Source organism: Tabrizicola sp., from assembly GCF_041913445.1.
Classification (GTDB): Bacteria; Pseudomonadota; Alphaproteobacteria; order Rhodobacterales; family Rhodobacteraceae; genus Tabrizicola.
Genome location: NZ_JAYSFG010000004.1, coordinates 85,559 through 140,439 on the forward strand (window position 1 = coordinate 85,559; position 54,881 = coordinate 140,439).

A 54,881-nucleotide genomic window follows, 5' to 3' on the forward strand; every position below is an offset into this window, starting at 1 on the left:
GCGACCCCTGCAGGCCACGCCTCTGGGCATGCAGCTTGCCGCGCATGGCCGCCGGATCCTGCTGGAAAGCCGCCGCGCGACCGAGGCGGTGCAAAGCCTTTTGCGGGGGACGCGCGGCCTGGTGCGGGTGGGCGGGGTGCCGTTCTTCATGGACGCAATGATCAGCCGGATCATCGCGTCGTTCCAGAACCACCACCCGGACGTCGATTTCCAGCAAAGCTACGGCAACCTGTCCGAGGTCGGCGCGGGTCTCATGTCCGACCAGCTTGACCTTGGCATCGTGCCGCTCGGCACCTCGGGCGAGCCGGAGGGCCTTGCCTTCACCGCGATCCTGCCCGCCCGGAACGTGGTCTGCTGCCGCTCGGGCCATCCGCTGCAGCATACCAAGCGCCTGACGACCGCGGATCTGGGTCGTTTTCCCTGGGTCGCTCCCCTGCCCGGCTCGCCGCTTTTGGCCGACCTCTTCGCGATCCGCTCTTCGCTGGGGTCGGTGGACCTGGACATCCGCTATTCCGGCGGGTCGCTCTTGTCAGTGATCAACTACATGACCGAAACCGACGCGCTGGCGGTCCTGCCGTTCTCGGTCTGGTTCGCCGAGCGCAAGCACAACCGCATCGCCGTCCTGCCCGTCGACATCCCCCAGCCCCAGCGCAACCTCGGCATCCTGAGGCCACTCGGACCGCCGAAGAACCCCGCCGCCGCGGGCTTTGCCGAGTTCGTGGTCGAGTCCTTCGAGACGATGCAGCAACTGATCCTGCGGCACGAGAATGCAGTGGTCTGGCGACGGTAGGACCGGCCCTTCACCGAGAGGACAAGGACATGAGACCGTCCAGCAGCGCGGTTGCCACCGGGTCGGCGTCCGGCGCCTCTTCCGTCAGACGGAACGTCGTCGCCACCAGGGTACCGCGTCCCAGGCGCTTTTCGATCAGGAAGGCGCCGGGCTTGTGGACCCAGCCGACCACCACGCCGGCATGGACCCGGCCCTGGAACTCCCACGGACGGAAGCCGGTCATCAGCTGCCGCGGGACCACGCCGGTGAAGGACAGGTCGAACAGCGGACCGCCCGGCAGGTGGGAAAACACCCCGTCGCGCCGCAGCCAGCTGAAATTGCCGACCCAGTCGCCGCGCCAGATGCTGCGGTGCCGGTCGACCAGCTGATAGCCCGGGAAGGTGAAATAGGCCGCCGAGCGGAAGCCGCCCAGCTCGTCCTCGATCTGCATCGACATCGGCCCGTCGCGCGGGGAGAGGTCGTCGCGCAGCCGGCCTGCTTCCTTGGCAACCAGCTGCAAGATGCGCGCACCGGCGTGGATGTCCTCGACCCGTTGCGCGTCGAGGTCATGGGTCACGAACACGTCCGCCTCGTGCCGCGACGTGACGCGGTAGCCCAGGCCCGCCAGCCGTTCGGCCAGCGCCCCGTCGTCCGAGGCGACCGTGACCCCTGACGCATGGCGGGCGGCGTAAAGCGAAACGGTCTCGTCATTCCGGGCGAGGATGCTGCCGTCGGGCGTAGTCAGGGTGAAATCGGCCCGCACCAGCGCAGTGGCTGCCGTCGCATGGGTCGCGGTGCTGACTGGAACCGGGATCACCTGCATAGGACCCGCCGCCGCCAGGGTCGCGCGCCCGCTGTCGCTGCCGAAGCTCCAGTCAAGCAGGCAGCCCTCAGGCAGACTGGCCCCGCCGGTGGCAACGGTCAGGTCGAACTGCACGGGCGTACCAGCCCGGGCCGCATGGCGGGCAAGACCGGGTGAGATCACGATGTCGGCGTTGGCCTTTGGCATGGCGGGCGCAAAGATGCGCGGGTTGCGCGCCATGTCGAGCAGGCCGTTGCCCTCCCAATGGACATCAGTGAACTCGGTGATCACGTAGCCTGCGATCGTCGGGTGGCGACGCATGACCTCGATCTCGTGCTTCAGGTTCATCCACTGGTGCCATTGCACCTGGTCGATGAAGGCCGGGAAGCTGCCGAAGACCTGGGCCAACCCCAGTTCGCGGAACCGCGCCTCGACGCCCTGCGGCAGGACTGCGCCATCGGCCCAGGTCGCGCCATAGGCCATCCACCAGGGATCCTGACCGTCCAGCCGCAACAGGTCGGGCTGCGGCAAGCCCCAGACACCGAATTCCGAGACGATCAGCGGCTCCTGCCCGGTCCGGGTGATGTCCGGCCCGCTTCCGAAGGTCCAGTCCGCCCCCGCAGCGAACTCCACGTTCAGCGCATCCCATTCCTCGCGCCGGTCGGTGGCCGTGCGGTAGTAGTGATAGTCGTTGAGGTCGGTGTTGACGTGCCAGTTGGGAAAGCAGGCCGAGTTGTCCACGACCAGCCGCAGCGGGTCCTCCTTGCGCAGCCAGTCGACCATGTCCGAAAGCCACTGCCGCTGCTCGGCGACTTCGCGCAGGCGCGTGCCCCAGTCCTCGTTGATCAGGGTCCAGATCACGATCGACGGGTGGTTGCGGTCGCGTTCCAGGATGCCTTCCATGGTTTCCCTCAGTCGCCGGGCCGAGTCCGGGGTGAAGGTCTCGATGTTCGGAATCTCGGTCCACATGAGCAGACCCAGCCGGTCGGCGACCTCATGGTAGCGCGGGTCGGGAACCTTGATATGGCAGCGCAGGCAATTCAGCCCCATCGCCTTGGCATTGCGGACCTGGTCTTCCAGAAGTGCAATCGACGGCGGAGCGCCGAAGCCGTCCGGGTAGTAGTCCTGGTCCAGCGCCCCCCGCAGATACAGCGGCGCGCCGTTCAGCCAAATCTGCCCGTCCCGCGTCTCGATGCGGCGGAAACCGAAGCGTTCGAGGCGGAGGTCGATCTCTTGGCCGTCCAGGGACAGGGTCGCGCGCAGGGTGTAAAGGGCCGGGCTTTCCGGCGACCAGGGCCGAACATCGGGCACCACGAGTTCGTGCCGCACCCGGGCGCCGCCAAGGTCCAGCGTCACGGCCTGCACCGCCTGTCCCTTGGGATCTTCGATCTCAAGCCTAAGCGAGCCAGCGACCGGGCGTGAAAGCGCGATCTCCAGGGCAAGCCGGCCGTCCGGCCAGTGCGGGTCCAGTCGCATCGCGCGGATATGGGCCGGATGACGCGCCTCCAGCCGCACCGACTGCCAGATGCCTCCCTGCGGCCCGTACCAGCTTTGCTTGCCATGCGGGATTTCCGAAAGATCGGCACCCTCGCTACGATGGCCATCGGGCAGGAAGGCCTCCACCTCCAGCTGGTGCGTGCCCGACAGTCCGGACGGCAGCACGACCTCGAACGGCAGATAGCCCCCCTCGTGCCGGGCCAGTTCCGCCCCATCCAGCCGGACTACGGCCGTGTCGCTGACCGCGCCGAAGGCCAGGGCGACTTCGAACCCGGTCCAGGCGTCGGGAATGGTCAGCTCCCGCAGGTAAGTGACGCGCCCGAAGGCCACCGCAAGCTCGGGAAACTGCGCCTGCCAATGCCCCGGAACCCGCACCTCGCGCCAATCCGACTGGCTTTCGTGGCGGAACTGCCAGGTGCCGTCCAGCGAGAGGCAAGGCCGAAGGGGCGTGGCGGGCTGGGCGGAGAGGACGGTCTGGCGCATCATGCGGCTTTCCTGCTGTCGATTGCATCAAGGTTCCCCTGGACGGGCGCGATGGGCGCAGGCGCGCATCGGTCCCGCCGTGGGCGAGGGTCATCCGACGCCGACGAAAAGCCGCGCTTTGGCCAGCACTCCCGGCTCCGTTTCCTCCGCCATGTCCAGCGCGCGACGGACAGTCCAGGGCTGCAGCGCGCGCCAGGGGCGAGCCCTTGCCAGAACGGCAAAGACGGCCCGCATGGGCTGGGGACGGCGGAACCGAAGCGGTCAATCATCCGGCGCGACAAGAGGGTGGGCGTAACCAAGGCAGACCTTACCCCCGACCTTCATCCACCGGGCGACTCTTTGGGTGAGTGTTGCCGGATTGGACGGGTTCGGCAACGGGAACATGGGACGGCACTTCGCCCCTGCGCCGCGCCGCCCGGAAGGTTTCCAGCCTGTAATGTGCCTCGTGCGCCACCGGATGCCGTGACCTGACCCGTTTGGTCCGACCGGGGTGCAAGCTTCCGATACGAGAGACTGGCGGAGGATGGGGGTCTGAAAGACAACCTTCTCCACTTATACTCGTTTGTTTTCAATAGCCTAGCGGACCAAAGATTCGGCTGATCAACGATCCTTCCGCTGATCCGCGACGATCCGCCCGTCCTCAAGCGCCACGAAGCGCGCCGCACGCACTCGCGCCGACACATCTGCGCCGCTGGCCAAGGCCAGCGGCATCCTTGATGTGTAGTGTTTCTTTGGTTATATTGAATACGCGCCGCACATGAGGAGTCTGCGAAGTCCCGCTCCACGACCATGACCGTCTGCCTCAGCGGTGCGTTCAGCGACTTCGTCGCGGCCAATGTCAGCGAGAACGGCTCCTACGAGAACATCAGCGAATACGTGCGTGACCTGATCCGGCGGGACAAGGAGCGGGCAGAGCAGGAGGCGTTCGACAGGCTGAAGGCCGAGTTGACCCGCCCCTTCGCCGGGCCCGAGACCAGCTACAAGCCGCGGACAGCGGCCGAAGTCATTGCCAGCGACCGGGCCTGCGCGTCGGCGAGAAGACCGCACCATCGGGGCCGAACAGCAGCCCCTTCATCCGTAGGGCCGCCGCCGCGTCTCGATACACCTTATCGCATCGCGGGATCCTCGTGGTCATGGAGATCGGCCAGCATCAGAATTATACGGAATCGAACCCATATGTTGCTCGCAGCACATTGAACGGTTCAAGGACGGCCATAGCGATACGCAGTGTTTACCTCCCGGTGACCTGCTTCTGGGCGGCGCCGAGTTCCCGCAGCGTAGGATCGCAGTAGATCGGTGACGATCTCCTCGGGGGGACCGCAGCGCTTCATCAGTTTCCTGAGGAAGTTCAGGGCGGCCTTGCGGTTTCGGGTCTTCGTGACCAGTCCCTCCAGCACCTCGCCCTCATGGTCGACGGCTCGCCAGAGGATGTGCTGCTCGCCGTTGATCTTCACGAACATCTCATCGAGATGCCAGCGCCATTCAGGGCCCGTCCGCAAGCGCGAGGCGCGGCGGCGCCGGATCTCGGCGGCGAACATTGGGCCGAAGCGCATTCACCACTGCCGGACTGTTTCATGGCAGATGTCGATGCCACGCTCGCGCAGCAGGTCTTCGACGTTCCGAAGCGAGAGCGGGAAGCGCACATAGAGCATGACCGCCAGGCGGATGACCTCGGGCGAGGTCTTAAAGTACCGGAAGGGCGAGGGCTGGGTTATGACAGGGTGGGTAGGGGGCTCGCCGCAGTCCGGCCAGACAGGTTTCCCTGACAGCGCCCCGGCATGCAATCGGGGAACTTTTTTCGAGCCATGGGTAGATATACTCATGACTCGAATCTGCCGCCCTCGTAACGTGTAAGCAAGATGACATGTCTGGAGTTCTAAGTAACAACAGCGCAGGTAAAGCATGCAGATTGATAATTCGCATTACGCGACATCCGCACAGCGCCGGTCTGTCTCGAATATCATGTCAATCATGTCTGAAGACCTGTCCCGAGCCAACAGGATTTTGTTGGTCGCAGAGGAACTGAACACTCTGGCGCCGCTGGCCGCGATGTCGCTATCGATCTATGACCCGCTGACCCGCAATCACAACTCAATATTTTCGCACGGATATTCCCGGGAAACCGTCGCCTACCTGGACAATTCATACATGTCCATCGATCCGGCTTATCTGTGGATCCTGCGCACCAACCAGTCGTTCTTCAGCTGGGAAACAACCAATTTCGATTACTCTCGCAGCATTTCCGCGCGCAATTTCTGGAACCCGGCTGGCTACAAGGGGGGGTCGACCAGCTATCTGAAGAGCCGATCAAACAGATATGTCGGCAATCTGCATACCAGCAGCGAAGATCCCGGCCAGCCATCTGTCGGGTTCCTGAGGATCATTGATGACATTTCGCCCGTGCTGTCTGCGCTGGTCGACAACTGGGAAACACCGAAATCGCTGATCGAAGGGCTGGAGGAACATGCCTGCTCCCTCTTCATCGACGACAAGGGAAACACTCAGCGCCCCCACAGGCATGAGGCATGTATCTTCGGCAGGATACATGAATTGTCCAACATTGCCGTCAGAAAATACGGCAACATCGACAGCCTGCATGTCATCGGCGCGCGTCTGCCCAGCACCTGCTGGTGCCTATGCGGAGAGATCGTGCATCGCGTCGATTTCAAGATCTGCCATGGCGGCTGGCTTGTAAGCCACGTCCCCGCGTCCCTACCCTTCGGATTGACCATCAGGCAGGCCGAGGTCTGCTCACTCTCTGCTATCGGCATGACGCGCACCCAGATTGCGGACATTCTGACAATATCTGCACGGACCGTCGATCGGCATATCGAAAATATACTAGAAAAAACCTTCGCCAGAAACCGGATCGAGCTTGCATATCTCGCCGCGAGCTCCGGCCTGATCAACCTAGATTACCTTGTCGCACATTTCAATTCGGCACAATGCCACAAAAAGGGAGGAGAAGATGACTGAAGCCAGCGAATCCTGCGTCCGGGATCCGTCGAACTATCGTGACAGGAGCGCCGACTGGTACGCGTTCTATGACGAGCGGCGGCGAAAGGAGATCATTGACATCATTGATGAACACCCCGAAATCGTCGAGGAGCATGCCGCGAACCCGTTCGGCTACAGGAAGCACCCCAGCCCCTATCTTCAGCGAGTGCACAACTATTTCCGCATGCAACCGACCTTCGGAAAATACTACATCTATTCCGAAAGGGAATGGGACGCCTATCGGATCGCCACGATCAGGGAGTTCGGCGAGCTGCCGGAGTTGGGTGATGAGCGATTCAAGACCGAAGAAGAGGCCATGCACGCCGTGTTCCTGCGCCGCATCGAAGATGTGCGCGCAGAGCTTGCATAGTCATTTCTCAGCACGAATTCACACAGGGGGAAGACATGAAAGACATTGCCATTCGCGGATATTGTGACCGCCCCAGCGTCGCCACTGGAGAAACGATCCGCTTTTACGTCAGCGCCAACGAAACCAGGGGGACATTCGATGCCGAGCTGGTCCGGCTGATCCATGGCGACAGCAATCCGGCGGGTCCGGGTTACAAGGAGGAAGCGATCAAATCCGATCTGGAAGGGCAGTATCCCGCCCGCTTTCAGCGCACCCAGTTCGGAAGCTATGTCGAGGTCGCGGATCCCGACGCCGGGTTGCAGCCCGATGGTGCGTTTTCCGTTCATCTGTTCCTCTGGTCCACAACGCCGAGCCGTGGCCGTCAGGGGATTGCGTCGCGATGGAACGACGAGCGCCAGTCGGGGTGGAACCTCGCGATCGAGGACGGCCGCGTCGTGTTTACGATTGGCGACGGCAGCGGTGCGACCTCCAGTGTCGTCAGTGATCGCCCGCTGTTTCAGCAGATCTGGTATTCGATCACCGGTGTTTATGATCCCGAAAAGAAACAGCTTCGGCTGTATCAGAAATCCGTCGTGAACCGGACAAACAGCCGCTTCGGGCTTGTCGTCCCGCTCGATTCGGATTGTGCCGTCTCTGCCGATGCCACTGTAAAGGCTGCCGATTCCGAAACCTCGCTGCTGATTGCCGGGCTCGGCGAGGCAGCCGCGCAGGACGGCCGGACCTGGTGCATCGCCCATTACAACGGCAAGGTCGATGCCCCCAAGATCTATGGCTGCGCGCTGGGCCAAGACGATGCGGAAAAGCTGTCCAGGGGCGAGATCGTGAGGCCTATTTCCCGCCTTGCCCATTGGGATTTTTCTGCTGGGATCGGGCTGAACGGGATTCCCACCGATCACGTCGTCGATGCCTCGGGGAATGGGCATCACGGCCGCTGCATGAATCAGCCCGATCGCGGCTCGACCGGGTGGAACTGGGACGGGCATGAGGAGAACTTCATCCACTGCCCCGAGCAGTATGGCGCGCTCTGGTTTCACGAGGACTGCCTGGACGACTGCCGCTGGGAAAAGGATTTCGAGTTCACCGTTCCAGAGGGCCTGAAAAGCGATTTCTACGCGGTGAAGATCCGTTACGAGGACACCGAGGATTACATTCCGTTCTTCGTTCTTCCGCCGCGCGGAACCGCCACGGCGCCGATCCTCGTCATTGCCAGCACGCTGAGCTATCTCGCCTATGCCAATGAGCAGATCATGCACAAGGCGGATATCGGACAGGCCGTCGCCGGCCATACGCCGGTTCTGAACGAAAACGACGTCGAGTTGCACAAGAACCTGAGCTATTACGGGCTGTCAACCTATGATGGTCATATCGACGGTCGCGGCGTGCAATACACCTCATGGCGGCGCCCGATCATGAACCTTCGCCCGAAACATCGTCAGGGTTTCGGCTCGATCTGGGAGCTTCCCGCCGATCTACACTTGATCGACTGGCTGAACCATAACGGTTTCGAGTACGACGTCGCCACGGAACATGATCTGAACGATCAGGGCGCGGAATTGCTGCGCCGCTATAAGGTTGTGCTGACCGGCTCGCATCCCGAATATCAGACTTGGGCCAATGCCGATGCGTGGGAGGATTATCTGGCCGACGGCGGGCGCGGCATGTATCTGGCCGCGAACGGGATGTACTGGATTGTGGAAGTTCATCCGGAAAAGCCCTGGGTCATGGAGGTCCGCAAGGAACTGGGCGTGACCGCTTGGGAAGCGCCGCCCGGCGAATATCACTACAGCACCAATGGACGGCGCGGCGGTCGTTTCCGTGGACGCGCCCGCGCGACCCAGAAGATCTGGGGCACCGGAATGAGCAGTTTCGGTTTCGATCATTCGGGTTATTTCGTTCAGATGCCCGACAGCCAGGACGAGCGCGTCGCCTGGATCATGGAGGGGATCGATCCTGAAGAGCGGATCGGCGATGGCGGCCTCGTCGGAGGTGGTGCCGGTGGATATGAGTTGGATCGCTACGATCTTGCTCTGGGCACGCCGCCGAATACCTTACTGCTTGCAAGCTCGGTCGAGCATAGCGTCGTCTATACGGTCATCCCCGATGACAAGGCATTTCCGCATCCGGGGATGAATGGTGGCGAACATCCTTTCGTCCGCGCCGACATCACCTACTTCTCGACCGCAAATGGTGGCGGCATGTTCGCGACATCGTCCATTTCCTGGCTGGGCAGCCTGTCCTGGAATGATTACGATAACAATGTCTCGAAGATGACCAAGAACGTGCTGAATCAGTTCATCAAGGATGAGCCGGCGCCGCGGGTCTGACCAGAGCCGAGCGGCGGATATTGTCACGATATCCGCCGTGCGCTCGGGCCGTCGTTCCCCCGGTTCGCCATGCACAAAGCGAAGTTGTTTTTCAGCAGGCCTGAAAGCTTGAGCGCTGAACAACATGGCAGGGGGAAAAACGGCGGTTTTCGCTGTGCGCGATGGCCGCTGGTGCTGTTTGGGTCAAACCCGCGGAGGGGCTGATCAGGCACACAACTCTCTGTCTCGTGCCATATCAGATAGCACGGGAGCGCCGCGAAATCCTGCGCATTATCGGCGGACGGTAAAATCAGCCTCGTCAGGCGATCCTTCGGTGTCGTCGGGTTCATCGTTGACTGTCAGCCGACGGACCGTCGCCAGTAGCTCCTCGATCGCCTGTTCCGCTGCCGCGAGTTTCACGGCCATCATCAGTTCCTCCCGCCCCGCCATTGCGAGGAACATCCCCAGCACCTCGTCGGAGTGTCGCGCCGGAGCGACCAAATGCTCTCCGCTCGGGCCGTATCTGCCAGCGAACCAGTTCTTCACCGTCTTCTCATTGGCGCCGGTCCAGGAGGCGACGATCTTTGCCCCCGCCCGACTGTCTCCGAGTGATCGCTTCAAGGTCGATGCGATCTCAGCCGCGAACCAGTTGTCCGGCTCGTGCTGACCGTTCCCAGTATGCCTTTTTTCGTTTGGAAAGAACTTGCCCTTTTTCGGAAACGACATTCCGGCCTCCCTCGCGTTACATGGACACGGGGATTCAGCCGCAGCTTTGCGCGGACTGGAGGAATTTGCTTGGAATGACGAGGAGATGCGCGCTTGGGCGGTCGATGGACGACCAATTCGGACAGGAGCGACGGGGCGCCCGAGGTGGATGTGCCCGCGGTCGCTTATGTCCGAATGTCGACGGATCACCAGAAATACTCGACCGAGAACCAGCTCGACGTCATCCGCAAATATGCATCGGATCGCGGTCTTGAAATCCTGCGCATCTTCGAGGATTCCGGTCGGAGCGGGCTACGCCTCGACGGCCGCGAGGCACTACAGAGCTTGATGGGAGAGGTCGAATCCGGGCAAGCCGACTTCAAGGCGATCCTCGTCTATGACGTCAGCCGCTGGGGCCGGTTTCAGGATGCCGACGAAGGCGCCTACCATGAGCATGTCTGCTCGCGCGCCGGGATCCGCGTCCACTACTGCGGCGAGCAGTTCGAGAATGACGGCAGCATCGGCTCGAACCTGCTGAAAACCGTGAAGCGGGTCATGGCTGGCGAATACAGCCGCGAACTCTCGGTCAAGGTTTTCGCGGGCCAGTGCCGCCTCGTCGAACTCGGTTTTCGCCAGGGCGGCGCGCCCGGATACGGATTGCGCCGGGTGCTGATCGACGAGCACGGCAATCCCAAGGGTGAACTGTCGCGCGGCGAGCAGAAAAGCCTTCAGACCGACAGGGTCATTCTCGTCCTCGGTCCCGAGCACGAACAGGATGTCGTCCGGCGCATGTATCGCATGTTCGTCGAGGACGGCCGATCCGAGCGCGAGATAGTGGATGCCCTGAACGCCGATGGACTGCGCACCGATCTCGACCGGCCATGGACGCGGGCGACGGTCCATCAGGTGCTGACCAACGAGAAATACATCGGCAACAACGTCTTCAACAAGATCTCCTTCAAGCTGAAACAGCGCCGGGTGGTGAACCCGCGCGAGATGTGGATCCGCGCCGAGGGCGCTTATCCGGCCATCGTCGATGAGGCTCTGTTCCTGCGCGCTCGGGAAATCGTCGATGCGCGCAGCCGCCATTTCTCGGACGAGGAGCTGCTGGATGCCCTGCGCGCGATTCTGAAGCGCCAAGGGATGCTTTCGGGGCTGATCATTGACGAGGAGGACGACGTGCCGTCCTCCAGCGCCTATCGCGGCCGCTTCGGCAGCCTGCTGCGCGCGTACCGACTGATCGGCTATGAGCCCGACCGGGACTACAGCTACATCGAGGTCAACCGGGCGCTGCGGCAGGCCCATCCACAAGTGGTGGCCGAAATCATCGCTGGCGTCGCCCGGCGCGGCGGGTCAGCCGTGCAGGACCCCGACACCGACCTGGTGCGCGTCAACGGCGAGTTCACGGTGTCCATCGTGCTGGCTCGCTGCACAGCCACAGCGACCGGATCACTGCGCTGGCGCATCCGTCTCGACACCGGCCTGGTTCCCGACATCACGATCGCCGTGCGCATGGACGAGGCGAACGCGGCGCCGCGCGACTACTACGTGCTGCCCAGCATCGACATCACCTTCGGGAAACTGAAATTCGCCGAGCAGAACGGGCTCGCGCTCGATGCGTACCGGTTCGACACGCTCGATTTCTTCTACGCGCTCGCCTCGCGGGCCAGGATCGCGGAGGTGGCGTGATGCCCGACGACATGGAGCCGATCAGCCAGAAGCAGGTGACCCTGATCCCAACCGAACGGATCCGGGTTCTTAATCCCCGCATCCGCAACGGTCGCACCTTCGAGGCGATGGTGGAGAACATCGCGCGCATCGGCCTGAAGCGCCCGATCACCGTGGCGCCGCGCGCCGGGACCGATCCGCAGGAATATGACCTCGTCTGTGGACAGGGCCGCCTCGAGGCCTTCATCGAACTGAAGCAGGACCGCATCCCGGCCATTGTGATCGAGGCCGACGAAAGCGATTGCCTTGTGATGAGCCTCGTCGAGAACTGCGCGCGGCGGCAGCACAACCCCATCGATCTGATGCGCGAGATCGGCGCGCTCCGCCAGCGCGGCTACAACGACCGCCAGATCGGCGAGAAGATTGGCGTGTCCACGGAATACGTAAACATGATCGCCGGCCTGTTGGAGAAGGGCTAAGAACGCCTGGTCTCGGCCGTGGAGACCGGGGTTCTTCCGCTGAACCTCGCTATCCAGATATCCAAGACGGACGCGAAGGGCGCGCAGAAGGCGCTGATGGACGCCTACACGCAGAACAAGCTGCGGGGCCGGAAGCTGACACTCGTCCGTCGGCTGATCCAGCAGCGTGAACAGCGCGGGCCGCAGCTACGCCACAATCCCTTTGGCCGCCGCGATGGGGCGAAGCGGGCGCTGACCAGCGAAGGGCTGGTGCGGGCCTATCAGCAGGAAGCGACCCGTCAGAAGCTGCTGATCAAGAAGGCCGAACTGACGCAGGGCCGACTGATGTTCGTGCGCGAGGCGTTTCGGAAACTCCGCACGGACGAGCATTTCATGACGCTTCTGCGAGCCGAAGGACTCGAGACGATGCCGGGCGACCTCGCCAAGGCTGTCACGGATGGGAGGCCGACTTGATCCGCGATTCGAGCCAGCACCCGCATGACGTTGATCGCGGCTTCGAGGACGACTGCGTCACCATTGCCATCGAGGCGATCCTCCCTCTGCGCACGCTGGGCAAATCCGCCAAATCAAGTCGGAAGTATCGACAGATCCTTGCTTCCATTGTCGAGATAGGTCTCGTCGAGCCACCGGTCGTGGCGCGAAACCCGGATCGATCCGCCACATGGCTGCTGCTCGACGGGCATATGCGGATCGAGGTATTGAAGGACCAAGGCGTTCAGGAGGTGGAATGTCTGGTTTCCACCGACGATGAGGCGTTCACCTACAACAGGCAAGTCAGCCGCCTCGCCCCGGTCCAGGAACACAAGATGATCCGCAAGGCAATCGAGCGCGGCGTCCCGGAAGAGAAGATCGCGGCCGCGCTCGCTCTCAATCTCAGTAGCATTCGGCGAAAAGTTCATCTTCTGGACGGGGTCTGCGAGGAGGCGGTGGCGATCCTGAAGGATAAACCCTGCACGGCTGCCGTCTTCGAGGCGCTGCGCAAGATGAAGACCATGCGCCAGATTGAGACCGCAGAACTGCTCGTGAACGCGAACAACTATTCCGTAGCCTATGTAAATGCGATCCTGGCGGGAACACCGCAATCGCAATTGCTCGAGTCGTCGAAGCCGAAGAAGGTCAAGGGCATCACACCAGAAGCCATGGCGCGGATGGAACAGGAACTGGCCCGGCTGCAGGAGGGCATCGCTTCGATCCAGGACACATACGGTCAGGATCACCTGCATTTGACCGTGATCAAAGGATATGTCGGCAGGCTCCTCGGGAACGCTCGTGTGGTGCGGTATCTCGCGCAGAACCATCCAGAATTCTTCGGCGAGTTTAAGACAATTACTGAGATCACACCGGTGGAAACCAATAGCCCCGATTGACGGGCTGGCAGCAGATGATGGGGACCCGGACCCGATAAGCGCGGGGACCGCAGGAGACGCCGGACGGTGGGCCGGATCAAGTGCGGCGGTGGGGATGGCGGCGAACCCGCTCGGAGCCCACCACGGTCGGCGGACATATCGCCGACCACGCAGGTATCCCATAGGTGGCTATCTGCGATGTTTGACGGGCGCGCCGCCACTAGCCGGATACTGGGTGCCGGTTGAAGGAGCGGCGCGCCCGCGCGCTGTATGTGGAGTCAGCGCAAACGAGTTGCGGCTGTCAGCAATCGCAACACACGGTGGTCTGGAATGACCACGAGGCCCAGTTCTTTGATTCGACTGCAACAACGCCCTTTGCTCGGTTTTCTCGCTGATCCCCTCGGCATGTGTGTCCACATAATGGAACTGGACGGAGACATACCGACATTCGGACGATCCCGTGCTCTGGCATGCGGACGAAGTCATCCTTGGGTCATTGAAGTGTAATAGCATGCCTCCCTCAGCCGATCTTTGCGCCCCAGAACGAGGAGTGATCGGCGGCGAAATACCCATCCGCCGCGCGGAAGGTGCCCTGCAGCTCGACGGTGTCGCCCTGTGCGAGCAGCACCATGGTCTGCAGCCAGAGCGCCGTCGCCTCGGAGGCATGGGCCCCGGAAATCTCGCCCCGCGATCCCCGGATTTCGGTCGATCCGTTCAGCACCAGTCGCCCGCGCATCCGGGCATTGGTGCTGGAATTGACCTTGTAGAGCAGCGTGGCGCCGAAGAGGTAGGTGCCATCGACCGGGGCGACGAAGCGGTTGTTGCCGGCATCGAAGGCATCCTGATCGTTATAGTCGGTGTTATTGATGCCGATCTTCGTCCAACTGTCGACGGCGACATAGTTGTCGTAGTTGGTATAGCCCTTGAAGCGCGGCAGCCGGGGCTGATCGACGATGCCGGTGGCGTTGTCGACGATCAGCCCGTCGAAGAAGCTGCTGCCATCAGCCGAAACCGCGAGGCGGAACTTGTCTGAACCGAAGAGGCCGACCAGCGCCTTGGTCACGAAGCCGGTCTGCAGCGTCAGCCCGAGATCGTCGCCCGCAGCCTCCTTGTTCATCGTGTAGAAGAGATCGCCGGTCCCACCCTCGGCCACGGTCTTCGCCGTCCAGAGCGCCGCATTCAGCTTGGCCGAGAATGGGTTCGACACATCCGCCGTCGTCCCCAGCCCAAGGAGCGCGAGGTTCTGCAGCGATGCCGGGGTTGTCCCGGCCCAGCCAGACCCGTTGTAGACCAGCAACAGGTCCTCGTCCTCGACCCACACCCGCCAGCCGGTCCGGGGCGGCAGGCGCAGCCAGGCGCCGTCCGTCCAGAGCGCCACGCTCAGATCCCAGCCCGCCCAGTCGCCGGTGGCGCCGGAGCCGACGATGTAGCGGTCGCCATCGGCGGGGCTGCCTGGCGGGCTGTTCAGGTTCCGGTCGAGAACGGAGAGCTGGACGAGCCCGTCGAGCAGCCGCAGGGCCTCATTGTGGGTGACATGCTTCTGGGCCTGCGCCGTCAGGATGTAGGGCAGCAGGAGATGGGTCGTCGTGTCGGACATGGGGAAAGCCTTCAGAAGCTGAGGGTCACGGTTTTCGCTGCGCCCCGCCCGATCAGGGCGGAGAGCTGGAAGATGCGGATTGCCAGCGTCTGGCCGGGTCCGAGCGGTGCGCCCCAGTCGGCGGACTGCTGGGTGGCGGCGTAGACTACGCTGGTGCTGGCGGCGGCCAAGGTTCGCTTGACGGCCGGGCCGTCGAGGATCTCGACCTCATAGGCTTCGACCTCCTCGGAGAGCGGCACCTCGCCGGTGCCCCAGTTGTCCGCCGAGAGGGATCGCGAACGGCGGGTCCAGCGGATCGTGAGATCACCCGGTGTGCGTGGCTTTCGCCATGGCTGCTCGACATGGGCGACCGAGAACGGCCGGCGCCCCACGCCCTCGGGCGTGAAGCTCGTGGCAACATAGGTCTCGTCGCTGACCGGACGGCTTGCCGGGCCGATGCGCCAGTTCCAGGGAAGCCCGAGATCGGCCTCGGCGACCGGCAGCGAGGCAAGGCTCTCGTCCAGCACGACCACCCGCGCACCAGCGGGCGCCGGATTGCCCATCGCACCCTCGGTTCCGCGCTGCCCGCGCAAGAGCCGGGTCAGACGATACCGACCGGGCGCCAGCAACTCGGCCGCACCCGCCTGCACGATTTCCCAGATGCCTGGTGCGCTCTCGATGGCGAGTGCATTGGCGCCGCTGAACAGCGCCAGATCCGTGACGCTCTCCAGCGTGCCCGAAAGCAGATCGACCACCAGCACGTTGCCGAGATCGAAGCGTGAGGTCGGCCCCGACCAGAAATCCGAAACCAGGACGCCGATCCGCGCCCGACCGCCGAAGGTGGTCAGCAGCTCGAAGCCATCGGACGAGCCGCTGCGGAACACCGCCATCTCGCCGGGCCATGGAACGGCATGGGCTGCGACGAAGGGACGATGCGCCGGCTGATCCTCGGTCAGTTGCGGCAGGTCCATCACTATCGCGTCGGGCGCTCCGAACACGACCGGGCGCGTCAGCGAGGCCGCACGCGGATCGCCGGGCGGCAGATCATAGGTCGCGCGGTCCTGGCGGATCGCTTCCACTCCGCGTGCCTCGGCATCCGCGACGGAGACGAGACGGAACTCGATCTCCCGCCCGTCATGGGCGAGCCGGATCACGTCGGCGGGATCGAGCGCCAGCCGCGAGGGCGGAAGGCGGAAGATTGCGCTCTCGCGCCCAGTCCAGGCTTCGAGCAGAGCGCGGCGGCAGCGGCGTTCCGCCTCTTCCGGCGGAACGGCCATCGGGAAACTCTCCGATGTGATCCGCGCCGTATCGACGGTGATGCGTCGCGCCTCGACCAGCGCGGCGTCGTAGTCCTCGTCGGCCCGGGCTAGTTGCCATTTCAGCGCCTGCGGCAGCTCGGTTTCCTGGCCCCGCGTCAGTTCCAGCACCTCACCCTCGCGGCTGGAGGCCAGATCGTCGACCGATAGGGTCAGGCTGGATGCCCGGCCGCGCATGACGAAGCGGATCACGCCCTCGGTCTCGATGGCATCGAAGCCGAAGTGGCGGGCCAAAGTAGAAATCGACGCGCGCGGGCTTTCCAGCGCGCCGATGACATAGCCCTCGACCGCGCCCCAGAGGCCGGAAACGTCGATCAGGCTTTCCGCAAGACCGGCGCGCATGCAGAGGTGGCGCACGAGCGCGGCGAGCGACACCGCGCCCAGCCGACCTGTCAGCCAGTGACCGAGCCGCCAGTTGGGGCCGTCCGTCCAGATGCCCGTCAGTTCGGGGAAGAAGGGATAGGGCCGCGCATCCCAGGTCCAGGCGGCGCATTCCGGCACATGCACCATCCGGTCGCCGTAGATGGCCGAAACCGGATTGTTCGCTGAGGTGCCCCACCAGAGGTAACTGGCCTCGAGGTAGGCACGCTGGATGGCGTCGTCGCGCCAGCCGCGCGAGAAGTAAGGCGTGAAGCTCTCGGAGGACTTCGGGTCGAAGAACACGTTCGGCTGGTTCGTGCCTCGGTCGATGGCGGGGCATCCAAGCTCGGTGAACCAGACGGGCTTTGACTGCGGCACCCATGCCGTCGGCGTGCCGCTCTCGATCCCGCCCGGTCGGTTGAAATGCGGGTTCGACCACCAGGCGCGGAGATCCTTGTAGCGGAAGACCCAGGACTTGCCTGCAGCGCCGTCGGTGATGGGCGTGCGCAGTTGCGCCGACCTGTCGGCCGCACTGGCATAGAACCAGTCGAAGCCCTCGCCCCCGGCAATGTTGGCCTGCAGGTAGGCCCGGTCATGGATGCCGGGCCAGCCCTCGAGGGCGTCGGCATGGTCGAACCCGTCGCGCCAGTCGGAGAGCGGCATGTAGTTGTCGATGCCGATGAAGTCGATGTTCGCGTCCGACCAGAGCGGGTCGAGGTGGAAGAACACGTCCCCTGTTCCATCGCCGGGCTGGTGGCCGAAATACTCGGACCAGTCGGAAGCATAGCCGACCTTGGTGCCCGCGCCGAGGACTGACTTTACATCCGCCGCCAGCGCCTTGAACGCCGTCACGGCCGGATAGGCGCTGCCGCTGGACCGGATCGTCGACAGTCCCCGCATCTCGGTCCCGATCAGGAAGGCATCGACACCTCCCGCCACCGTGCAGAGATGGGCGTAATGCAGGATCATGCGCCTCAGGCCCCAGTCACCCGCGGGGCCGGTCCAGTTCACGTTGTCGCCCGATACTGCGAACTGCGCCAGGGTGGCTGTACCGAAGAAGCTGGAGACCTGTGTTGCGGCGGCTGCTGTCTTGTCCGCAGTTCCGGCATAGCCCGACGCCGGGGAACAGGTGATCCGGCCCCGCCACGGGAAACTCGGCTGGCCCGGCGTCGCGGCATTCGCGCTGTAGGGGTTCGGCAGCGTGTTGCCGGGTGGCACGTCCATCAGCAGGAAGGGATAGAAGGTGACGCGCAGGCCGCGCGCCTTCATCTCGCGGATCGCCTGCACCACCGCGAAATCCGCAGGTGTGCCGCCATAGACGGGCCGATCCTCGGCATCGCGGCTGACGAGATGGGCGGCGGCCCGTGCCACGCCGTTGACCGTCCACACCTTTGGGCTGGTGACCTTCGTCGCCACCTCGACGCCCGGTTTGATCGAGCAATTGCCCGCGCGCAGGTCATTGCCGAACCAGGCGACGACGAGGCTGACACTCTCGACGGCCGGGGCCATGGCCTGCAAACGGTCGAGGGCCACGACGATATCGGCCTCATCGGGCAGCGCGTTCAGGTTCTCGGCCGAGGTGGTGCCGCCTGTCGTCTGGCCAAAGATGGTGGTCGTGGCCCCGACTGTCTTGCGGACCGCTTCGGTAGCATAGGTGAACTCGCCCGAGGCCGGGATCATGGTCACGGCTTTGACCAGCCCCTCGGCCGTGTCGGGATCCGCGAGCGGCCGGAAGACCTCGAACGAAAGCTGCGGCAGTCGATTGCCGTAGTTCGAGAGCGCCAGTTCCTCGAAGACCACATAGGCTGTCCCGCGATAGGCTGGGGTATTGGTCACCCCCATTTTGGCCGCGATGAAGGGGTCCGCAGCTTGCGCTTCGTCGCCGGGATACCAGCGCCAGGTGATCCCGGTCATGTCGAGCGGCTTGCCGTCCGCCCAGATGCGGCCGATGCCGGTGATCGGGCCTTCGCACAAGGCGACCGCGAAGGAGGCGTAGTAGAGGTATTCCGTCGTCTGGACCCGGCCACCGCCGCCGCCCTTGCCGCCGCCCTGTGTCGTGGTCTTGGTCTCCTCGCGGAAATCCGTGGCCCAGATGATGTTGCCGCCAATGCGCATGCGGCCGTAAAGGCGCGGGATGATCGCGCCTTCCGTGGCCGAGGTGATCCGCAAGCTGTCGAGGCGCTGGCCCTCGATCTTCTGCGCGGGCGCCAGCGAGGACACGATCCAGCTATCGACGACCGAACCGATGGTCGAGCCGATGAAACCGCCGATGGCGGCTCCGGAAAAACCGAGGATCGCGCCACCGAACGCCCCGCCGATGGCGGAACCGACAGCGCCGAGGACAAGCGTGGCCATGGGAAAATCTCAGCGAGCGGGGAAGAGGAAGGCGAAGGCGATGCGGCGTCGCCATGTGGGCGTCAGCGGTTCCTCGATCACGCCTAGTCGCTCATAGGCGTGAAGGAAGGTGCCCGGTCCGGTCAGGATGCCGACATGCTTGGCGATAGCGCGGGGCATCATGCGGAACAGGACCAGCGCGCCGGGTGGGGCATCTGCCGGTGCGATCTCCGGCATCATCGCCCGCGCTCCATCCGCCAGAACCTCGCGCGGACCGGTCTCGCCCCAATCCCGGCTGTAGGGCGGGATCGGGAAGGGCTCCGGCCCGACCACGTCGCGCCAGACACCGCGCGCGAGGCCGAGGCAGTCGCAGCCGACCCCGCGCAAGCTCGCCTGGTCGTGATAGGGCGTGCCAAGCCAGGATCGGGCAGCGGCGATGACGCGGGTCGGATCGGCGGCCTTCACAGCACAGCTCCCTCGTGGCCGCCGTCCTTGCTAGCGTAGCGCAGGACCGCGTCTTGACCTGGGATGTGGGGGAAGCCGCGAAAGTTGGCGACATTGGCGAACTTCGTCCCGCAGGTCGCGATCCGCTTGTCGCAGCCCGCCCGGACCACAAAAGCATCCGTCGCCATGATCGGCCGCACCGGGGCTTCCAGCAGGGTGAGGATCGCCAGACCGTCGACGAGATCATGCGACAGCACCTCGACCCGTCGCCCGGCATTCGCCCCAGTCGACCATTCGACGAGACCGAAGGCGAACCACCCCGCCGCGAAACTGCCGAGGCCGGAGGCTGTAAAGGCTCGGTCGCGCAGCGCATCGATCACCGCGCCGATGCCCTTGAAGGCCGGGGCCTCAAGGTTCACGCCGCAGCGTGCATCACCCAGCGCGGCGTCGCAGCTGGCCTGGAACGTTCGTCCGACGGTCTGGCCAAGGATGTGCGCCAGCGACCTGACCTCGGCGACGAAGGCGAGCCGCCCGCGCCGGATCTGACCGATGGCGCCGCGGCGCAGGAGCACGCGCTGCGCCGGGGCCGACCAGTTCACGCGCCAGACCTCGACTGCCGCATTGTCCCACCGGCCGTCGAGGATGTCGGTCTCGGTGATCCGGTCCGACGACAGCACCCCTTGGGCATCCTGCGCATCCACGGACAGATCCGACCCCGACCGGACTTCGGACGCCGTCAGCCCGCTTTCCGGTTCGAACTCGGTCCCGTCGAACGACAGCGTCCGGTCGTGATCGGTGAAGCCGAAGGTCACGCCGTCCGCCCGGGTGATCCGCCAGCACCAGGCGAGCGTCGTGGTGCCTTCGTCGAGATGGGCCTGCAGTGCTGGCGGGAGCGACTTCACTTCCGCCCCCAGCCGCGCCAGAGCGCGATCGAGGCCAGCGCCGAGGAGACGACCCCGCCTGCCGCGCCGGTCAGGGCATAGAGGTTGAAGGGCCTGAGGTCGAAGGTTCCGGTCGCCAGGTCGAAATCCGCCAGCCCCGCCATCGCGAGGCCGGAGGCGATAAGGCAGGCGAGATAGACGAGGCCGCGGGCAAAGGTCCAGTTCATGTCGTTTCCTTTCCGGTGAAGAGGCTGGCGAGGCGCTGCCACCAGCTGGGCGCGGTGGCGGGATGGGTGGGAGGCGGCATTGGCGTGCCGCTCGGGCGCAGCAAGGCCAGCGCCTCGGCCTCGGTCAGCCGCCTGATCGGCCGCGAGAAATCCACCCTGCCGTTGCGGTCGACGGCCCAGACCGGGACGGTGCCGGTCGGGTAGATACCTTTCGCGAAGAGATCGCGTTCCGCCTCGCGCCGGGACCGAATGGCGGCGGGCTTGAGCCAGCCCATGAAGGCCGCTGCGGCCGCCGCGCGGTTGCCTGCGTTCAGGTGACGTGTCAGCGCAGCCTTGGCGATGCCACCCGTGTTGTAGTGGAAGGAGACCAGCGCATCGAACTCGTGCGGTTCCAGCGGCACCTTCACCGCGCGCAGCACTTCGGCCTCGTAGGTCGCGAGGTCGGTGCGAAAGAGCCGAAACGCCTCGCTGATCCCGGCTTGCGTGTCGGCGGGCATCCCGCGTGGCATGCGCGCCGGATCGGGCGGCCCGGCAGCAGCGGTGTGGCCGATGCCAAAGGTCCAGACGTCCCTCACGTCGAGATAGGGTCCGGGCACGACGCCTTCGTGCCGGATCAGGGCCAGAAGCCCCCGGTCGGTGGTCTGCATGGCGGTGGTCCTTTTGGGAAATCAGGGGACGTCGTGGCGGCGTTCGAGCGCGGCGGTCAGCGCCTCGATCCGGGCGAGGATGTTTGCGATCCGCTCGTCGATGACGGCGATGCGGCGGTCGGCTTCGACGATCTGCCGGTGGTAGAGCGGCGAGGTGGAGAGCAGTTCGGCCACCCGCGCCTCGAGCGACGTCATGCGGGTGTTCTGCGTGCCCGCCCACCAGATCGCGGCCCCGCCCTGCGCCGACAGCGCGAGGGCAAGGCTCAGGTAGGCGGCCAGTGCGCCCATGCGCACGGTCGTGGGTTCGGACATGGGATCGGTCCTTCAGAGGCGGAGTTCGATGAGGGGGATCGTGGTGATCGATCCGAGACGTTCGAGATCGAGCGTGACGTCGAGGGCGTCAGTGTCGAAGCGGACGGGGACGTCGAATTCGAAACCTGCGGTGATCGCGACGCCTGCGGCCGGGGCGGTGGTGAAGGTGACGAGGCCCGTCGCAGTGGAAACCGACCAGCCGGAGGCCTGCGGCGTGCCGTTCAGGGCTAGGGTGACGGTCCCGGCCACCGGCTTGGTGATCGAGCGCGTCCAGGACTGCGCGCCGGAAGTGTAGCGCTTGGTCAGTTGAAACAGGGTGGCCGATCCGTTGCCGGTGCCAATCGGCTGGTTGGTCGGCCCCGGCGTCTGCGACGGCAGGCAGGACTTGAAATCGGCCCAGTCCTTGAAGCGGAAGCCGTGCAGGCGGCCGTTGCGGGCCTCGAAGAAGGCGACGACCGCCGCCAGATCATCAGCGCGGCGAATGCCATAGGCGACGTCATAGCGGCGGCGGCTGTTGGCCCAGCTGGCGTTGCGTTCCTCGGCGCCCGAGGCGAGCTCGACGATCTGGGTGCGCCGCTCGGGGCCACCGCGTGCGCCGCGGCTGATGTTGTCCGGAAACCGGACCTCGTGGAAGGCCATCACATCCCCCTCTGCCCGAGGGACACGGCTCGGGCGATGTCGCTGGCGACCTGCGTCCGGGACTGGCGGAAACTCTCGGCGTCGCGGGCGTTGATCGTGACGTTGACGGTGGGCGCGCCCGCCTGGCCGTAGCTTGCTGCTTCGCGCCGGGAGAGAACCCGCTCCCCGCGTTGCAGGATCGCGGGCACTTCATCGGGGCGCAGTCCGGCCCAACCGCCGGTGTGCATCCGAGACGCGCCCGCGAATGCCAGGGCCGGGACCATCCGGCCGGGGCTCGGGCCGCCGACCATCCCGCCTGCATGCAGGATGTTTGCGAAAATCCCGCCTGCCCCGCCCAGCGCGCCGGAAAGGGCGTTGGCGATGGGGCCAAGGATGAAACGCCGGGCGGCGAGCTTGGCGAGATCGGCGATCATCGATGTGACCAGATCTCGGAAGTCGAGTTTGCCGGTCTTCACGAAGTCGCCGATGGCGTTCTCGGCGCTCTGAAACGCCCCGACCAGCGCGCTGCCGATATCGCCGCCAATGTTGCGAGCCTTCGCGGCGTAGTCGGCGAGCGCCGCGGTGACGGCCTGCCAGCCGATCAGGGCGGTGTCCGCGCCTTCGGCTGCAGCGGCCCCAGCGTCGTGCGCGGCACCGCCCGCGCTATCGGCGGCGGTGGCCGTGTCATTCAGCCCGGCCGTGAGAGCATCGGCCGACGCGGCCGCATCGGCGAGTGCGGCCTCGGCTTCCTTCCCTGTGCCGGTCACGGCATCCTTCAACGCCTGCCAGCTGGCCAGCGGCCGACCGGCAGCATCGGCGAGCATGCCTGCCGCTTCGCGGAACCCATCGGCCCGAGCGAGGGCATCCTCGGCCATCGCGCCGAGGCCAAGATCGGGCGGTTCCAGATAGGTGCGTGCCAGCGCAGCCGAGAAGGCATCCGCGGCCGCGGCACCGGCTGCGGTCGCGGCGCCCTCGAACGGATTGCCGATGCGGCCGAGTTCCACCGGATCGAGCGTTCCAATCCGCACCCCACCTTCGCCAGTGGCCCATTCCGGCAGGAGGGCCAGCGCGGCATTCAGGGTCTCGATGAAGCTGTTGATGCGCGTGACGACGCCGTTCAGCATCGCCTCGACGCCCGAGATCAGCCCGTTTGCGGCCTGGAAGGCGAAATCGCCGATGGCACCGGGCAGGCTGCCCCAGATCGCCACGGCCGCATCATAGGCCCCTTGGAAGATCGCGGCCGTCCGGTCGCCGAAGCTGACGACGCCTGCGATGGTGCCCTCGAGGGCCGAGAGACCGGCCGCCTTCAGCCCCTCCCACCCGGCCGCCATCCGCGCGAGGGCAGCGTCCAGCGACAGCCCGATACGGGACCAGACCTCGCGGGCCAGATCGCCGAGCAGGCGGAAGGCCTCGCCCACGCCGCCGACACGGGTGACAAGCTGCGAGAACTGGTAGACCAGCTCGCCCGCGCCGACGATCAACGCCCCGATGCCGGTGCGGATGAGGGCACCGCGCAGGAACACGAGCGCCGTTGCGAGCCCGCGTACGGAGAGGGCGGCGGCGGCCAAGCCCGCCACCCAGCGCCCGGCCATGACGGCGGCGAAAGTCGCGGCATAAGAGGCGAGACGCCCGAGATTGCCGATCAGCCCGTCGATGGCCGAGCGCAGGATGCCGCCGTCCGAGGCCAGCGCAACGAAGGCATTGGCGAGCGCCTCGATGGTCGGGGCCACGGCGACGGCGATGCGGTTGCGCAACCCGTCGAAGACCAGCGATACGGTGCCCAGCGCCAGCTGCGTGCGGCGCAGGGCTTCCAGCGCATCGCTGTCCAGAACCGCCCCAAGGTCGGAGGCTTGGTCGCCAAGCCGCGTCATCTCCGCCCCACCATTGCGCAGGAGGGGGATCAGCCGCGTGGCGTCCGAGGCCATGGCCTCGAGATAGAAGGTCATCTCCTGCTGGCTGAGTCCCGCGCGTTCCAGCGTGTCGACGTAGAGTTGCAGCGCCTCGGGACCGGAAAGCCTCGCGAACTGGTCAGCCGTGACGCCCACGCGCGGCGCGACATTCTCGAAGAAATCCGCCATCGGCCCGCCGCCGGTCTGCAGGAAATCCCCGACCCGGTCGTTCACGTCCTTCAGGATGTCGGCCAGCTTCTCCTGCTCGATACCCACCGTCCGCGCCCCGGCCGACCAGCGCTGCAGGGCCTCGGGCGTCGTGTTGGCGACCTGCGCGAACTGTCGGACTTGCGCGGCGCTCTCGGCCGTCGACCGGACGATCAGCCCGAGCGAGGCCGTGGCGGCGGCAGCGGCGGCCCCGAGTGCGAGGCCCGCGCGACGCGCGAAGGCCGCAAGTCGGGTGTTCGCCAGTTCCATCTCGCGTGACAGGCGGCCGAAGCCACGGGCCCCGGCCTCACCGACACCTTCCAGCTCGGCGCGCACCTGGCGACCGCCAACGGCGGCGAGCCGGACGGAGACGCGTTTCTCGGCCATGGGATCGGGGCTCCGGTTGGGATAGGGTCAGTCGCGGCTGGCCGCGATCTGTTCGTTGACGCGGCGGACCATCACCGCCTCGAAGGCGGGCAGCAGTTCGGCGATGGCAGGCGGGGAAATGCCGAGGGCCGCGCCCAGGGCCAGCGCCGCACCCATGTCCCAACCGATCACAGCGCCGGGGATGACGCGCATCTGGCCGCCAAGGCGCTGCGCCAGGTCCCAGACCTGCGCGCCTTCGAGCGTTAGCGGCCGGTTCAGCCGTGCGGGGCAGTCGGGACAGGGTCCAGCACAGGCCGCGCAGTAGCCTTCGCCCCCGCCGAAGGACCAGTCGGCAAGGGCGCAGAGGCGTTTTTTTCCGCGTCCAGCAGGAGGGCCTTGGCGACGTAAGTTGTCTGGAACGCCTCGAAGGCAGGCCAGAGGTCGAGGAGCGCGTCGATGGCCTCGGGGCCCGGATCGATGGGACTGCCATCGGCATCGCCGATCCCCTCCCATGCGAGGATCGCGCGCCGGGCCAGCGCCTTGGCCATGGCGAGCGCGGCTTCCTCGGTCGCAGCGCCCTCAGGCAGGTCGGCAATCGCGGGATCGCCCCGCGCCGAGACCATCAGGGCCGTGGTCAGCGGGCGGAGCTTCACACGCACGCCGGGAATGAGGTCACACCACTGCGGCGCGTTCGTGAGGTCGAGGGTCAGCATGGCGTGCCTTCTCAATAGGTTGCGACGGTGTTGACGAGGACGGCGGTGCACATCCGGGCGGGACTGGTGGCGCGGGCCGCCTGCCAGTCGAAGGTTGCCTGGATGCCCTGCGGGCCCGGGATCTCGATGCGCGGCCGCGGCAGGTAGACGGCATGCGCCGTGAAGGTGAAGCTGGCGTTGGCCCCGAGGCTCCAGGCGAAGACCAACTCGCACGGCGTGCCGTCGATGGCCTGCGTGATCAGCGTGGTGTCGGCAAAGCGCACTTCCACCCGGCCCGTCAGCGCGGCCATGCCGGGGTCGGCCCCCTCGATGCGCCCGTCCGAGCGGATGGTCTCGATGCGGTCGAGGCCATTGGAATAGGTCACCTCGGCCGAGATGACATTGCCGAGCGGCGATCCATTGCGGGTGATCGCCCCGTTGAAATGCCCGAACCGCTGCAGCGCCAGCGAGGTGGGCGTGCCTGCGGCCGTGGCCGCCGCGACGCTTTCACCTTGCGCCACCAGCCGGGCCGTGGCGGTCAACAGCCCCGACCGCGCCATCTGCCAGGACAGCTGATCGCAGACACAGCCGGTGTACATCGCGTAACGCGGCACTTCGGGCATCGCTGTCTCGATGGCCATCGACGGCAGCGTCCAGTTGCCAGACTGGAAGGTGTGGGTCTTGGGCGTCGTGCCGGTGGTCGTCGGCTGTCCGAAGGCCGCCTTAAGCCAGAGGCCGAAGTTCTCGACGTCGATCGGCACCACCACATCCCCATCGGCGGTGACCGCATCCTTGATCGGGGCCAGCGGATCGCGCCCCTGGCCCAGCAGTTCCGAGGCGATCAGCGGCTGTTCGGACCCAAGCGTGGTGCTGGCGAAGGGCACCGTGCGGTAGCCCGAAGCGGGCGCGGTGCCATAGACAGATTCGAACGCAAGCGCCATCTGCGCCCGCGCCCCATGGGCTCGTGCCATCGTAGTCTCCTTTCGTTATTCGGGGTCAGGCCAGCGAATCGGCCGTGGAATAGTGCAGGATGACCGGGATCACCGCTGCCTTCAGGCTGGCGGCACCCTCGACCGGCAGATCGACCGGACGCGGCGCTTCTGCCTCGACCCAATCGCAGAGGCCTCCCAGCGTGCGGTCGGCTGCAATCGCCGCGCCGATGCTGGCGCAGAGGATGTCGAAGGTAGCGTCACGGGTGGCACCTTGCACGACCGCCTCGATCTCGGCGCGGTGCTGATAGTGGTAGCGCAGCGGCGACAGCGTCACCTCGGGTTCCCCCGGCTCGCCGTCGCGCAGGATCAGGAGGCCTGCGGTTGGCACGCGCTCTGGCAGCACGTCACCGCGCAGGGCGGCGGCGGGCAACGTCGAAAGCCGCGCGTGCAGCGCGGCGAGGATGGTTTCGCGGGGGGTGGGCATTGCTCGAGCCAATTGCGATAGTTGATCGGAAGGCGCACGAACCTTCGTCCGATTTTCGGGCACGTGCGGCCGTGGCCGAGTCATGCTTTGCCGTGGAGGCGCAGAGAGTATTGGACACCGAAGTATTCTGGCTTGCCGGCGTCTTTCTCGTAATTGCCGTGATCTACGCCGCCGTAGGACAGGCAGGAGCGTCCGGCTATATCGCGATCATGGCACTATTCGGAGTCGCGCCGTTGGCCATGAAAACGACCGCGCTCGCCCTGAATCTCATGGTGGCCGCAATCGGCACGGCGTGGTTCATGAAGTCCGGCCGATTGTCATGGCGCCACATCTATCCATTTGCCGTTCTGGGCTTCCCGTTCTCGATGCTTGGTGGGTCGATCCAGTTGGCGGAAGGGGTGTACTACCCTATCGTCGGTGCGATCCTGGTGCTTTCCGCGTTGCAGATGGCACGATCAGTGATGAAAAGATCCGCAGGAAACGTCGCACCTCCCAGGACGCCGCCATTCCTGGCTGCTCTGGCGACAGGGGCGCTGATAGGCTTCGTATCGGGAACGACAGGGACCGGTGGCGGTGTTTTTCTCGCGCCAGTCATTTTTGCGATGAGATGGGGCACGGCGCATCAGACGGCCGCAACGACAGCGCTCTACAATCTGATGAATTCTGCGGCCGCCCTGATCGGTGCCTACGCCTATTGGGATCAGATCCCCGCATCGCTGCCCTTGTGGCTTGCGGCAGTCGCGGTTGGGGGCACAGTTGGCGCGTTCGTCGGAAGCCGATACCTCTCGGACCGCTGGCTGCGAGGCATCCTGGCCGCGCTGCTGCTGGCATCGGGGGTCAAGTTGCTATTGTAGTCCTGCGTCCCTGAGCGGGTTTACTTCGTCACAAGACGTTCCCTCCACCCAGTTCGCGACGATCAACCCCGGCACCGCATGATGCGCCCGCGCCGCGTCCCGCGCCAGATCCAGCCGCTTCGGCAGCTTGACCTGCGGCACCAGCAGGAAGATCGGTGCTGTCACGAGGCCCCGGCCGGTCCTTGACCGTGACGCGACGGCGCGGCCCTTGGTGTTCAGCCGCCCCTCGGCCACCAGCAGGCTCGGCCCCCTGCGGCGATAGATGAAGCGCAGGCGCAGGCCAGTGCGCCGTTCCCATTCGCCGGGCGTGTTCCGACCGCCACGCAAGGACTTGCCTGCGGCGGGCGTGGGGATCGCCAGCCAAAAGCCATTTTTCGAGCGGATCAGCGGGCCGGTGTCGTGCGCGCCGACGATGACCGGGGCGTTGGACCAGACCACGGCTGCCGCGTTGAGGCTGGGCGTGACCTTGGGGAACTGCTCCGACCGGATGGTGCGGGCGAGCCGGGCCCCAAGCCCCGCACCAGTGATCTGCAGCCGCCAGGCGGCCTTCAGCCCGGTCCCGGCCTCGCGGATCGCGGCCGACACGGCGCGCTCGCCCGCCGAAACCTCAGCCGCCATCATCGCGACGATGTCGGGATCGATGTCGAGCTTCAGCTTCATCGCGGTCATGCCGGGCGCAGGTCGATGGTCCAGACCAGCCGTTCACGATCACGGACGGGCTCGCCTTGGATGAGGAAGGCGTCGCCGTCGATCTCGATGCGGTCGCCGGGCCGCGGCGCTGGCACCTCGGCCACGCGCAGATCGACGCGCGTAGTCTCCGACCAGAGCCGCGCGTCGCCGAAGGAGGTCGACGCATCGGCGCGCCGCGCCACGACGCGCACCAGGACCGGCGCGCCGCCATCGGCGATGTAGACCGCATCCCGGCCGACGTTCGGATCGGCGAAGAGTACGCCGACGGCAGCGGCGAAGGCGCTCATCAGAACGCCCCGTTCAGCCGCACCCGGCCGACTACATCACCCGCGCCGCCCGCCACCACTTCGGTCGCCACGCCGATCAGGGTGTTCGAGGTGGTGACCTTGGTGGTCTGGCGGGCGGTGTTGTCCCAATAGATGCGCTCGCCGACGGCCCACGCCTGCGTAGACGCCGACAAGCGCGGCCTCGACACTTTCGCCAATGGCGGCGGTGCCGGAGGCCACGCCGAAGATGGAGCCGACGAGCAGGCCATCGCCCGCGGCGACGGCGTAGGGCGCGGTCAGGGTGATGGTGTTGCCGGGCTGGACGTAGGTTTTCATGGGGAGGATCCTTGTGGAATGACGAAGGGCGGCCCGATTGGACCGCCCGCATGTCAGGGTTCAGCATGGGGTGGCGGTTATGCGCCGGGGTTCTTGTAGAGGCCGCGCCAGTCGATGGCCTTGGCGCCGAAATCGAGGCGGCACTTGATCTCGACGCCGTCGACGTCGAAGCCGTTGCGGGTCTCGATGTAGGCGCCCTGCTGGCCTTCCAGATAGGCGTATTCGATGGTGTCGATCTGGTTGGGCGAGGCCGCCAGATACCAGGAGGTGGCGCTGGCGGCGTCGAGGCGCGGCTCGCTGATCGGGGACAGCGTCCGGATCGACTGCGGCACGACCTTGGCGCTGTCGGCGGGGACGAGGTTCTGGGCGACCAGCTGCTCGGCCTTCAGTTCCAGCGCCGCGGGCACGATCAGGAAGGCGGGCCGGATGTTCAGCACCGTCTTCTTGTCGAGGCCGGTCTGCAGCGCCATCGCGGCCCGGGCCGCGCCGACACTCGCCACATCCAGCGCGGCGCCCGCTGCAGCGAGGTTCTTGTGCGTGGTGTGGAACAGCGCATTGCCGTCGGCCATCGCCGGGTTCGCGGTGATGATGCCCCAGACGACATCGCTTTCCATCTGGGCGATGGAGTTGCCATACATCGCCGGGATCCGGGTGAATGCGTCGAGATCGTCGTTGATCAGCACCTGCCGGGTGATCGCGACGACCCGGCCATAGGTCTTCACGCGGTAGCTCTCCTTGCTCTCGCCGAGGGTGCCGCGCTTGAACTCGCCGCTTTCGCCCACTTCCAGAAGCTGGGGTGCCTCGCCCAGCTGGACGCGGTGCATCGACTTGAAGTCGGTGGCCAGCACCTGGCGGCAGAAGAGCGCGAAGGTGCGGGGATAGGCGTCATAGGCCTGGCGCAGCGTCTTGTTGGTGACGGCCGACAGGATTTCGGGGAAGTCCGAGGTCGAGTGCAGGGCCCGCGTCGCCACCTCGTCACGCGAGAGACCCCGCGTGTTGACCCCCGCATTGCCGAGGCTTTCGCGGGCCAGTTCCAAGAGCGTCATGCCGCGGTACTGGCGGGCAGAGTCGTCCAGCTGGAACAGCGTCGGGCTGTAGCGGTGCAGCAGCGCATTGGCCACGGCGTCGCGGCGGGTCACGCGTTCATCCCGGCCGCCGAGCGGGATCGAGACATGCGGGAAGGTGCGGGTTTCTTCCGACTTCGCGGCAACCTGGTCGAGGATCAGACGGCGGGATTCATCGACGGTGACACCGCGCTTGACCAGATCCTCGGCAAAGCCGCGCTCGAGGTTCAGGCGGCCCGCCAGATCGTAGATGGTGGAGACGCGGTCGCGCTCGGCCTCGCGGGCGCGGGTTGCGATGGCCTCGCTGTCGGGCGCGGGTGCCGGTTCCGGCATGCGCGCAGCGGCCTGTTCGGCCTGCGCCGGGGCCGCGACGGGCGGCTGGCGGGTATCGGTCAAGGCGGGGACATCCCCGGCCACGATGGTCGTGTTCTCAGGCATGGATGCCTCCTTTTGCATGCGGGTGTCGACGATCTCGACGGGATAGCTGGCCTGATCGGCGGCGCGGACCTGCGCGCGGGGATCGGCGGGAACGGTCACGAAGCTGACCTCGAGCGGCGTCCAGCGTTCGACAATGCGCTGCTCGACCTCGCCCTTGGCGGCGGGCTCGACCACTTTCACACGCTCGATGGAATAGCCGACCGAGACGTTCCGGATGATCCCGTCGCTGATCAGGCCGAACATGCGGTCGGCGGCCTGGTCCAGGCCCTCGCGCGGGAAACGGATGGTGGCCTTGCCCTCCTTGCCCTCGATCCAGGCGCGTTCGACCACGCCCACCTGCGAATGCGAGGACCAGACCGAATGGCTGTCGAGCGCAGGGGCCCCGGCATTGAGGCGCGTCAGATCCACCGCGCGGTCGCTGACCTCGAGGATCTCGTCGAAGGGCACGGAGGTGTCCCAGCCGGTCCAGCGCCGCCGCCGGACAGCCGCGCCGGAGGTGAAGACGACGTCGACGGAGCGCGCCTCGGAATTGACGGTTGCGGGCAGGATCGGTGCGCGCCGCAGCTGCATCGGCAAGGCGACCGGGGCCGCCATCATCGTGTCGGGCATGGCCCTATTCCTTCTCTGTTTCGGATGCGGGGGCGGCCGGGTCACTGGTCGGGTCACCCGCCTGCACGCTGCCGGTCTTGGTGACGCGGCGCGGATCGCTGTCGAGCACGAGGCCGAGGCCATCGAGCTTGGCGTTGGTGGCAGCGATTTCTGCCAGCACCGCGTCCGGGTTGTGGCCCTGCCGGGCAATGGCTTGCGCGAGCGTCATCGTGCCTGTCCGGATTGCCAGCAGGTCGGCCATCGCATCCTTGTAGGGATCGACGGCATCGAACTTCGGCGGCGACCATTCCACCGGCACGTCCGGTGTCGGGATCTGCCCTGCTGCCCATGCGGCTTCCGTGAACCAGCGCCACACCGGCGCGCATAGCATCGGGATGAATAGCTGCCACTGCACGGCGTCGATCATGCGGCGGAACTCGACGAGCCCCGCCCGGATCGAGGAGTAGTTGACCTGGCTGAGGTCACCGGTCAGCAGCTCGTAGGGCACGCGGAACCCGGCCGAGATCGTGTGCAGGCTCGCGCGCTTGTATTCGCCGTAGCCGCCGGTGGCAGAGGGCTGGTTGAACCGGATGTCCTTGCCGCCGCGGGCATAGGCGATGAGCCCTGGCTCGAACTGCTCGACCCGGTTGCCATCGGCGTCGACCACAGAGGGCGCGATGCCCTGCTGCGCCTCGTCGTCGCCGAAGACGATGGCGGTGACGCAGGCCTCGGTCTTCTTGCGGACCAGTTCGGCCACCTCGTAATCGTCGAGATCACGCAACGACCGGATCACCGGCGCGCCCCAGGGAACGCCGCGCGCCTGCGTGCGCTGCTTCTCGTAGATGTGCGCGATCTCGGTCGCGGGGACCGGGCGGCTCTGCAGGCCGTTCTGCAAGGCGCCATAGGCGTCGCCCGGATGCTCGGCGTGCAGCCAATAGGCCCGGCGCTTGCCGACCGGGTCGAACTCGATCCCCTGGACTAAGCGTCCCGCGCCCAAGGCGCCGGATTTCGAGGCGTCGAGGAAGTCCGCTTCCAGCACCTGCAATTGCAGCGGCACCGGCAGGCCATCGCTTGCCCGCCGCAACCGGCGGCGTACCAGGACCTCACCCGCCTCGACCATCTCGCGGCAGATCAGCGTCTGCAGGCCGTAGAAGTCCAGCTGGCCGTCGGCATCGCACTCCGCCGTCCAGCGCTCGAAGAGCGCGTCGACCTTCCGGTCCAGCGTGTCGTCGCCACTGGCGGCGCGGGGCATTAGCCCCGAGCCGATGATGTTGTTGACCAGCACCGCGACGGCCTTGGCCGCGTGCGGGTTGTTGCGCACCAGGTCGCGCATCCGATCGCGCAACAGGGCTCCGGCGACGCCGATCTCGGTGTCGGCGGAGGATCCCGGCGCGCGCCAGCCCTCGGTCCTCCGCCCACGCGCGGCCCCGTCATAGCCCCGCGTCAGGGTCTCGAACGCCTGACGCGCCATGACGCGGCGGGCGGCCATGCGCGGCGCCACCGTGGCGATGGCGTGATCGAACCAGGTCGCCGACATCAGCGATCTCCGCGGCTGAAGCCAGCCAGCCCGGCCACCGGCAGCGGCCGTGTCTTTCCCGCGATGGCGCGCTCGATGGTGCGGATGCGCGCCAGCAGATCCTCGGCCGAGCCGTAGTCGACCGACTTGCCGTCATAGCTGACCCGCGTCGTACCGCTGGCATAGGCCCGGCGCAGCGCCGAGAGCTCGGTTTCCGTCCAGTCCGTCATGTTCAAAACCATCCTCCACGCCGCCCGAGCCAGTCGGAGCGGCGCTTGCCCTGCGGGGCCTGTCCCGGCCGGTTGATCTGTCCGGCGGGATCGGTGTCGGTGGGGGCGGCCCCGAGCTGATCCTCGAGGTCACGCCATTTCTCGTTGGGCCAGCGATCCGCGCCCGCGATCCAGGCAGCGGCGCGGGCATAGACCCGGCAATCCAGCGCTTCGTTCCGCTCGCGCAGCTTCTGCCATTCCAGCCGGGCGAAGCCACGTTTCGTGCGCACCGTCACCAGCTGCTCGGCCACGAACTGCTTCAGCCATTCGTTCTCGACCCAGTGCGGCAGGTGGACCGATCCGGGCGGAAACGCCGCCCCGTCGGCCATCTCCTCCTCGGTCGGGCGCGCCAGCCGCAGGAAGCGATAGGTCTCGGCCTTGAAGGTCGACACCGCCACGGTCCAGAGCCGCGCGCCGCGCCGCAGGCGTTTACCGCCCTCGGTCGCGTCGACGAAGGTCGGCCCCGACACCGGGCTGGAGCGGTTGAACCCCTCGACGCCCTTGACCGGCGACACCTGCCCAAACCCCTGCGCCCGCGACCAGGAATAGACCGCCGGGGCCTCGTAGCCGGTGTCGATGGCCATCCGAGCGATGCGCAGATGCGCGCCGCGCTCGTGCGGCCAGCTTCGATCCAGCAGCGCCGTCAGCTCGGACCATGCGTCGCGCCGATCCGGCCCGCCCTCGATCACGACGTGATCGACGAGCCAGGACTCAAGCCCGCGCCCCCAGGCCCAGACATCGACCTCGATCCGGTCCTTCTGGACGTCGGCCCCGGCGGTCAGGAACAGCCCGCCCGCAGGCACCGTGCCGGATTTCCAATGCTCGCGCCGGTCGTAGAGCCGCTGCCAGTCGGGCGCTTCCCCGGTCTCGACCCATGTTTCGCCGAGGATCGTGTTGCGGAACGCCTTGATCGCCTCGTCCGACCCTTGGGCCGCGTCCCATGCCCGCACGATCCGCTCCCAGCTCAGCCAGCCGATCGGCGAATAGAGCGCCGAGAGGTGATACCCGACCGTGGTCGGATCGGCGGCCGTGGCGGTTGCCCGCCATTCGCCGCCCTCCAGCATCGCCGTCTTGTGGTGCTCCGCGATTGCCGCGTCGCAGCCCTCGCAGTGATACTCCGCTGTCTCCGGGCGGCCCTTCTGCCAGCGCAGCCGGTCGAACTTCAGAAATTGCATCGCGCCGCAATGCGGGCACGGCACAAAGAACCGCCGCTGGTCGCTCGCCTCATACTCCCGCTCGATCCGGCTCAGACCCCGGATCGTCGGCGTCGAGACCAGCAGCACCTTGCGCCGGTGGGCGAAGGTCAGCGACCGCGCCTCGGCCAGCGTGACGGGATCGCCTTCCTCGTCGGCCGAGGCGGGATAGGCATCGACCTCGTCGAGGAAGATATAACGCGCCGGGGTCGAGCGCAGACCCACGGCCGAGTTTGCCCCGGTCATGATCAGGATGCCGCCCGCGAATTCCTTCGACAGCATGGTGTTGCCCGCGTCGCGGGATCGCGCGGGCTTCACCCGCTCGCGCAGTTCCGGGCTCTCGTCGATCAGTGGGTCGATCCGCTGGCGCGAGTTGCGCTTGGCAAGTTCTACGGTGGGCTGGACCGCCAGCATCGGCCCCGGCGCCTGGTGGATGGCGAACCCGATCCAGTTGTTGCCCGCCTCGGTCGCGCCGACCTGTGCCGCCTTCATGAACACGATCCGTTGGGTGGGATCGCCGGGCGACAGCCGGTCCATGATCTCGCGCATGTAGGGCGTGCGCGCCGTACGGTAGCGCCCCGGTTCGGCCGAGGCGCGGCCCGAGAGCATCCGGTGCTGGTCCGCCCATTGTGACACTGTGAGATCAGGATCGGGCGACAGCCCCGCGCCCCAGGTGCGCAGGATTTCTGCCTCGCCGTCGAAGTCGGTCAGGTCGTCGCCAGTTTCACCGGAAGTCGGGCCGGACCTCGGCAAGTTCGTCGAGGTGGGCGCGTACATGTTTTTCCAAGGCCTTCTGCATCGCGGCCGGTTCCACGCCCAATTCCGCCGCCATGAGTGCCGACGACCGAGAGGGCCAGTTCACCCACGCATCCCGCACCTCCCGCGCCAGGCGAAACACCAGAGACAGCGCCCGGGCACGCTCGATCAATTCCCCCTTCAGCTTCTGGAGCCGGATGCGCCGCTCCTGCGCCTTCAGCACCTCGTTCGCGGTCTTCGCCTGCAGGAAGGTCGTGCCGCCGCCGACCGCCGGCACCGCCAGACCCTGTTCGCGGAGCGTGTCACCGACGGCGGCCACCGCCGCCTCGGGGACGGGCTTCAGCTTCGGCGCGGGCGGCTTGCGCGTCTTCGATGGGTCGGTGGTTTCCGCCCGCCGCACATCACTTTCGGCCGCGTTGATGCTGCCGTCGGGATAGAGGACCAGCCGTTCGGCGGTCTTCGCCTTCTGGATCGCGCCCCGCGACAGCCCGACGTGCGCGGCGTACTGGCGCTCGCTCATGCCCTGCATCGACGGCTCCGATTATCATTCAGATTCATGCGCTTATCGCGTTGATAAGCGCGGCGGACAGAGCGAACGTCACTCCAACGAAGCGATGCAACTCGACCCAAGGAGCCACCACGATGACCCGCCGCGCGACCGACAACACGAAAGCCCTCGACGCCTTCATCGCCGCCAAGACCGAGATCGACGCGATGCTGGAACGCCTCGCCGCCCTCAGCGCCGACCACTTCGAGACCCACCCCGACGAGATCAACTGGGGCCACGTCGGCACCCTGAACCACTACCGCGCCAAGCTGCGCGAGATCACCGACATGGCCTTCCACGAAGGCGAACACGCCGAGTGAGACGACCCGCTCCCGGTCCCGCCCGCCGACTGGCGGGCTCGACCTCGTAGAAGGGCCCGCATTCCGCGCGCCCCGATACGGGAGACGACGATGACCAAGCTTTCCGACACTCAAGCAATCATTCTCAGTGCCGCCGCACAGCGCGAGGACCGCATCGCCCTGCCGCTGCCCGAGAGCCTGCGGGGTGGCGCCGCCGCCAAGGTGGTCGGCGCGATGCTCGCCAAGGGCCTGCTGCAGGAAGTCGATGCCGACCTGCGCAAGGGCGAGCCCATGTGGCGCGAAACCGGCGATGGCCACGGCACCACGCTCGTCGCCACCGACGCAGGCCTCGCCGCCATCGGGATAGAGCCCGAGGACGCGAACACCGCGCCTGCAGGCGCGACGGACGCGCCTTCCGAGGAGCCCTCGCCGAATACCCCGACCGAACCGGAGGCCGCGCCCAAGGCGCGCACGCCGCGCGAGGGGACGAAGCAGGCCACGCTGATCGCCATGCTGCGCGCGCCGAAGGGCGCGACCATCGAGGAGATCATGGCCGCGACCAGCTGGCAGTCGCACACCGTGCGCGGCGCGATGGCCGGGGCGCTGAAGAAGAAGCTCGGGCTCGAGGTGACCTCCGAGAAAGTCGAGGGGCGCGGGCGGGTCTATCGGCTTCCCGCCGCCTGACGCCGCGAGAAGATTGCTACCGCCGCCGCCCCGACCGGGCGGCGGTTTTTCATTGCCACGACAGCAGATCGCGGGCGGCGGCCTGCAGGATATCCTGCGCCATCCGCGGCTCGCAGGTGTAGATGCCACCCGGTTCCGGCTCGCCGACATGCTCCGCAAGCCAGTCCCGTCCCTCGTCCGAAATCGGACGCAGGACGACGATGGTCCCATGATCGTTGATCTCGATATGTTGCCAGCCTTCGGACATGCCTGAAGGCTACCAGCGCAGGAGCCGGACCGCCAGCCGCCGGATCAGGCTCGCCGCAGCCGTTCGAACAGCCGCCGCAGGACGTAGGACCGCGCGATGCTGACCACTGTGAAGACCGCGCCCATCTTCAGGTTCTGGGCCAGTGTCGTGTGCAGCCCGAAGACCGGGAAGATCAGGATCTGCGTGGCCACCGCGACGCCATAGCCGACGATCACGTTGGCGACGGATTCGACCAGCGACATGAGGCGCGACTGCTTCATGTCGCCCCCTCAATCATCGGCCAGCAATTCAGCTGCCAGAGTTCGCAGCGCATGCGCCGCAACCAGCGGCACCACTCCATTTCCACAGAGGCGAAGCCGGTCCACCCGGTGGGCCAGCCCATCAGTGCCTCGACGAACAGCGGGTTCAAGGTTCGGCGCACATCGCAGGTATCGTTCCCAGCCATCGGCGTCACCAGGACTTGGCGGCCAAGCAGGCCGTTGACCGGCGTGTTCGCGAGTGTCGTCGCTCCGTCCTTGTGATCGCGGGCCGTCGGCGTCATCCACATCCCCGCAGAATGGGTCAGGTCGGCCGAGCGGCGGTTGCCCGCGCTCGGCTTGCAGCCGTCGTTGGCCATCGGCGTCGGCCACATCGCAGCCGTCGTCGCAAGGTTCATCCCGTGCTGACCGGCTTCCTGCGAGGGCGTCGGCTTCGTCTGCCGGTTCTCGTTGGCGCTGGCCCGGGGCGTCGGCCAGAGCCGCAGCAGCTCCGTCCGGTTCCCGCCACTCGACCGGGTCCCAGAGCAGGCGCGCGGGGTCGGCCAACTTGTCCCCCTCTCGGACGGCGAGGATGAACAGCCGCTCGCGCTTGTGGGGCGCGCCGACTTCCGCCGCCGTGAAGAGGCCTGCCGCAAGGCGGTAGCCCATGACGACCAGTCCTGCGGCGACTTCGGGGAAGCCGAGGCGGAGATGATGGGCGACATTCTCGAGGAAGACGAAGGGCGGCCGGACCTCGTCGATGATGCGGGCGACATGGGGCCAGAGGTGGCGCGGGTCGTCGGTACTCCGGCGCTTGCCCGCGACGGAGAACGGCTGGCACGGATAGCCCGCAGTGACGATGTCCACCGCGCCGCGCCACGGGCGGCCATCGAAGGTGCCAATGTCGTCCCAGACAGGCGCGCGATCCAGGGACGCATCTTCCATCCGCGCCACGAGAGTGGCTGCGGCGAAGGTTTCCCGTTCGACATAGCCCACAGCACGATATCCGGGGATGGCGAGGACAAGCCCGAGATCGAGCCCGCCTGCGCCGGAGCAGAGGGAGAGGCCGAAGAGGCATGCGTCTCCGGCTCCGGAAGCGCGTCCGGAGGAAGGTAAAGCCAGGTCATGCATGTCACGCGGCGGTCTTGCGCTTTCGCGCGGGTTCGGGGGCGGCGTCCGTGTCCGTCGCATCGGCCCGTGCGTCGGCATCGTCGCCCAGCCGCTCGATTCTCACCTGCGCGAAGGTCCGACCGTCGCCGTCTAGGGTCGCGTCGCGGCCGGTCTCGGCCTGCCAGCGCTCCACGGCGACATCGACATAGGCCGGGCTGATTTCCATCGCGAAGACGCGGCGGCCGTTGGCCTCGCCCGCCATGATCTGCGAGCCCGAGCCCGAGAACGGCTCATAGCACAGCCCGCCGCGGGCGACGTGCTGGCGCATCGGGATGCCGAAGGCGTCGAGGGGTTTCGGCGTCGGGTGATCGGGGCGTTCGTCCTTGGCGAAGGACGGTAGCGCCCATGTCGAGGGCAGCGTTTCCTCGGCGACCTTCGGCGGGCGGTTCGGGCGGCGCCATCCCATGAAGCAAGGCTCGTGCTTCCAGAGGTAATGCGACCGCGTCAGGACACCGCGGTCCTTCACCCAGATGATCTGCTGGTGGACGAAAGCGCCGGCCTTTTCCCAGCAAGCCTCCAGCATCGCCTGGCGGCGCGAGGCGTGCCAGCAGTACCAGGCCGCGTCATCAGTGATCGCCTCGGCCACGGCCGCGGCGATGAAGCCGTCGTAGAGCTCCGCGCCCTGCGAACTGTCGTCCCACGTGGTGCCGTAAGACGCTGACCAGTCCTTGTTCCGGGTCGGATGGTTCGAGCCGTCGTAGTCCACCAGATACGGCGGGTCCGTCGCGAACAGAATTGCGCGCTCGCCATTCATCAGGCGGCGCACGTCGGCCGCACTGGTGCTGTCGCCGCAGAGCAGGCGGTGGTCGCCAAGGATCCACAGATCGCCGGTGCGCGAGGCCGGGTTGCGCGGTGGTTCCGGGATGGTCACCGGCGGCACGGAGCCCCCGGCGCCACCGTCTTCACCGTCCTCTTCCGGCACGAAGGCCAGCAGCTTGTCGAGCTCGCCGTCGGAGAAACCGACCAGCGACAGGTCGAAATCCTCGGCCAGCAGATCGTTCAGTTCGGCCGACAGCAGCGCCTCGTCCCATGTGCCGAGCTCGGTCAGCTTGTTGTCCGCGATGCGGTACGCCCGCCGCTGCGCCTCGGTCAGGTGGCCCAGCACGATAACAGGCGCCTCGGTCAGCCCGAGCTGGGTTGCGGCCAACACGCGGCCGTGCCCGGCAATCAGCTCCCCGTCCTCGCCAACGAGGCACGGCACGGTCCATCCGAACTCGGCCATGCTGGCGGCGAGCTTCGCGACCTGGTCCGGCCCATGCTGCTTGGCGTTGCGGGCATAGGGCTGGAGCCTGGCCAGCGGCCATTGCTCGATCCGGTCCGGGGCAAAGCTCAGCGTCATGGTGGGCAAGGTTCCTCGGTCGGGTGGATGCCGGTGGCTTCTGGACTCCGGATGCCGGGCTGGACTCCACAGGGGGGTCCAGCGGCCACCAGCGGTGTCCGGTCGGAAGGCCAGCGTTCATTGGTGTTTGTGCGGGGCTCGGGTGGCTCCGGCTTCCGGGTGGCTTCCCAAAAAATCGGCCCTGTCGCTGGCGATGTCCCGCGCTTCGCCCGCCAGCATACGAATACCGCCAGGAAGGAACCGGAAATCAGTGGGTTAGCGGGATGGCCCCCGGCTGGACTCTTGTTCGATACCGGGATTCAGCAGCCTCCGAGAACGAAAACGGGGAAAGCCGTCTCCGCGACGCACCCTCCCCATCATGCCTATGAGATAGCACGGATCTGTTGCAGCTGTCGAAAACAAAAGTGTTGCAACACTTTATGCCGCCGCAGCGACCGAAAAGAGAGTGGAGAACGCTTCAGTGTATCTCCGATCTAGTCACCGTTTGTTAGAACTTCAGTATTGGTTTGTCCAAGGCTGTTTACCATGTCCAGGACATCGATACCGGCCAAACGAATACCGACGGCAAGAATAATCAAAATTAACGTGTTAATTGCCGTAGCTACTATTCCAAAGCCAACCTGCTTCCAAAATGATGCCTGACTGCCAATGTCTGCGGCGGCCTTTTCAACCCTTGCAGTAATCGCTTCACGCTCGATGTCGGGTCGCGCATCGTCGACTGTTTGATTGGCGAATGCTATTAGGATGTCCCGCGCATCTTTTCTATACCGTTCCAGTTGGTCAGACGTCGCTGCGACCTTCGCGAACGCCAGATCGTCAGCCGGAGTCGGCGCGTTGCCATGTTCAGCAAGGAAGTCTTTTGACCAAGCCCTCTTATGGCGCTTGTACAATGCATAAGCGGTGAGGGCTTCGATGTCGTCTCCCTCCGCTCCAAGCAAATCGAATACAGGGTTACCGGCCATGTCGTGGCGTCATGCGGGTTGTTTTCGGGCTTTCATGGCACCAGCTGCGGCCTTCTTGGCAGCTAGATAAACGTCACGCTTCAGGGTGACCACTTCACCACCGGTAGAAGAGTGGCGGGTAACGAAAGCCGCGATCTTACCATCGCGCCCAACCGTCTGGACCCTAAAGAATTTTGTCGGCTTAACCGAGGGCATCGTTGCCTCCAAGCGTTCATCTCCGTCCAGAAGTAACAACGAAGAGCACACCAGGCTAGTGGGGATCGACGTATTTTTGAGCCAGATAGAGCTTAACGCACTTCTAACCGCAGCCGCGCGCCGATCAGATCGCTGAGCGAGCCAACAGCTCAGCGATCTGAAAAGCAAGTGCTTTCTAGGCATTAAGCCGTGAGGCGATCTTGGTCAGCGCCAGCTGCCAGCGACGCCACGCGGTCGTGCGGTCGCAGCCGAGTTCCCCGCTGATCTGCTTCCACGGCACACGGGCCGCGCGCGACCAGACCAGCTTGCGCTCCGCCTCCTTGATCCAGAGCACCCAGTCGAAGGTCTGCTCGAGCCGGGTGATCGCGGCGGCCGAGGGCCAGACCCGCATCGGCTGCGGCTCCATCGCCGCGATCTCGCGGCTGGTCCGCACGATGTCGGGCCAGGTGTTGAAGTAGCCCTGCGCCTTCACCGGCGGCAGCTTGCGCAGGGTGCGGAACGCCTCCTCGAAATGATCGGCGACGCAGTCGGCGGTCCATTCGCGATCAGCCATGGCGCACCTCCCTGTCGGAGGGACGCGGGCCGTAGAGCTTTTCGCCGAGCTGGCGGACCAGTTCACGCTCGGGCCAGGTGAGGCGGTCGTCATCGGCGGAGACCGCGAGGACGCCCTGTTCCTGCCAGCCCTCGCGCTTGACCTGCTCGGGATCCCGGCGTCGCCCGCCGTAGCCGTGGGGATGCCATCTCATGCGACACCCCCGTTCGTCTCGATCGCCCAGAGCAGCAGGGCGATGGCGTCGGCCTCGTTGTCGTCGGCCGGGCTGAAGCCGCGGGCGCGGACGGCGGCGACCATCGTGGCTTTGTCGGCGTTGCCCTTGCCTGCGGCGTGACGCTTGATCGTGCCGACCGGGACGCCCTCGTAGGGCACGCCGCGCAGTTCGGCCCATGCGGTCAGCGTGGCCATGAGCCCGCCGTAGATATGGCTTGCGTCGGTGCCTGCGTGGCGGCGAACTTCCTCGAACCAGATGGTGGCGACCGGCCCCGACAGCCGGTCGATCTCGGTCAGCCAGTTGGTGAAGCGAAGGTAGCGCATGCCGCCGCCGTCGAAGCGGCCCGGGCGCAGCGAGACGGTGCCGCTGGTGAGCAGGCCGTCATGGCCACGGATCGCCCAGCCGGTCGAGGTGCCGAGGTCGAGGGCGAGGATGCAGCGGCCCGCTCCATCAACGCCTTGAAGACCGGGGGCAGCGGTGACGGGTGTGACGGATGTGACGGATGGTTCCTTATCCGCTCCACAGGCGCGCGCATGCGCGCGCGTAACGGTCATATAAGTATGATCCGTCACATCCGTCACACCATCTGAATTCATTGGCATTTTCCTATTCTCCCGAGAAAAGGTCAGAATTGCTGTCATTGGGGGCGATGCCGCGAAATCCCTTGGCCGCACGGGTGTTGTGGCGCTCGAACCCGCGCACGATCAGCGCCTCCGAGAAGCGCTTGACCGAGCCCGCGAACTCGCCGTTCGTCTCGGCCCAGGCCTTCCAGTCCGCGAACATCGTGGTGGTGGCCGCGCTCAGGTGCGATCCGAGCGAGCAGCGTTCATCGATCCAGCGACCGATGGCGTCCTCTGCCTCGAAGTAATCCTCGGTCGCGGCCATCACGGCGGGCGGTGGGCGCAGCCCCGTCCGCTGCCATTCGATGCAGCCTTCGAGCGCCCATGCGAGGATCCCGTCGCGTTCGGCGAGCAGCCTGTCCGCCAGGTGCTTGTCGCGCCGGGCGGGCGGGATGGTGACGGTGAACGGCACCATGTGCAGGCGCCGCTTCATCGCCTCGTCCACGTTGCGGATGGAGGGCTTGTGGTTGCCGACGATCAGCAGCTTGAACTGCGGGATGAACTCGAAGAAGTCCTGCCGCATGAAGCGGGCGGTGATCTTGTCGCCCCCGGTCAGCGCCTTCAGCTTGCTTTCGGCCCAGCGGCTGCCCTGTTCGGTCTCGATCGAGGTCACGATCCGCGCACCACGCAGCCCCGCCATGTCGGTCGGGTGGCGATCGCCCTGCGTGGCCATGAACATGTCCATCGGCGCGACGGTGGCGTAGTCGCCGAGGATGGCGGTCAGGGTGTTGGCGAAGACGGATTTGCCGTTGGCACCGGTGCCGTAGAGAAAGAACAGCGCATGCTCGGTGGTGACGCCGGTCAGGCAATAGCCCGCCATCCGCTGCAGGTAGGATTGCAGCTCGCCGTCCCCGCCGGTGACGGTCTCCAGAAAGCCCAGCCAGACGGGACAGGTGTCGGCGACGGACGCACCGGCGATCCTGGTCATGAAGAGACCGGGATCATGTGGCCGGGATGCGCCGCTCTGGAGGTCGACCACACCGCCCGGCGTATTCAACAGCCAGGGATCACGGTCCCACGGTTCGGTCGTGGTCGCGTGGCGGCGGTCGGAACGGGCGAGCCGCTCCACGGCCGAAACCGTCGCGGCGGTGGAGAGCTTGGCCTTGAGCTTTGCGGATCCCGCGCGCGCGGCCGCCTCGCGGCAGATCATCCGCGCCAGATCGAAGGCCTGCAGCGTCTCCTCACGCCGCCAGAGCTTGCCCGACCAGGTCAGCCATTGCCCCCAGCCGGCGACGTAGCGCCAGGTCTCGGCATGTCGGGCTGCGAAGGTTGCGGCGAGCGCATCCTCGGTGAAGCGCACCGGCACGGGGCCGTCGTCGTCGCCACCGGCCGGGCCGCCGCCATCGCGCCCGCCATCCTCGTCGTCGAGATCGCCGTTGCGGGCGGTGTCGCGTTTCCAGAGCCGTTCGGCTTCCTCGCGCAACCGGGCCTCCGGCCAGGGAGGCGAGACGCGGGCCGTGTTGTAGGAGACGATTTCTTCCCAGGCCTGTTCGCGCGGCACATGGCCTTCGCGAGCACGGCGGATCCAGTAACCCATCACCCGCGACAGCGCGTCGAAGCGCGTGGTACCGTCGACGCCACCTTCGCGGACCTGACGGCCGAAAAGCTCGGTCACGCTGCCGCGCTCGGGGGCCGCCATGTTGAAGTCGAGCCCGGCCTCGCCTTCGAGCGGCGGCATGGCGATGATCGCCTCGAGCAGTTCGCCCAGATCGTAGTCGCGGGGGCCGTGGTGCAGAATCTCCACCAGCCGACGTCGGCCCTGTTTGGCATGGATCGATCCGGCCACCCGGATCGGCTGGTGGGCGGACCGGAAGGACGGATCGCCGCCGACCTTGGCGGCGATCATGTGCCGCGCACGGCAGACCGTGGCGATGTCATCGCCCTCGGCGGGCTCGGACAGGCGCCAGTAGAGGTGCAGCTTGCGCTGGCCCTCGGCGGTGACACCGCCGGACGCCACTTCAAGCGTCGGGCATCCGAGATGCTGCACGAGGTGGTCGCGTTTCGCGCCAATGTCGCCATGGTCGAGATCGACGAGAACCACCTGAGTCTGCACGATGCTTTCCGCCCGGGCGTCGCCGGGAGCCACAACCGTACCTGGTGCCACGAACAAGGCCATGCCGGCGTCGCTCGCCCATGTCGCCTGAAGCGCCAGTTTCGCGGCGAGCGTGGCGTCCGCTTCGATGAAGGGGACATGCGGCGGGCCGTCGCCCGCGCCTTTCTCGGCCAGTGCACGGACCGGCACCCAGCCGTCGCAGTATCCGAAGACGACGTCGGCATAGATCGCGATCATTTCCGCGTCGAGCGCGACGTCGTCGGGCGCGGTGGTATCGGACGACACGCTCATGCCCAGCACCGTTCCCGCCAGGCGCAGAACCGGCATTCGAAGTGTTCGGGGTCGGCGGTGTGGCGCGGCAGCAGTTCGCCGGCATCGCAGGCGCGCAGGATCGTCACCGCCTTGTCGCTGGCCGACTGTGCGAGTGCGGCATCGAACGGCACGGTTTCGTGCCAGATCTCGCAGGTGTCCTTGTTGATCGCGGTGAACAGCGCGGGCGTCTCGGTCAGGCCGAGATAGGCCTGGTAGAGCGCGATCTGCGCGGCGTATACCGGCTTGGCTTTCGCGACACCATGCTTCGCGATCTCGCGCCAGTTCTTCGCATTGGCCGACTTGCATTCCCAGAGCGCCGGGACCGCCATGCCGTTCGGCGCCGCGACCACCACACCGTCGGCATGCCCCTGGACCCGTCCGCCGACGACCGAAAAGCCAAACTGATCGCCATGGCGATTGCGCGTGCGAAGGTCAAAACCCGCCTTGCGCAGCCATTCGATGGCCAGATCTTCGAGGACGTGCCCGAGCGCGAAGATGCGCAGAGACTGGCCCGAGAACCCGGCGTCCGGATCCTTCGGCGTCTTCAGGTATTCGTATTGCAGCCTGCGCTGGCAGACATCGCCTAACCGGCTGCCCCCGAGATAGTCGCGCGGCGGGCGTTCGGCCTGTTCCGCGACGAGGGCATTGTCGATGCAGGTGTTGACGGTATCCGCGAAACTCAGCGGCTTCTCCCGATGGTTGAAGTCGAAACCGGCGTCCATCAGAACGGCACCTCCGGATCGGGCCGGGGTGCGCTGGCCATCATCGCTTCCTGGAAGCCGTCGACGGCGGCGGTGGCGAGGGTGAGCGCCTGCGCCTCGCTGAGGTCGGCGAACCGCGCGGTCCAGCCGATCTCGGCCATCAGTTCGGCCATGTTCTTCAAGGCGGCGCGGAGCGCGGCCTGTTCACGTTCATCGGGATCGATCATGCGCAGCCCTCATGTGCCGGGGCCGCATGCGGGCATCGATGGATGTCAGCGCGGCGCGCGAAGGGGATTGTGGTCATGGGAGAGCTCCAGATGCTCTCCTCACCTACCGGCTGGCTGTCCTGACTGTCGGATGTGCGGTTCGGAACACTTCGGGAACATGGACTTGTGCGTTCACAACTCTGCCGATAGCCTGAACTTTCCCCGATTCACCCTGGAGCCGAGTCGCGCATGGCGTCATTCAACCCGAGAAGCTTCACCAACCCTGATCGCCTCAAGAGCATTTCGCCGAAGCACCTTCTGAAGTTCTTCGCGACGTGGGCGGAATATTTTTCGGCGCGGGGTTTTGAACTTCCGGTCGAAGCGGATGAGGATTTTCCCTACGACGATCTTGCTGCAGTGTTGATGAAGCCCGACGAAAACGTGCCGCCCGAAATGGTCGACGCCCTTTTCTACGTGCACGAGACCGCGACCAAGGAAACCGCCGAGGAGCTGATCGATGCGGCAGGACGGGCTGGCCTCACGATCGAGGCCGGTGAGGAACCATCCGATGCGGACATCGCCCTGCAGATCTGGCTCCAGAAACCTGATCTGCTGCGACGTCAGCATGCCGAGACCGTGGCATTCACACGTTCGCGTTTCATCTACTTCGCGGGCCACAGCGGCAAGCCGCGACCGGCTCCGGATCCGACCGTCGAAAAGACCGCGATCATGCAGGAGCGGATGGACGAGTGGTTCGACCGCAAGCGCCGTGGCAAGGGCTCACGGGTATTCGCTTTTCCGCGTGGCACGAAGACATGGTTCATGGTCCGGCATGGCGAACCGATGCGGCGCGAGGGGCGACATCAGGATGATGGCGGATCGGGAATCGCCTACTACCGACCGCAGAAGCACGACGTCGTCATCTATGACGGCGAGTCTGACGAACTTGCCGTCAATGCAGGGACGAAAGGCGAAACCGAGCTCTACCTGCGGACGTTCGGCGGGGTCATCTTCGGGGACGAGGAGTACTTCGATCGCTCGAACCGCTTCACCCTCGATCCGCTGCTGGAGAAGGGCGAGAAATCGCTCGACAACGACACTGTCTCCGAGATCGTCAAGGTGCGCCTGATCGAAATCGAACGCTTCTGGGGCGGAAAGGCCAAGGAGAAGGAGGTGCGCAAGGCGAACGACCTCTTCATGGCCTGGGACGACAATTGGGAGCGGCGCCTTGCGGGCGGTTCCATCGACCGGGCCGTTTTCAAGGTCAAGTTCGATGGGGATGGCAAGGAGCGGACGGTTGCCATTCTCCCGCCGAGCCTCGCGCGCTATGACCGTGATGCCGACAGCGATCTGATCGACCGCTGGCTCAAGGATCAGGGATTCTGCCGCCCCAACGTCGGAGATGAGGACGATGACGTCGGCGTTCTGGAGGACGATTGAGCGCGTTCTCGGTCACGCGACCGACACGCGCGACTGGAAGGTGGACCTGACGGATTGCTGGACCCAGGTCGAACGCTACCTTCCGGAGACCTCCAAGTACGCAGAACGTATCGACTGTCCCTGGCCCGGAGGGGAACATTGCCCGCGCCATGTCGTGCGACATGCCGGCGGCTCGGTCCGTGCCGTCTGCAGCGATCCGGGGCGACACTGCGAAACCCTCGACATCAATTCCGACGATATCCGCATCCGTGAACTCGACCGCCGCAGACTATTCGCCGACATTGCCACGGCGCTTGGTCTCGTCGCGCCCGCCGCGTTTGCGCGCGGGGCGGCCCTTCTGCACATCGGCGATCATGCCATTGCCGCCGGCCGGAGTTTTCCGGTGTTCGCTGCGCTCACAAGCCCGGGCGCGCCGCTCGGCCGGGCAGACGTCCTCGATCTCGATCGTCGCAATCTGCCGTTCGTCCTGCTGGTGACATCGCTCGGCGCGATTGACCCGGACGTTCCGGCCTTTCTTGCGGCCCGGCGAGGGCGTGTTCTGACGTGGGCCGAATGCCTCGACTTCGCCCCCCCACCGCGCAAGGGATTCGTCGCTGCCATGCCGGTTGCAGACCTCTTCGCGCCCGAGATCGCGGCACTGACGGACGCAGGTGATGTCGTCCAACATCCCGTGATGACTCTGCCTGCGAATGCGCGCTGGTCCGATCTGCGCTTCGCGTTTCGCGAGGAGGCAGTGCTCAACGTCAGCTACCCCGGGCAGACTCCGGCGCGTCTTGAACCAGATCAGATCGGCATGCGTGACGAGCGGAACGGCAGGCCGAACCGCCAGTGGCGGTTGCTCCTTGTTTGCGCCGCGCTTGGCGGGGCATTGCCTCGGTCCTTTCCGATCTCCACCATCAGGGGACGCCGTCCCTCGCGCGACGTGGTCGCTATCCTGGGGGAGTTTGAGCGCGGCTACGATCGGCAGCGCCAGCTTCTCGCCGCCGCGCTAAGGGCGCAGTTCGGGATCGACGACGATCCGTTCACGGCCGAGGACGATTGTTACGCGGCACGCTTCCTTGTCGATGCAAGTGCGCTGCGTCAGGGTCGCGCTGACCAGCGCGACCGAAATTTCGTCGACGACGACTGACCCTTTCCGAACTTTTTTCATCCCACCCAACCCCATGAAGCCGCTAGGTTTCGTGGGGTTTTTCGTTTTCCGATCCCCCTGATTTCGAGGCCCTCCAACGAATTTTCGCCGGTGCCAGGTACTCGGGCCGCGTGCCCGTCCACCTGGACGAAGGCGAAACTTCATGGAGCGTTTCCACCCCATTTGCGACGCGCACTCGCGCGTCTCCCGTAACATCACCATTCGCGCCGAACGGCTGGCCCGCTCGGGCTCCGTCCCCGGAATGGACGCCGAGGACATCAAGCAGGACCTGCGGCTGCACCTCTATCGCCGGGACGGGAAGTTCGATCCTTCCCGCGGTCAGTACGACACCTTCGCGGACCGCGTTCTGGCGAACCGCATCGCCACGCTGGCCGCGCCGACCGAACGGCTGCGGGCCGAGCGGGCTTGGATCGACTTCGACAGTCCCGCCGAGGGGCACGGTGATGACGAGATGCTGCCGCTCGCGGAAACTCTGCCCGACAGCGCGATGCCGCATGCCGCCGTCACACGCACAACGGACGAGGCGTTCGGGCTGGTCCGGGACGTCCAGCGGCTCCTTGCTGGCCTGACCCCGACCTACCGCGCCCTCGCGCTGGCCCTGATCGACATGACGCCGACGGAAGCGGCCGAAGCCCTCGGGATCCATAGGAGCACCGTCTACGCCCGGCTTGCCACGATCCGGAAGGCCGCCGAGGCGCTTGATCTCGCGGCATATCTCGGCACCGCCCCGACAGTCTCGGAGGCTCGCCGGTAGGTGACAACAGGACCGGCGATGACCCGGTCCGCCAGTTTCATGCCGGGCCCTCGGAGGAATGCAACACCCCCACGCGGGGAAACACTCCGACCGCAAGCTCCAGGGCGGCGTCAGGCCCGGCAGCAGTCTTCCCGACGATCCCTGGACAGCAACCGACGACAACACGGAGCGTCACCATGTTCAAGACTACCCCTCTGAAGCGCCTGCGCGAACTGCGCTGGCTGGAAATGCTTCCCGACAACATCGACGTCCCGGCGGTCTTCGACAGGCCGAACCAGGTCGTGCCGATCGAACGCGCCACGGTGGACGAAATCGAGTTTGCCCTTGTCGCCCTGGCGCGGCAGCAATCCGATCTCTACCGCCTCACCGGCGCGCTCGGCGACGTGCTGAAGATGGCGCGCCGCCAGGGCGCCTGTGGCGCGGACAATGCCATCTCGGCGGCTGCGCGCGATCTGGAGGGCGGCAAGTGAGCGCCCCCTTCGGCGCCGGGCCGCTCCGGATCATCACCGCCGACGAACGCCTGCGCGAGGCGCGCGGCATCAAGGGGGTGCTCACGGGCACCTCCGGCATCGGCAAGACCACGCAACTCCTGACCCTCGATCCGCAGCGCACGCTGTTTCTGAACCTCGAGGCGGGCGAGCTCGCCGTGCAGGGCTGGCCCGGCGACGAGATCCGCATCCGTGACTGGGAGGTCGCCCGCGATCTCGCTGCCTGGATCGGCGGCGCCAACCCGGCCATGCGGGACGACCAGTCCTATGGGCCGGGGCATTTCGCGCGGGTCTGCGCCGCCTTCGGCCCCGCCACCCAGCTCGACAAATACGACACCGTCTTCGTCGACAGCATCTCGGTCGCCTCGCGCATCTGCCTTCAGTGGTGCAAGGGCCAATCCCAGGCGCAGTCCGACCGAACCGGCAAGCCGGATCTCCGCGCGACCTACGGGTTGCTCGGACAGGAGATGATCGGCTGGCTGACGCATCTGCAGCACACGCCCGCCAAGAACATCTGGCTGGTCGGTCTTCTCGACCGCAAGCTCGACGACTTCGGCAAGCCCTTCTTCTCGATGCAGATCGAGGGATCGAAGACCGGCCTCGAACTGCCCGGCATCGTCGACGAAGTCGTGACCCTGACCGAACTGCGCCCCGAGAAGGGTGACCCGTTCAGGGCCTTCATCTGCACCACCATCAACGATTTCGGCCTGCCGGCGAAGGACCGCAGCGGCCGGCTGTCGATGATCGAACCCGCCCATCTCGGGCGGCTCATGGCGAAGATCCGCGGCCCGCGCCCCGAGGGCGCCGCCCGCCTGAACTTCGATCTGCCCGCGGCCGCGACCGCACCCAATCCCCCGACGACGCAAGGAGCATGACCATGGCGAGCGACATGGATTTCAACGGCGCGGACACGCAGGACGCCGCCTTCGACCTCATCCCGGCCAACACGCTGGCCAAGGTCTGCCTGACCATCCGCCCCGGTGGCGCGGGGCCCGAGGGCTGGCTCACCCAGAGCAAGACCAGCCCGGCCCTCTACCTCAATACCGAAGCAGTGGTCATGGAGGGGCCGTTCGCGCGGCGTCGCATCTACACCCGCATCGGGTTTCGCGGGAAGGCGGCGGGCGGCCCGGGCGACGACACCTACGGCAATCGCGGTCGCGCGATGATCCGCGGCATCCTCGAATCCGCCCGGGGCGTGCGCGCCGACGATCAGTCGAACGCCGCTCGTGCGGCGCGAATGATCCGCAGCCTCGGCGAGCTGAGCGGGCTCGAGTTCGTGGCCCGCATCGGCATAGAGCGCGACAAGGACAAGCCCGAGGACAGCGGCCGCAACGTCATCAAGGCGGCCATCGGCGCCGACCATGCCGAATATGCGCGCCTGATGGGCAGCGTGTCGCAGCCGCCGCAGCAGGGTCAGTTCACCGCGACGGGCACCCAGCTGTCGAACACCGGTATGGGCCAGTCCGGCGCGCCGTCCTCCGGTTCCGCGCCCTTCTGGGCACGCTGAGGGGGAGGGTCATGATTCCACGCGATTATCAGAGGGCGGCAGTCGATGCCGCCCGCGACCGCACCGCTACCCACGGCAATACCATGCTGGTCCTGCCGACCGGGGCGGGCAAGACCGCCATCGCCGGTTTCTACATCGGTGAGGAACTCGAACACCGGCGACACGACCGCGTCCTGGTTCTGCAGCACACGGACGAGTTGATCGATCAGAACCGGACCTCCATCGGGGCCGTGACCGGAATGACCACCTCGGTGGTCAAGGCCGAGCAGGACGATTGGGGCGGCCGCATCGTCTTCGGCAGCGTCCAGACGCTCGCCCGCGCCAACCGGCGCGAACGCATGGCGCCGGTCTCGCATCTCGTCATCGACGAATGTCACCGTTCGGCCGCGCAAAGCTATCAGTCCGTCATTGACGCGGCACGGGAACTCAACCCCGAGATCAGGCTGCTCGGACTTTCGGCCACGCCCGGTCGCGGCGATGGGCGCAGCCTCCGGCGCACCTTCAGCAATGTCGGCTATCACCTGAAGATCGGCACGCTGATCACGCGCGGTCTCCTGGTGCCGCCGCGCACCTATACCATAGATCTCGGCGTCGAGGATGAGCTGGCGGGGCTGGAGGCCAGCGCGGGCGATTTCGACATGCGCGCCGCCGACAAGGTGCTGAACCGCTCGGTGCTGAACGAGGCGGTCGTCGAGCACTGGCAGGCGAAGGCGGCGGACCGGCGCAGCGTCTTCTTCTGCGCGACGGTCGACCATGCCGATGCGGTGGCGGAAGCCTTCCGCGCCGCGGGCGTCACGGCTGAAACGATCTCGGGCGACATGCCCTCGCGGACACGCGCCGACCTGATCGCCCGGTTCGACCGGGGCGAGGTGCAGGTGCTGACGAACTGCATGGTCCTGACCGAAGGTTTCGACAGCCAGCCTGTCGGCTGCATCGGCATCTTGCGCCCCATGCTGCACAAGGGCACCTTCATCCAGGCAGTCGGTCGCGGCCTGCGGCGGGTTGATTCCGCGCGTTTCCCAGGCATCGTGAAAACCGACTGCATCGTGCTCGATTTCGCGGGCGCCGCGCTCCGGCATGGGTCGCTCGAACAGGAGATCAACCTCGACGAGGACGATCCCGAGCCCGGCCAGGCGCCGTGGAAACTCTGCCCGACCTGCGAGGCGGAACTACCGCTCGGCGCCTCGGTCTGCGATTTCTGCGGTCATGTCTTCACGCGCGAGCGTGGCGAGGCCCGGCTGCTCACCGCCTTCGACATGATGGAGATCGACCTCCTGGAGCGGTCACCGTTTGCCTGGTGCGACCTGCATGGCGACGGCCAGGCGATGATGGCGAGCGGGTTCAATGGCTGGGCCGGCGTGTTCCACGACGGCACGCTCTGGCATGCGCTCGGACAGCCGAAAGGCAGGGCGATCCGGCCGCTCGCCATCGGCACCCGGGTGCAGGCGCTCGCCGCCGCCGACGACTTCCTGCGCGCCACCGAGACCGGCACCGCCTCGATCAAGAGCCGCCGCTGGCTGAACGACCCCGCCACGATGAAACAGATGGCGCTGCTGCAGCGCGCGGGGCACGAGGTCAACGGGCTGGATTTCAGCCTGTCGAAATACGCCGCCAACTGCCATCTGAACTTCCGCTGGAACCGCGGAGCGATCACCGCTGCCGTTCTTGGCCGTGCGGAGCGGTCGGCTGCATGAAACGCCCCAATCCGCTCCCGCCCGACCAGATGACGCCCGCGGAGCGCCGTACCGAGCTGTGCGGCCTGCTGGCGCTCGGGCTGGTTCGGTTGCGGATGCGGGATGGCTGCGAAGTATCTGACGAAACTGGAGAACATTGCCTACACTATCCGGCCGACCAATGCCGTCATGCAACTCCAACGCACCGGAGAAATGCATGAACAAGCCCGATCCCATCCCCGCGCGCCTGTCCGCGCTCAAGACCACGCCGACGCCCGAGCTGAAGGCGCAGTGGCGCGACCTGTTCGACAGCGAACCGCCGCCGTTCAACCGCCGTTACCTTGAATCCCGTCTCGCCTATCGCATTCAGGAACTCAGCCTTGGCGGGTTGAAGCCGGAGACCATCCGGCGACTGGAACGGCTGGGCGAGGAACTGGACGGCGGCGACCGAGCGAGGCGCAGCATCCGCGCTGACCGCGACCGCCCCATCACCGGCACACGGCTGCTGCGAGAATGGCAGGGTGTCGAGCAGATCGTCACTGTCACCGCCGACGGCTTCGAATGGCAGGGGCGGCCCTACAAGTCGCTGTCCGCCATCGCCCGCGCCATCACCGGCACGCGGTGGAACGGCTGGGTATTCTTCGGCCTCAAGAACCACAGGGGGCGGACATGACGAAGCCGCCCGAAAAATCGAAGGTCGTCCGCAAGCTTCGCTGCGCCGTTTACACCCGGAAATCCTCCGAGGAAGGGCTGGAGCAGGAGTTCAACAGCCTTCATGCCCAACGCGAAGCCTGCGAGGCATTCATCGCCAGCCAGCGGTCCGAGGGCTGGGTGCTGGTCCGCGATCAGTATGACGACGGCGGCATCTCCGGCGGCACGCTGGAACGGCCCGGCCTGAGGCAGTTGATGGCCGACATCGAGGACGGACTGGTCGATGTGGTGGTGGTCTACAAGATCGACCGCCTCAGCCGCTCGCTCGCCGACTTCGCCAAGCTGGTCGAGGTGTTCGACCGGAACGGCGTGACGTTCGTCTCGGTCACACAGTCGTTCAACACCACCACCTCCATGGGGCGGTTGACGCTGAACATCCTCCTGTCCTTCGCCCAGTTCGAGCGGGAGGTGACCGCCGAACGCATCCGCGACAAGGTTGCCGCGAGCCGCAGGAAGGGCATGTGGATGGGCGGAGTACCGCCCTACGGCTACCGCGTCGAGAACCGCAAGCTGCTGATCTACGAGGAAAGCGCCGCGCATGTGCGCTGGATCTTCGCCCGTTTCCTCGAGATCGGCTCGGCCACGGAACTGGCGCGGGAGGTCGGCAAGCGCGGCATCCGCACCCCGCGCGGCAACCGGATCGACAAGAAATACATCTACCGGTTGCTCAGCAACCGCGCCTACATCGGCGAGGCGGTGCACAAGGGCGACAGCTATCCCGGTGAGCACGACGCCATCATCGATCAGGAAACATGGGACCGGGTCCATGCGATCCTGACGGAAAGCCCGCGCAAGCGCGCCGCGCGCACCCGTGCCGACACGCCCGCGTTGTTGAAAGGGCTCCTTTTCGGGCCGGACGGCGCAGCCTTCTCGCCGACCCACACCCGCAAGGGTGGCAGGCTCTATCGCTACTACGTCAGCCAGACCGTGCTGAAGCATGGCGCGGGGGCGTGCCCGGTCGGCCGCGTGCCCGCGGGCGAAATTGAGGCGGCGGTGGTCGACCAACTCCGCGCTGTGTTCCGCCAGCCCGAGATCGTGGCCGGTACATGGAAGGCAGCGCGGACGCGGGACAACGGAGTCACCGAGGCCGACGCTAGCACGGCCCTCCAGAAGCTCGATCCGCTGTGGGATGAACTGTTCCCCGCCGAGCAGGCGCGCATTGTAGCGCTGCTGGTCGAGCGTGTCGACATCGGGACGCGGGGCCTCGATGTTCGTCTGCGCGTGGAAGGCCTCAGGTCATTGGCGCACGATTTTTCAACTGGCGCGGTGGCGCAGCAAGCATGACGAGGGCCGCGCAGTCAGCGACAACCTTGACGGTCAGGGTCCCCTTCAAGTTGGTCAAACGGGGAGGCCGGAAGGAAATCCAGCTTCCAGACGGTGCGCCGCTGCGGAGGACCATCGACAACACACTAATCAAGGCGGTGGCGCGTGCCTTTCGCTGGAAGCGCCTGCTGGAGACAGGGGAATTCGCCACCATTGCCGAACTGGCCGAACACGAAGGCATTGCCGCCCCATATCTGACCCGAACGATGCGGCTCGCCCAGCTTGCCCCGGATGTCGTTGAAGCGATCCTGGACGGACGCCAGCCGCGGCACCTGACGCTCGAAGCATTGAGGCAGCCTTTGCCGGAGGCGTGGGATGCGCAGAAGCGGATGCTCGCGGTCGATCAGGGCTGCGTAAATCCCGAGTGAAACAAGGGATTCCCGTCCGAACCGTCACATGCTACGGTTCCAGAAAATGAGGCAGGCATGAGCGTTGTATTCACGGTAGGCTACGAAGGCACGGACATTGATCGGTTCGTCCGCACACTGAAGGCGGTCGGGGTCGAAAAGTTGGCTGATGTGCGTGCTGTTGCCGTGTCACGCAAGGCCGGTTTTTCCAAGACCAAGCTGGCATCGCGGCTGGCCGAGGAAGGCATCGAGTATTCGCATTTCATCGCGCTGGGTGATCCCAAGCCTGGGCGTGAAGCCGCTCGGGCCGGAGAATTCGAACGCTTTAGGGCCATCTATGGCGCGCACATCGAAACATCAGCTGCACAGGAATCGCTGCGGGATCTGGTAGATTTCGTGCAGTCTGCACCTACCTGTCTGCTTTGTTTCGAGCGTGATCCGGAGACCTGCCACAGGACGATTGTCGCGCAAGAAGT

The 54,881-nt window shown here is 66.1% G+C and carries 54 protein-coding genes and 5 pseudogenes (2 of these 59 running past the window's edge); 22 read left to right on the forward strand and 37 right to left on the reverse strand.

All coding sequences use genetic code 11. The features are described from left to right. On the forward strand, positions 1–790 hold the 3' portion of the coding sequence (locus ACE3Q6_RS06415; protein ID WP_374429898.1) for a LysR family transcriptional regulator. 161 nt of this gene lie to the left of the window's left edge; only the last 790 of its 951 coding nucleotides appear in the window; its start codon lies off the left edge, out of view; the stop codon is at positions 788–790. Positions 791–800: 10 nt separating this feature from the next. Here ACE3Q6_RS06415 and ACE3Q6_RS06420 read toward each other — a convergent pair whose 3' ends face one another. Continuing rightward, positions 801–3,554 carry a glycoside hydrolase family 2 protein gene (locus ACE3Q6_RS06420; protein ID WP_374429901.1) on the reverse strand — a complete coding sequence of 918 codons (2,754 nt, stop codon included), beginning with the start codon at positions 3,552–3,554 and terminating at the stop codon, positions 801–803. Between the two features lie 87 nt (positions 3,555–3,641). Next, positions 3,642–3,785 carry a hypothetical protein gene (locus ACE3Q6_RS06425; protein WP_374429903.1) on the reverse strand — a complete coding sequence of 48 codons (144 nt, stop codon included), beginning with the start codon at positions 3,783–3,785 and terminating at the stop codon, positions 3,642–3,644. 555 nt (positions 3,786–4,340) lie between these two features. On the opposite strand from ACE3Q6_RS06425, the pseudogene ACE3Q6_RS06430 reads away from it, so the two are divergent. Further along, a pseudogene (locus tag ACE3Q6_RS06430) lies at positions 4,341–4,571 on the forward strand (type II toxin-antitoxin system ParD family antitoxin); the annotation flags it as partial. Between the two features lie 218 nt (positions 4,572–4,789). Here ACE3Q6_RS06430 and ACE3Q6_RS06435 read toward each other — a convergent pair. Further along, positions 4,790–5,266, reverse strand: a pseudogene (locus ACE3Q6_RS06435) (IS6 family transposase); the annotation flags it as partial. Positions 5,267–5,522: 256 nt separating this feature from the next. Between ACE3Q6_RS06435 and ACE3Q6_RS06440 the strand changes: the two are divergent. Genes ACE3Q6_RS06440 through ACE3Q6_RS06450 form a run of 3 tightly spaced genes read left to right on the forward strand, consistent with a single transcriptional unit; the run spans position 5,523 to position 9,242 of the window. After that, complete coding sequence (locus tag ACE3Q6_RS06440; protein ID WP_172413068.1) at positions 5,523–6,527, forward strand: helix-turn-helix transcriptional regulator; 1,005 nt, start codon at positions 5,523–5,525, stop codon at positions 6,525–6,527. Then, positions 6,520–6,918 carry a N,N-dimethylformamidase subunit alpha gene (gene dmfA1 / locus ACE3Q6_RS06445; RefSeq protein ID WP_062563510.1) on the forward strand — a complete coding sequence of 133 codons (399 nt, stop codon included), beginning with the start codon at positions 6,520–6,522 and terminating at the stop codon, positions 6,916–6,918. The genes ACE3Q6_RS06440 and dmfA1 overlap by 8 nt, the downstream gene beginning before the upstream one ends. A gap of 35 nt (positions 6,919–6,953) precedes the next feature. Further along, a complete protein-coding gene (locus ACE3Q6_RS06450) occupies positions 6,954–9,242 on the forward strand; it encodes a N,N-dimethylformamidase beta subunit family domain-containing protein (protein ID WP_062563509.1) in 2,289 nt (762 codons plus the stop codon). A 270-nt stretch (positions 9,243–9,512) separates the two neighbouring features. On the opposite strand, the gene ACE3Q6_RS06455 is transcribed toward ACE3Q6_RS06450, so the two are convergent. Then, on the reverse strand, positions 9,513–9,947 hold the full coding sequence (locus ACE3Q6_RS06455) for a hypothetical protein (RefSeq protein WP_062563508.1): 435 nt from the start codon (positions 9,945–9,947) through the stop codon (positions 9,513–9,515). A gap of 150 nt (positions 9,948–10,097) precedes the next feature. On the opposite strand from ACE3Q6_RS06455, the gene ACE3Q6_RS06460 reads away from it, so the two are divergent. The 3 genes and pseudogenes from ACE3Q6_RS06460 to ACE3Q6_RS06470 all read left to right on the forward strand — a co-directional run bounded on the left by ACE3Q6_RS06460 (position 10,098) and on the right by ACE3Q6_RS06470 (position 13,440). After that, the gene (locus ACE3Q6_RS06460) at positions 10,098–11,615 is read left to right on the forward strand and encodes a recombinase family protein (protein ID WP_062563782.1); all 1,518 of its coding nucleotides are present in this window, start codon (positions 10,098–10,100) and stop codon (positions 11,613–11,615) included. Continuing rightward, a pseudogene (locus tag ACE3Q6_RS06465) lies at positions 11,615–12,526 on the forward strand (plasmid partitioning protein RepB C-terminal domain-containing protein). Before ACE3Q6_RS06460 ends, ACE3Q6_RS06465 begins: the two are co-directional and overlap by 1 nt. Further along, on the forward strand, positions 12,523–13,440 hold the full coding sequence (locus ACE3Q6_RS06470; protein WP_062563507.1) for a plasmid partitioning protein RepB C-terminal domain-containing protein: 918 nt from the start codon (positions 12,523–12,525) through the stop codon (positions 13,438–13,440). The pseudogene ACE3Q6_RS06465 and the gene ACE3Q6_RS06470 overlap by 4 nt, the downstream one beginning before the upstream one ends. A 499-nt stretch (positions 13,441–13,939) precedes the next feature. Here ACE3Q6_RS06470 and ACE3Q6_RS06475 read toward each other — a convergent pair whose 3' ends face one another. The 13 genes from ACE3Q6_RS06475 to ACE3Q6_RS06535 all read right to left on the reverse strand — a co-directional run bounded on the left by ACE3Q6_RS06475 (position 13,940) and on the right by ACE3Q6_RS06535 (position 26,704). Further along, positions 13,940–15,016 carry a DUF2793 domain-containing protein gene (locus tag ACE3Q6_RS06475; protein ID WP_062563506.1) on the reverse strand — a complete coding sequence of 359 codons (1,077 nt, stop codon included), beginning with the start codon at positions 15,014–15,016 and terminating at the stop codon, positions 13,940–13,942. 11 nt (positions 15,017–15,027) lie between these two features. After that, positions 15,028–19,026, reverse strand: coding sequence for a glycoside hydrolase TIM-barrel-like domain-containing protein (locus ACE3Q6_RS06480; RefSeq protein WP_062563505.1), 3,999 nt, complete (start codon positions 19,024–19,026; stop codon positions 15,028–15,030). A 9-nt stretch (positions 19,027–19,035) separates the two neighbouring features. After that, positions 19,036–19,470, reverse strand: coding sequence for an NlpC/P60 family protein (locus ACE3Q6_RS06485; protein WP_062563504.1), 435 nt, complete (start codon positions 19,468–19,470; stop codon positions 19,036–19,038). Further along, a complete protein-coding gene (locus ACE3Q6_RS06490; protein ID WP_062563503.1) occupies positions 19,467–20,351 on the reverse strand; it encodes a DUF2163 domain-containing protein in 885 nt (294 codons plus the stop codon). The genes ACE3Q6_RS06485 and ACE3Q6_RS06490 overlap by 4 nt, the downstream gene beginning before the upstream one ends. Beyond that, complete coding sequence (locus ACE3Q6_RS06495) at positions 20,348–20,557, reverse strand: hypothetical protein (protein ID WP_062563502.1); 210 nt, start codon at positions 20,555–20,557, stop codon at positions 20,348–20,350. The genes ACE3Q6_RS06490 and ACE3Q6_RS06495 overlap by 4 nt, the downstream gene beginning before the upstream one ends. Beyond that, positions 20,554–21,204, reverse strand: coding sequence for a lysozyme (locus tag ACE3Q6_RS06500; RefSeq protein ID WP_062563501.1), 651 nt, complete (start codon positions 21,202–21,204; stop codon positions 20,554–20,556). The genes ACE3Q6_RS06495 and ACE3Q6_RS06500 overlap by 4 nt, the downstream gene beginning before the upstream one ends. 21 nt (positions 21,205–21,225) lie before the next feature. Next, positions 21,226–21,516, reverse strand: coding sequence for a hypothetical protein (locus tag ACE3Q6_RS06505; RefSeq protein WP_062563500.1), 291 nt, complete (start codon positions 21,514–21,516; stop codon positions 21,226–21,228). Between the two features lie 12 nt (positions 21,517–21,528). Further along, on the reverse strand, positions 21,529–22,155 hold the full coding sequence (locus ACE3Q6_RS06510; protein ID WP_062563499.1) for a DUF2460 domain-containing protein: 627 nt from the start codon (positions 22,153–22,155) through the stop codon (positions 21,529–21,531). Next, positions 22,155–24,617 carry a phage tail tape measure C-terminal domain-containing protein gene (locus ACE3Q6_RS06515; RefSeq protein WP_062563498.1) on the reverse strand — a complete coding sequence of 821 codons (2,463 nt, stop codon included), beginning with the start codon at positions 24,615–24,617 and terminating at the stop codon, positions 22,155–22,157. Before ACE3Q6_RS06515 ends, ACE3Q6_RS06510 begins: the two co-directional genes overlap by 1 nt. Positions 24,618–24,644: 27 nt before the next feature. Further along, positions 24,645–24,809, reverse strand: a complete 165-nt coding sequence (locus tag ACE3Q6_RS06520) for a hypothetical protein (RefSeq protein ID WP_170848957.1) — start codon at positions 24,807–24,809, stop codon at positions 24,645–24,647. Positions 24,810–24,871: 62 nt separating this feature from the next. Further along, positions 24,872–25,309, reverse strand: a complete 438-nt coding sequence (locus ACE3Q6_RS06525; RefSeq protein WP_062563497.1) for a hypothetical protein — start codon at positions 25,307–25,309, stop codon at positions 24,872–24,874. A gap of 11 nt (positions 25,310–25,320) precedes the next feature. Then, positions 25,321–26,259, reverse strand: a complete 939-nt coding sequence (locus ACE3Q6_RS06530; protein ID WP_062563496.1) for a phage tail tube protein — start codon at positions 26,257–26,259, stop codon at positions 25,321–25,323. A gap of 25 nt (positions 26,260–26,284) precedes the next feature. Continuing rightward, the gene (locus tag ACE3Q6_RS06535; RefSeq protein WP_062563495.1) at positions 26,285–26,704 is read right to left on the reverse strand and encodes a hypothetical protein; all 420 of its coding nucleotides are present in this window, start codon (positions 26,702–26,704) and stop codon (positions 26,285–26,287) included. A gap of 110 nt (positions 26,705–26,814) precedes the next feature. On the opposite strand from ACE3Q6_RS06535, the gene ACE3Q6_RS06540 reads away from it, so the two are divergent. Beyond that, the gene (locus tag ACE3Q6_RS06540) at positions 26,815–27,558 is read left to right on the forward strand and encodes a sulfite exporter TauE/SafE family protein (RefSeq protein WP_062563781.1); all 744 of its coding nucleotides are present in this window, start codon (positions 26,815–26,817) and stop codon (positions 27,556–27,558) included. Here the strand turns inward: ACE3Q6_RS06540 and ACE3Q6_RS06545 are convergent. The 8 genes and pseudogenes from ACE3Q6_RS06545 to ACE3Q6_RS06580 form a co-directional block, all read right to left on the reverse strand. Next, positions 27,550–28,218 (reverse strand): DUF6441 family protein, encoded by a 669-nt coding sequence (locus ACE3Q6_RS06545; protein WP_062563494.1) that lies wholly within the window; start codon positions 28,216–28,218, stop codon positions 27,550–27,552. The two genes, ACE3Q6_RS06540 and ACE3Q6_RS06545, sit on opposite strands and share 9 nt — an antisense overlap. Before the next feature lie 5 nt (positions 28,219–28,223). Beyond that, on the reverse strand, positions 28,224–28,535 hold the full coding sequence (locus tag ACE3Q6_RS06550) for a hypothetical protein (protein WP_062563493.1): 312 nt from the start codon (positions 28,533–28,535) through the stop codon (positions 28,224–28,226). Next, positions 28,535–28,850, reverse strand: a pseudogene (locus ACE3Q6_RS06555) (DUF2190 family protein). Before ACE3Q6_RS06555 ends, ACE3Q6_RS06550 begins: the two are co-directional and overlap by 1 nt. A gap of 77 nt (positions 28,851–28,927) precedes the next feature. Then, positions 28,928–30,961 carry a prohead protease/major capsid protein fusion protein gene (locus tag ACE3Q6_RS06560; RefSeq protein ID WP_374429918.1) on the reverse strand — a complete coding sequence of 678 codons (2,034 nt, stop codon included), beginning with the start codon at positions 30,959–30,961 and terminating at the stop codon, positions 28,928–28,930. 4 nt (positions 30,962–30,965) lie between these two features. Then, positions 30,966–32,477: a phage portal protein gene (locus ACE3Q6_RS06565; protein WP_062563491.1), complete on the reverse strand. Its 1,512-nt coding sequence runs from the start codon at positions 32,475–32,477 to the stop codon at positions 30,966–30,968. After that, the gene (locus ACE3Q6_RS06570; RefSeq protein WP_062563490.1) at positions 32,477–32,686 is read right to left on the reverse strand and encodes a phage head-tail joining protein; all 210 of its coding nucleotides are present in this window, start codon (positions 32,684–32,686) and stop codon (positions 32,477–32,479) included. The genes ACE3Q6_RS06565 and ACE3Q6_RS06570 overlap by 1 nt, the downstream gene beginning before the upstream one ends. Positions 32,687–32,688: 2 nt before the next feature. Then, complete coding sequence (locus ACE3Q6_RS06575) at positions 32,689–34,695, reverse strand: phage terminase large subunit family protein (RefSeq protein ID WP_062563489.1); 2,007 nt, start codon at positions 34,693–34,695, stop codon at positions 32,689–32,691. Beyond that, a complete protein-coding gene (locus tag ACE3Q6_RS06580) occupies positions 34,643–35,203 on the reverse strand; it encodes a hypothetical protein (RefSeq protein ID WP_062563488.1) in 561 nt (186 codons plus the stop codon). Before ACE3Q6_RS06580 ends, ACE3Q6_RS06575 begins: the two co-directional genes overlap by 53 nt. A 113-nt stretch (positions 35,204–35,316) precedes the next feature. Between ACE3Q6_RS06580 and ACE3Q6_RS06585 the strand changes: the two genes are divergently transcribed. Both ACE3Q6_RS06585 and ACE3Q6_RS06590 read left to right on the forward strand, forming a co-directional pair. Beyond that, entirely contained in the window at positions 35,317–35,541 is a 225-nt protein-coding gene (locus tag ACE3Q6_RS06585; RefSeq protein ID WP_062563487.1) for a hypothetical protein, read from the forward strand. A 90-nt stretch (positions 35,542–35,631) separates the two neighbouring features. Beyond that, positions 35,632–36,204: a DUF3489 domain-containing protein gene (locus ACE3Q6_RS06590; RefSeq protein ID WP_062563486.1), complete on the forward strand. Its 573-nt coding sequence runs from the start codon at positions 35,632–35,634 to the stop codon at positions 36,202–36,204. 49 nt (positions 36,205–36,253) lie between these two features. Here ACE3Q6_RS06590 and ACE3Q6_RS06595 read toward each other — a convergent pair whose 3' ends face one another. From ACE3Q6_RS06595 to ACE3Q6_RS06650, 12 genes and pseudogenes are all read right to left on the reverse strand, one after another. Then, positions 36,254–36,451 carry a hypothetical protein gene (locus ACE3Q6_RS06595; RefSeq protein WP_062563485.1) on the reverse strand — a complete coding sequence of 66 codons (198 nt, stop codon included), beginning with the start codon at positions 36,449–36,451 and terminating at the stop codon, positions 36,254–36,256. 44 nt (positions 36,452–36,495) lie between these two features. Next, entirely contained in the window at positions 36,496–36,711 is a 216-nt protein-coding gene (locus ACE3Q6_RS06600) for a hypothetical protein (protein ID WP_062563484.1), read from the reverse strand. Then, positions 36,708–37,067, reverse strand: coding sequence for a hypothetical protein (locus tag ACE3Q6_RS06605; RefSeq protein WP_374430424.1), 360 nt, complete (start codon positions 37,065–37,067; stop codon positions 36,708–36,710). Before ACE3Q6_RS06605 ends, ACE3Q6_RS06600 begins: the two co-directional genes overlap by 4 nt. Before the next feature lie 244 nt (positions 37,068–37,311). Further along, a pseudogene (locus ACE3Q6_RS06610) lies at positions 37,312–37,896 on the reverse strand (DNA cytosine methyltransferase); the annotation flags it as partial. Next, positions 37,820–39,196 carry a site-specific DNA-methyltransferase gene (locus ACE3Q6_RS06615; protein WP_374429925.1) on the reverse strand — a complete coding sequence of 459 codons (1,377 nt, stop codon included), beginning with the start codon at positions 39,194–39,196 and terminating at the stop codon, positions 37,820–37,822. The gene ACE3Q6_RS06615 and the pseudogene ACE3Q6_RS06610, both read right to left, overlap by 77 nt. A gap of 473 nt (positions 39,197–39,669) precedes the next feature. After that, positions 39,670–40,158: a hypothetical protein gene (locus tag ACE3Q6_RS06620; RefSeq protein ID WP_374429929.1), complete on the reverse strand. Its 489-nt coding sequence runs from the start codon at positions 40,156–40,158 to the stop codon at positions 39,670–39,672. 370 nt (positions 40,159–40,528) lie between these two features. Beyond that, positions 40,529–40,906 carry a DUF6362 family protein gene (locus ACE3Q6_RS06625; protein ID WP_374429930.1) on the reverse strand — a complete coding sequence of 126 codons (378 nt, stop codon included), beginning with the start codon at positions 40,904–40,906 and terminating at the stop codon, positions 40,529–40,531. Beyond that, positions 40,899–41,099 (reverse strand): hypothetical protein, encoded by a 201-nt coding sequence (locus ACE3Q6_RS06630; RefSeq protein WP_100929098.1) that lies wholly within the window; start codon positions 41,097–41,099, stop codon positions 40,899–40,901. Before ACE3Q6_RS06630 ends, ACE3Q6_RS06625 begins: the two co-directional genes overlap by 8 nt. Next, entirely contained in the window at positions 41,096–41,674 is a 579-nt protein-coding gene (locus ACE3Q6_RS06635) for a crossover junction endodeoxyribonuclease RuvC (protein WP_374429933.1), read from the reverse strand. The genes ACE3Q6_RS06630 and ACE3Q6_RS06635 overlap by 4 nt, the downstream gene beginning before the upstream one ends. Positions 41,675–41,726: 52 nt before the next feature. Beyond that, complete coding sequence (locus ACE3Q6_RS06640; RefSeq protein ID WP_374429936.1) at positions 41,727–44,120, reverse strand: phage/plasmid primase, P4 family; 2,394 nt, start codon at positions 44,118–44,120, stop codon at positions 41,727–41,729. Then, positions 44,081–44,827 carry a hypothetical protein gene (locus tag ACE3Q6_RS06645; protein ID WP_374429939.1) on the reverse strand — a complete coding sequence of 249 codons (747 nt, stop codon included), beginning with the start codon at positions 44,825–44,827 and terminating at the stop codon, positions 44,081–44,083. The genes ACE3Q6_RS06640 and ACE3Q6_RS06645 overlap by 40 nt, the downstream gene beginning before the upstream one ends. Continuing rightward, the gene (locus ACE3Q6_RS06650; protein ID WP_374429941.1) at positions 44,827–45,033 is read right to left on the reverse strand and encodes a DUF6511 domain-containing protein; all 207 of its coding nucleotides are present in this window, start codon (positions 45,031–45,033) and stop codon (positions 44,827–44,829) included. Before ACE3Q6_RS06650 ends, ACE3Q6_RS06645 begins: the two co-directional genes overlap by 1 nt. A gap of 228 nt (positions 45,034–45,261) precedes the next feature. Here ACE3Q6_RS06650 and ACE3Q6_RS06655 point away from each other — a divergent pair, with 228 nt between their 5' ends. From ACE3Q6_RS06655 to ACE3Q6_RS06705, 11 genes are all read left to right on the forward strand, one after another. Continuing rightward, positions 45,262–46,452, forward strand: a complete 1,191-nt coding sequence (locus tag ACE3Q6_RS06655; RefSeq protein ID WP_374429944.1) for a hypothetical protein — start codon at positions 45,262–45,264, stop codon at positions 46,450–46,452. Then, the gene (locus tag ACE3Q6_RS06660) at positions 46,424–47,581 is read left to right on the forward strand and encodes a hypothetical protein (RefSeq protein ID WP_374429949.1); all 1,158 of its coding nucleotides are present in this window, start codon (positions 46,424–46,426) and stop codon (positions 47,579–47,581) included. The genes ACE3Q6_RS06655 and ACE3Q6_RS06660 overlap by 29 nt, the downstream gene beginning before the upstream one ends. Before the next feature lie 163 nt (positions 47,582–47,744). Further along, positions 47,745–48,356, forward strand: coding sequence for a sigma-70 family RNA polymerase sigma factor (locus ACE3Q6_RS06665; RefSeq protein WP_374429951.1), 612 nt, complete (start codon positions 47,745–47,747; stop codon positions 48,354–48,356). Positions 48,357–48,532: 176 nt separating this feature from the next. After that, positions 48,533–48,826 (forward strand): hypothetical protein, encoded by a 294-nt coding sequence (locus ACE3Q6_RS06670; RefSeq protein WP_374429953.1) that lies wholly within the window; start codon positions 48,533–48,535, stop codon positions 48,824–48,826. Further along, positions 48,823–49,719 (forward strand): ATP-binding protein, encoded by an 897-nt coding sequence (locus tag ACE3Q6_RS06675; protein ID WP_374429958.1) that lies wholly within the window; start codon positions 48,823–48,825, stop codon positions 49,717–49,719. The genes ACE3Q6_RS06670 and ACE3Q6_RS06675 overlap by 4 nt, the downstream gene beginning before the upstream one ends. Positions 49,720–49,721: 2 nt before the next feature. Further along, positions 49,722–50,351, forward strand: coding sequence for a hypothetical protein (locus ACE3Q6_RS06680; protein ID WP_374429960.1), 630 nt, complete (start codon positions 49,722–49,724; stop codon positions 50,349–50,351). Positions 50,352–50,362: 11 nt separating this feature from the next. Beyond that, entirely contained in the window at positions 50,363–52,045 is a 1,683-nt protein-coding gene (locus ACE3Q6_RS06685; RefSeq protein WP_374429962.1) for a DEAD/DEAH box helicase family protein, read from the forward strand. 196 nt (positions 52,046–52,241) lie between these two features. After that, positions 52,242–52,697, forward strand: a complete 456-nt coding sequence (locus tag ACE3Q6_RS06690) for a DUF2924 domain-containing protein (RefSeq protein WP_374429965.1) — start codon at positions 52,242–52,244, stop codon at positions 52,695–52,697. Next, a complete protein-coding gene (locus ACE3Q6_RS06695; RefSeq protein ID WP_374429967.1) occupies positions 52,694–54,019 on the forward strand; it encodes a recombinase family protein in 1,326 nt (441 codons plus the stop codon). The genes ACE3Q6_RS06690 and ACE3Q6_RS06695 overlap by 4 nt, the downstream gene beginning before the upstream one ends. A gap of 26 nt (positions 54,020–54,045) precedes the next feature. Continuing rightward, positions 54,046–54,426: a hypothetical protein gene (locus ACE3Q6_RS06700; protein WP_374429970.1), complete on the forward strand. Its 381-nt coding sequence runs from the start codon at positions 54,046–54,048 to the stop codon at positions 54,424–54,426. A gap of 57 nt (positions 54,427–54,483) precedes the next feature. After that, a protein-coding gene (locus ACE3Q6_RS06705; protein ID WP_295018841.1) for a DUF488 family protein crosses the window boundary here: on the forward strand, positions 54,484–54,881 show its 5' portion. The gene runs 118 nt beyond the window's last position; only the first 398 of its 516 coding nucleotides appear in the window; its start codon is at positions 54,484–54,486; its stop codon lies beyond the right edge, outside the window.

Coding starts and splice junctions, on each gene's coding strand:
- ACE3Q6_RS06420 (WP_374429901.1), bottom strand. CDS start 3,554: ATGATGCGCCAGACCGTCCTCTCCGCCCAGCCCGCCACGCCCCTTCGG.
- ACE3Q6_RS06425 (WP_374429903.1), bottom strand. CDS start 3,785: ATGCGGGCCGTCTTTGCCGTTCTGGCAAGGGCTCGCCCCTGGCGCGCG.
- ACE3Q6_RS06440 (WP_172413068.1), top strand. CDS start 5,523: ATGTCTGAAGACCTGTCCCGAGCCAACAGGATTTTGTTGGTCGCAGAG.
- dmfA1 (WP_062563510.1), top strand. CDS start 6,520: ATGACTGAAGCCAGCGAATCCTGCGTCCGGGATCCGTCGAACTATCGT.
- ACE3Q6_RS06450 (WP_062563509.1), top strand. CDS start 6,954: ATGAAAGACATTGCCATTCGCGGATATTGTGACCGCCCCAGCGTCGCC.
- ACE3Q6_RS06455 (WP_062563508.1), bottom strand. CDS start 9,947: ATGTCGTTTCCGAAAAAGGGCAAGTTCTTTCCAAACGAAAAAAGGCAT.
- ACE3Q6_RS06475 (WP_062563506.1), bottom strand. CDS start 15,016: ATGTCCGACACGACGACCCATCTCCTGCTGCCCTACATCCTGACGGCG.
- ACE3Q6_RS06480 (WP_062563505.1), bottom strand. CDS start 19,026: ATGGCCACGCTTGTCCTCGGCGCTGTCGGTTCCGCCATCGGCGGGGCG.
- ACE3Q6_RS06495 (WP_062563502.1), bottom strand. CDS start 20,557: ATGAACTGGACCTTTGCCCGCGGCCTCGTCTATCTCGCCTGCCTTATC.
- ACE3Q6_RS06500 (WP_062563501.1), bottom strand. CDS start 21,204: ATGCAGACCACCGACCGGGGGCTTCTGGCCCTGATCCGGCACGAAGGC.
- ACE3Q6_RS06505 (WP_062563500.1), bottom strand. CDS start 21,516: ATGTCCGAACCCACGACCGTGCGCATGGGCGCACTGGCCGCCTACCTG.
- ACE3Q6_RS06510 (WP_062563499.1), bottom strand. CDS start 22,155: ATGGCCTTCCACGAGGTCCGGTTTCCGGACAACATCAGCCGCGGCGCA.
- ACE3Q6_RS06515 (WP_062563498.1), bottom strand. CDS start 24,617: ATGGCCGAGAAACGCGTCTCCGTCCGGCTCGCCGCCGTTGGCGGTCGC.
- ACE3Q6_RS06520 (WP_170848957.1), bottom strand. CDS start 24,809: ATGCGCGTCATCCCCGGCGCTGTGATCGGTTGGGACATGGGTGCGGCG.
- ACE3Q6_RS06525 (WP_062563497.1), bottom strand. CDS start 25,309: ATGCTGACCCTCGACCTCACGAACGCGCCGCAGTGGTGTGACCTCATT.
- ACE3Q6_RS06530 (WP_062563496.1), bottom strand. CDS start 26,259: ATGGCACGAGCCCATGGGGCGCGGGCGCAGATGGCGCTTGCGTTCGAA.
- ACE3Q6_RS06535 (WP_062563495.1), bottom strand. CDS start 26,704: ATGCCCACCCCCCGCGAAACCATCCTCGCCGCGCTGCACGCGCGGCTT.
- ACE3Q6_RS06545 (WP_062563494.1), bottom strand. CDS start 28,218: ATGAAGCTGAAGCTCGACATCGATCCCGACATCGTCGCGATGATGGCG.
- ACE3Q6_RS06550 (WP_062563493.1), bottom strand. CDS start 28,535: ATGAGCGCCTTCGCCGCTGCCGTCGGCGTACTCTTCGCCGATCCGAAC.
- ACE3Q6_RS06560 (WP_374429918.1), bottom strand. CDS start 30,961: ATGCCCGACACGATGATGGCGGCCCCGGTCGCCTTGCCGATGCAGCTG.
- ACE3Q6_RS06565 (WP_062563491.1), bottom strand. CDS start 32,477: ATGTCGGCGACCTGGTTCGATCACGCCATCGCCACGGTGGCGCCGCGC.
- ACE3Q6_RS06570 (WP_062563490.1), bottom strand. CDS start 32,686: ATGACGGACTGGACGGAAACCGAGCTCTCGGCGCTGCGCCGGGCCTAT.
- ACE3Q6_RS06575 (WP_062563489.1), bottom strand. CDS start 34,695: ATGTACGCGCCCACCTCGACGAACTTGCCGAGGTCCGGCCCGACTTCC.
- ACE3Q6_RS06580 (WP_062563488.1), bottom strand. CDS start 35,203: ATGCAGGGCATGAGCGAGCGCCAGTACGCCGCGCACGTCGGGCTGTCG.
- ACE3Q6_RS06585 (WP_062563487.1), top strand. CDS start 35,317: ATGACCCGCCGCGCGACCGACAACACGAAAGCCCTCGACGCCTTCATC.
- ACE3Q6_RS06590 (WP_062563486.1), top strand. CDS start 35,632: ATGACCAAGCTTTCCGACACTCAAGCAATCATTCTCAGTGCCGCCGCA.
- ACE3Q6_RS06595 (WP_062563485.1), bottom strand. CDS start 36,451: ATGTCCGAAGGCTGGCAACATATCGAGATCAACGATCATGGGACCATC.
- ACE3Q6_RS06600 (WP_062563484.1), bottom strand. CDS start 36,711: ATGAAGCAGTCGCGCCTCATGTCGCTGGTCGAATCCGTCGCCAACGTG.
- ACE3Q6_RS06605 (WP_374430424.1), bottom strand. CDS start 37,067: ATGGCCAACGACGGCTGCAAGCCGAGCGCGGGCAACCGCCGCTCGGCC.
- ACE3Q6_RS06615 (WP_374429925.1), bottom strand. CDS start 39,196: ATGACGCTGAGCTTTGCCCCGGACCGGATCGAGCAATGGCCGCTGGCC.
- ACE3Q6_RS06620 (WP_374429929.1), bottom strand. CDS start 40,158: ATGGCCGGTAACCCTGTATTCGATTTGCTTGGAGCGGAGGGAGACGAC.
- ACE3Q6_RS06625 (WP_374429930.1), bottom strand. CDS start 40,906: ATGGCTGATCGCGAATGGACCGCCGACTGCGTCGCCGATCATTTCGAG.
- ACE3Q6_RS06630 (WP_100929098.1), bottom strand. CDS start 41,099: ATGAGATGGCATCCCCACGGCTACGGCGGGCGACGCCGGGATCCCGAG.
- ACE3Q6_RS06635 (WP_374429933.1), bottom strand. CDS start 41,674: ATGACCGTTACGCGCGCGCATGCGCGCGCCTGTGGAGCGGATAAGGAA.
- ACE3Q6_RS06640 (WP_374429936.1), bottom strand. CDS start 44,120: ATGCCGGTTCTGCGCCTGGCGGGAACGGTGCTGGGCATGAGCGTGTCG.
- ACE3Q6_RS06645 (WP_374429939.1), bottom strand. CDS start 44,827: ATGGACGCCGGTTTCGACTTCAACCATCGGGAGAAGCCGCTGAGTTTC.
- ACE3Q6_RS06650 (WP_374429941.1), bottom strand. CDS start 45,033: ATGATCGATCCCGATGAACGTGAACAGGCCGCGCTCCGCGCCGCCTTG.
- ACE3Q6_RS06655 (WP_374429944.1), top strand. CDS start 45,262: ATGGCGTCATTCAACCCGAGAAGCTTCACCAACCCTGATCGCCTCAAG.
- ACE3Q6_RS06660 (WP_374429949.1), top strand. CDS start 46,424: ATGACGTCGGCGTTCTGGAGGACGATTGAGCGCGTTCTCGGTCACGCG.
- ACE3Q6_RS06665 (WP_374429951.1), top strand. CDS start 47,745: ATGGAGCGTTTCCACCCCATTTGCGACGCGCACTCGCGCGTCTCCCGT.
- ACE3Q6_RS06670 (WP_374429953.1), top strand. CDS start 48,533: ATGTTCAAGACTACCCCTCTGAAGCGCCTGCGCGAACTGCGCTGGCTG.
- ACE3Q6_RS06680 (WP_374429960.1), top strand. CDS start 49,722: ATGGCGAGCGACATGGATTTCAACGGCGCGGACACGCAGGACGCCGCC.
- ACE3Q6_RS06685 (WP_374429962.1), top strand. CDS start 50,363: ATGATTCCACGCGATTATCAGAGGGCGGCAGTCGATGCCGCCCGCGAC.
- ACE3Q6_RS06690 (WP_374429965.1), top strand. CDS start 52,242: ATGAACAAGCCCGATCCCATCCCCGCGCGCCTGTCCGCGCTCAAGACC.
- ACE3Q6_RS06695 (WP_374429967.1), top strand. CDS start 52,694: ATGACGAAGCCGCCCGAAAAATCGAAGGTCGTCCGCAAGCTTCGCTGC.